Origin of the sequence: Streptomyces sp. NBC_00820 (assembly GCF_036347055.1) — a bacterium.
Taxonomy (GTDB): domain Bacteria; phylum Actinomycetota; class Actinomycetes; order Streptomycetales; family Streptomycetaceae; genus Streptomyces.
Genome location: NZ_CP108882.1, coordinates 3,990,086 through 4,047,756 on the forward strand (window position 1 = coordinate 3,990,086; position 57,671 = coordinate 4,047,756).

General features: G+C 71.1%; 43 protein-coding genes, 9 tRNA genes, 1 other RNA gene and 3 pseudogenes (2 of these 56 running past the window's edge). 25 read left to right on the forward strand and 31 right to left on the reverse strand.

Going from position 1 to position 57,671, the window contains the following annotated elements; all coding sequences use genetic code 11:
• A protein-coding gene (locus OIB37_RS18055) for an acyltransferase family protein (RefSeq protein ID WP_330458641.1) crosses the window boundary here: on the forward strand, nucleotides 1-443 show its 3' end. It extends 793 nt beyond the left edge of the window; only the last 443 of its 1,236 coding nucleotides appear in the window; its start codon lies off the left edge, out of view; the stop codon is at nucleotides 441-443.
• Nucleotides 444-557: 114 nt separating this feature from the next.
• On the opposite strand, the gene OIB37_RS18060 is transcribed toward OIB37_RS18055, so the two are convergent.
• From OIB37_RS18060 to OIB37_RS18090, 7 genes and pseudogenes are all read right to left on the reverse strand, one after another.
• Entirely contained in the window at nucleotides 558-1,043 is a 486-nt protein-coding gene (locus tag OIB37_RS18060) for a DUF5994 family protein (RefSeq protein WP_330458642.1), read from the reverse strand.
• Between the two features lie 103 nt (nucleotides 1,044-1,146).
• A complete protein-coding gene (locus OIB37_RS18065) occupies nucleotides 1,147-2,142 on the reverse strand; it encodes an STAS domain-containing protein (RefSeq protein ID WP_330458643.1) in 996 nt (331 codons plus the stop codon).
• Between the two features lie 386 nt (nucleotides 2,143-2,528).
• A pseudogene (locus OIB37_RS18070) lies at nucleotides 2,529-2,738 on the reverse strand (NUDIX domain-containing protein); the annotation flags it as partial.
• Between the two features lie 95 nt (nucleotides 2,739-2,833).
• Entirely contained in the window at nucleotides 2,834-3,226 is a 393-nt protein-coding gene (locus OIB37_RS18075) for an NUDIX domain-containing protein (protein WP_330461882.1), read from the reverse strand.
• A 107-nt stretch (nucleotides 3,227-3,333) separates the two neighbouring features.
• A complete protein-coding gene (locus OIB37_RS18080) occupies nucleotides 3,334-3,900 on the reverse strand; it encodes an NADPH-dependent FMN reductase (protein ID WP_330458644.1) in 567 nt (188 codons plus the stop codon).
• Nucleotides 3,901-3,988: 88 nt separating this feature from the next.
• A pseudogene (locus OIB37_RS18085) lies at nucleotides 3,989-4,440 on the reverse strand (NUDIX domain-containing protein); the annotation flags it as partial.
• A 4-nt stretch (nucleotides 4,441-4,444) separates the two neighbouring features.
• Nucleotides 4,445-4,772: pseudogene (locus tag OIB37_RS18090) on the reverse strand (XRE family transcriptional regulator); the annotation flags it as partial.
• 838 nt (nucleotides 4,773-5,610) lie between these two features.
• On the opposite strand from OIB37_RS18090, the gene OIB37_RS18095 reads away from it, so the two are divergent.
• Together OIB37_RS18095 and OIB37_RS18100 are read left to right on the forward strand one after the other, a co-directional pair.
• Nucleotides 5,611-6,396, forward strand: coding sequence for a helix-turn-helix transcriptional regulator (locus OIB37_RS18095; RefSeq protein WP_330458645.1), 786 nt, complete (start codon nucleotides 5,611-5,613; stop codon nucleotides 6,394-6,396).
• Nucleotides 6,397-6,912: 516 nt separating this feature from the next.
• Nucleotides 6,913-8,070: an MFS transporter gene (locus OIB37_RS18100; protein ID WP_330458646.1), complete on the forward strand. Its 1,158-nt coding sequence runs from the start codon at nucleotides 6,913-6,915 to the stop codon at nucleotides 8,068-8,070.
• Nucleotides 8,071-8,290: 220 nt separating this feature from the next.
• Here OIB37_RS18100 and OIB37_RS18105 read toward each other — a convergent pair.
• The 5 genes from OIB37_RS18105 to OIB37_RS18125 all read right to left on the reverse strand — a co-directional run bounded on the left by OIB37_RS18105 (nucleotide 8,291) and on the right by OIB37_RS18125 (nucleotide 13,555).
• Nucleotides 8,291-8,363: transfer RNA gene (locus tag OIB37_RS18105), tRNA-Lys, on the reverse strand.
• Nucleotides 8,364-8,461: 98 nt separating this feature from the next.
• Nucleotides 8,462-9,964 (reverse strand): amino acid permease, encoded by a 1,503-nt coding sequence (locus tag OIB37_RS18110; protein WP_330458647.1) that lies wholly within the window; start codon nucleotides 9,962-9,964, stop codon nucleotides 8,462-8,464.
• A gap of 122 nt (nucleotides 9,965-10,086) precedes the next feature.
• On the reverse strand, nucleotides 10,087-12,381 hold the full coding sequence (locus OIB37_RS18115) for a DEAD/DEAH box helicase (protein ID WP_330458648.1): 2,295 nt from the start codon (nucleotides 12,379-12,381) through the stop codon (nucleotides 10,087-10,089).
• Between the two features lie 227 nt (nucleotides 12,382-12,608).
• Nucleotides 12,609-13,118, reverse strand: coding sequence for a hypothetical protein (locus OIB37_RS18120; protein WP_330458649.1), 510 nt, complete (start codon nucleotides 13,116-13,118; stop codon nucleotides 12,609-12,611).
• An 86-nt stretch (nucleotides 13,119-13,204) separates the two neighbouring features.
• Nucleotides 13,205-13,555 carry a metallopeptidase family protein gene (locus tag OIB37_RS18125; RefSeq protein ID WP_330458650.1) on the reverse strand — a complete coding sequence of 117 codons (351 nt, stop codon included), beginning with the start codon at nucleotides 13,553-13,555 and terminating at the stop codon, nucleotides 13,205-13,207.
• A gap of 87 nt (nucleotides 13,556-13,642) precedes the next feature.
• Between OIB37_RS18125 and OIB37_RS18130 the strand changes: the two genes are divergently transcribed.
• A complete protein-coding gene (locus OIB37_RS18130; protein WP_330458651.1) occupies nucleotides 13,643-15,301 on the forward strand; it encodes a metallophosphoesterase in 1,659 nt (552 codons plus the stop codon).
• A gap of 80 nt (nucleotides 15,302-15,381) precedes the next feature.
• A tRNA-Glu gene (locus tag OIB37_RS18135) sits at nucleotides 15,382-15,457 on the forward strand.
• Between the two features lie 173 nt (nucleotides 15,458-15,630).
• Here OIB37_RS18135 and OIB37_RS18140 read toward each other — a convergent pair.
• On the reverse strand, nucleotides 15,631-17,151 hold the full coding sequence (locus OIB37_RS18140) for an MFS transporter (RefSeq protein ID WP_330458652.1): 1,521 nt from the start codon (nucleotides 17,149-17,151) through the stop codon (nucleotides 15,631-15,633).
• A 152-nt stretch (nucleotides 17,152-17,303) separates the two neighbouring features.
• Between OIB37_RS18140 and OIB37_RS18145 the strand changes: the two genes are divergently transcribed.
• From OIB37_RS18145 to OIB37_RS18175, 7 genes are all read left to right on the forward strand, one after another.
• Nucleotides 17,304-18,035 (forward strand): TetR/AcrR family transcriptional regulator, encoded by a 732-nt coding sequence (locus tag OIB37_RS18145; RefSeq protein WP_330458653.1) that lies wholly within the window; start codon nucleotides 17,304-17,306, stop codon nucleotides 18,033-18,035.
• A gap of 209 nt (nucleotides 18,036-18,244) precedes the next feature.
• Nucleotides 18,245-19,615, forward strand: coding sequence for a serine hydrolase domain-containing protein (locus tag OIB37_RS18150; RefSeq protein ID WP_330458654.1), 1,371 nt, complete (start codon nucleotides 18,245-18,247; stop codon nucleotides 19,613-19,615).
• 403 nt (nucleotides 19,616-20,018) lie between these two features.
• Nucleotides 20,019-20,093 (forward strand) — tRNA-Asp (locus OIB37_RS18155).
• 24 nt (nucleotides 20,094-20,117) lie between these two features.
• Nucleotides 20,118-20,191, forward strand: a tRNA-Phe gene (locus OIB37_RS18160).
• A 302-nt stretch (nucleotides 20,192-20,493) separates the two neighbouring features.
• Entirely contained in the window at nucleotides 20,494-24,438 is a 3,945-nt protein-coding gene (gene hrpA / locus OIB37_RS18165; protein WP_330458655.1) for an ATP-dependent RNA helicase HrpA, read from the forward strand.
• A gap of 96 nt (nucleotides 24,439-24,534) precedes the next feature.
• A tRNA-Asp gene (locus tag OIB37_RS18170) sits at nucleotides 24,535-24,609 on the forward strand.
• 296 nt (nucleotides 24,610-24,905) lie between these two features.
• On the forward strand, nucleotides 24,906-25,097 hold the full coding sequence (locus OIB37_RS18175; protein ID WP_330458656.1) for a DUF6274 family protein: 192 nt from the start codon (nucleotides 24,906-24,908) through the stop codon (nucleotides 25,095-25,097).
• Between the two features lie 461 nt (nucleotides 25,098-25,558).
• On the opposite strand, the gene bldC is transcribed toward OIB37_RS18175, so the two are convergent.
• A complete protein-coding gene (gene bldC / locus OIB37_RS18180) occupies nucleotides 25,559-25,765 on the reverse strand; it encodes a developmental transcriptional regulator BldC (protein ID WP_003949541.1) in 207 nt (68 codons plus the stop codon).
• A gap of 520 nt (nucleotides 25,766-26,285) precedes the next feature.
• Complete coding sequence (locus OIB37_RS18185; RefSeq protein WP_330458657.1) at nucleotides 26,286-27,128, reverse strand: hypothetical protein; 843 nt, start codon at nucleotides 27,126-27,128, stop codon at nucleotides 26,286-26,288.
• A gap of 199 nt (nucleotides 27,129-27,327) precedes the next feature.
• On the opposite strand from OIB37_RS18185, the gene OIB37_RS18190 reads away from it, so the two are divergent.
• Together OIB37_RS18190 and OIB37_RS18195 are read left to right on the forward strand one after the other, a co-directional pair.
• Nucleotides 27,328-28,425, forward strand: a complete 1,098-nt coding sequence (locus tag OIB37_RS18190) for a Leu/Phe/Val dehydrogenase (RefSeq protein WP_330458658.1) — start codon at nucleotides 27,328-27,330, stop codon at nucleotides 28,423-28,425.
• A gap of 412 nt (nucleotides 28,426-28,837) precedes the next feature.
• Nucleotides 28,838-29,095, forward strand: a complete 258-nt coding sequence (locus OIB37_RS18195) for a DUF3073 domain-containing protein (RefSeq protein WP_330458659.1) — start codon at nucleotides 28,838-28,840, stop codon at nucleotides 29,093-29,095.
• Nucleotides 29,096-29,218: 123 nt separating this feature from the next.
• Here the strand turns inward: OIB37_RS18195 and purM are convergent, their stop codons facing one another.
• The 5 genes from purM to OIB37_RS18220 all read right to left on the reverse strand — a co-directional run bounded on the left by purM (nucleotide 29,219) and on the right by OIB37_RS18220 (nucleotide 34,172).
• The gene (gene purM, locus OIB37_RS18200; RefSeq protein WP_330458660.1) at nucleotides 29,219-30,286 is read right to left on the reverse strand and encodes a phosphoribosylformylglycinamidine cyclo-ligase; all 1,068 of its coding nucleotides are present in this window, start codon (nucleotides 30,284-30,286) and stop codon (nucleotides 29,219-29,221) included.
• A gap of 45 nt (nucleotides 30,287-30,331) precedes the next feature.
• A complete protein-coding gene (purF, locus tag OIB37_RS18205) occupies nucleotides 30,332-31,861 on the reverse strand; it encodes an amidophosphoribosyltransferase (RefSeq protein WP_330458661.1) in 1,530 nt (509 codons plus the stop codon).
• 201 nt (nucleotides 31,862-32,062) lie between these two features.
• On the reverse strand, nucleotides 32,063-32,530 hold the full coding sequence (locus OIB37_RS18210) for an META domain-containing protein (RefSeq protein WP_330458662.1): 468 nt from the start codon (nucleotides 32,528-32,530) through the stop codon (nucleotides 32,063-32,065).
• A 189-nt stretch (nucleotides 32,531-32,719) separates the two neighbouring features.
• Nucleotides 32,720-33,517: a maleylpyruvate isomerase family mycothiol-dependent enzyme gene (locus tag OIB37_RS18215; RefSeq protein ID WP_330458663.1), complete on the reverse strand. Its 798-nt coding sequence runs from the start codon at nucleotides 33,515-33,517 to the stop codon at nucleotides 32,720-32,722.
• A gap of 10 nt (nucleotides 33,518-33,527) precedes the next feature.
• Nucleotides 33,528-34,172: a TetR/AcrR family transcriptional regulator gene (locus tag OIB37_RS18220; RefSeq protein ID WP_330458664.1), complete on the reverse strand. Its 645-nt coding sequence runs from the start codon at nucleotides 34,170-34,172 to the stop codon at nucleotides 33,528-33,530.
• A 95-nt stretch (nucleotides 34,173-34,267) separates the two neighbouring features.
• On the opposite strand from OIB37_RS18220, the gene OIB37_RS18225 reads away from it, so the two are divergent.
• Entirely contained in the window at nucleotides 34,268-35,740 is a 1,473-nt protein-coding gene (locus OIB37_RS18225) for an MFS transporter (RefSeq protein ID WP_330458665.1), read from the forward strand.
• Between the two features lie 285 nt (nucleotides 35,741-36,025).
• On the opposite strand, the gene purL is transcribed toward OIB37_RS18225, so the two are convergent.
• The 3 genes from purL to purS are packed head-to-tail and all read right to left on the reverse strand — an operon-like array spanning nucleotide 36,026 to nucleotide 39,221.
• A complete protein-coding gene (gene purL / locus OIB37_RS18230; RefSeq protein WP_330458666.1) occupies nucleotides 36,026-38,284 on the reverse strand; it encodes a phosphoribosylformylglycinamidine synthase subunit PurL in 2,259 nt (752 codons plus the stop codon).
• Nucleotides 38,281-38,961, reverse strand: a complete 681-nt coding sequence (purQ, locus tag OIB37_RS18235) for a phosphoribosylformylglycinamidine synthase subunit PurQ (RefSeq protein WP_330458667.1) — start codon at nucleotides 38,959-38,961, stop codon at nucleotides 38,281-38,283. The genes purL and purQ overlap by 4 nt, the downstream gene beginning before the upstream one ends.
• The gene (gene purS, locus OIB37_RS18240; RefSeq protein WP_015659417.1) at nucleotides 38,958-39,221 is read right to left on the reverse strand and encodes a phosphoribosylformylglycinamidine synthase subunit PurS; all 264 of its coding nucleotides are present in this window, start codon (nucleotides 39,219-39,221) and stop codon (nucleotides 38,958-38,960) included. The genes purQ and purS overlap by 4 nt, the downstream gene beginning before the upstream one ends.
• 314 nt (nucleotides 39,222-39,535) lie before the next feature.
• Between purS and OIB37_RS18245 the strand changes: the two genes are divergently transcribed.
• From OIB37_RS18245 to OIB37_RS18270, 6 genes are all read left to right on the forward strand, one after another.
• Nucleotides 39,536-39,853, forward strand: coding sequence for a histone-like nucleoid-structuring protein Lsr2 (locus OIB37_RS18245; protein WP_330458668.1), 318 nt, complete (start codon nucleotides 39,536-39,538; stop codon nucleotides 39,851-39,853).
• 168 nt (nucleotides 39,854-40,021) lie between these two features.
• Nucleotides 40,022-40,093: transfer RNA gene (locus tag OIB37_RS18250), tRNA-Gly, on the forward strand.
• 79 nt (nucleotides 40,094-40,172) lie between these two features.
• Nucleotides 40,173-40,248 (forward strand) — tRNA-Gly (locus OIB37_RS18255).
• Between the two features lie 154 nt (nucleotides 40,249-40,402).
• Nucleotides 40,403-41,404, forward strand: coding sequence for a histidine kinase (locus OIB37_RS18260; protein WP_330458669.1), 1,002 nt, complete (start codon nucleotides 40,403-40,405; stop codon nucleotides 41,402-41,404).
• Complete coding sequence (locus OIB37_RS18265; RefSeq protein WP_330458670.1) at nucleotides 41,401-42,015, forward strand: response regulator transcription factor; 615 nt, start codon at nucleotides 41,401-41,403, stop codon at nucleotides 42,013-42,015. The genes OIB37_RS18260 and OIB37_RS18265 overlap by 4 nt, the downstream gene beginning before the upstream one ends.
• 23 nt (nucleotides 42,016-42,038) lie before the next feature.
• Nucleotides 42,039-42,114, forward strand: a tRNA-Gly gene (locus OIB37_RS18270).
• Nucleotides 42,115-42,181: 67 nt separating this feature from the next.
• On the opposite strand, the gene OIB37_RS18275 is transcribed toward OIB37_RS18270, so the two are convergent.
• The 6 genes from OIB37_RS18275 to ffs all read right to left on the reverse strand — a co-directional run bounded on the left by OIB37_RS18275 (nucleotide 42,182) and on the right by ffs (nucleotide 51,421).
• Complete coding sequence (locus OIB37_RS18275) at nucleotides 42,182-43,081, reverse strand: phosphoribosylaminoimidazolesuccinocarboxamide synthase (RefSeq protein WP_330458671.1); 900 nt, start codon at nucleotides 43,079-43,081, stop codon at nucleotides 42,182-42,184.
• Between the two features lie 92 nt (nucleotides 43,082-43,173).
• The gene (locus tag OIB37_RS18280; protein WP_330458672.1) at nucleotides 43,174-44,667 is read right to left on the reverse strand and encodes a N,N-dimethylformamidase beta subunit family domain-containing protein; all 1,494 of its coding nucleotides are present in this window, start codon (nucleotides 44,665-44,667) and stop codon (nucleotides 43,174-43,176) included.
• 332 nt (nucleotides 44,668-44,999) lie between these two features.
• The gene (locus OIB37_RS18285) at nucleotides 45,000-46,865 is read right to left on the reverse strand and encodes a hypothetical protein (RefSeq protein WP_330458673.1); all 1,866 of its coding nucleotides are present in this window, start codon (nucleotides 46,863-46,865) and stop codon (nucleotides 45,000-45,002) included.
• Between the two features lie 441 nt (nucleotides 46,866-47,306).
• Nucleotides 47,307-48,557 carry a phosphoribosylamine--glycine ligase gene (purD, locus tag OIB37_RS18290; RefSeq protein ID WP_330458674.1) on the reverse strand — a complete coding sequence of 417 codons (1,251 nt, stop codon included), beginning with the start codon at nucleotides 48,555-48,557 and terminating at the stop codon, nucleotides 47,307-47,309.
• A gap of 395 nt (nucleotides 48,558-48,952) precedes the next feature.
• Nucleotides 48,953-51,265, reverse strand: coding sequence for a DNA polymerase III subunit gamma and tau (locus OIB37_RS18295; RefSeq protein WP_330458675.1), 2,313 nt, complete (start codon nucleotides 51,263-51,265; stop codon nucleotides 48,953-48,955).
• A gap of 57 nt (nucleotides 51,266-51,322) precedes the next feature.
• Nucleotides 51,323-51,421: signal recognition particle sRNA small type (ffs, locus tag OIB37_RS18300), an RNA gene on the reverse strand.
• Nucleotides 51,422-51,539: 118 nt separating this feature from the next.
• Between ffs and OIB37_RS18305 the strand changes: the two genes are divergently transcribed.
• A tRNA-Ser gene (locus OIB37_RS18305) sits at nucleotides 51,540-51,627 on the forward strand.
• A 729-nt stretch (nucleotides 51,628-52,356) separates the two neighbouring features.
• On the opposite strand, the gene OIB37_RS18310 is transcribed toward OIB37_RS18305, so the two are convergent.
• Together OIB37_RS18310 and OIB37_RS18315 are read right to left on the reverse strand one after the other, a co-directional pair.
• Entirely contained in the window at nucleotides 52,357-52,758 is a 402-nt protein-coding gene (locus tag OIB37_RS18310) for a DNA-binding protein (RefSeq protein WP_330458676.1), read from the reverse strand.
• Complete coding sequence (locus tag OIB37_RS18315) at nucleotides 52,755-53,003, reverse strand: hypothetical protein (RefSeq protein WP_330458677.1); 249 nt, start codon at nucleotides 53,001-53,003, stop codon at nucleotides 52,755-52,757. Before OIB37_RS18315 ends, OIB37_RS18310 begins: the two co-directional genes overlap by 4 nt.
• Nucleotides 53,004-53,441: 438 nt before the next feature.
• Between OIB37_RS18315 and OIB37_RS18320 the strand changes: the two genes are divergently transcribed.
• The 3 genes in view from OIB37_RS18320 to OIB37_RS18330 are tightly spaced (at most 40 nt apart) and all read left to right on the forward strand, a layout consistent with a single transcriptional unit that may run on beyond the window.
• A complete protein-coding gene (locus tag OIB37_RS18320) occupies nucleotides 53,442-56,234 on the forward strand; it encodes a DEAD/DEAH box helicase (protein WP_330458678.1) in 2,793 nt (930 codons plus the stop codon).
• On the forward strand, nucleotides 56,231-57,466 hold the full coding sequence (locus OIB37_RS18325; protein WP_330458679.1) for an SWIM zinc finger family protein: 1,236 nt from the start codon (nucleotides 56,231-56,233) through the stop codon (nucleotides 57,464-57,466). Before OIB37_RS18320 ends, OIB37_RS18325 begins: the two co-directional genes overlap by 4 nt.
• 40 nt (nucleotides 57,467-57,506) lie before the next feature.
• Nucleotides 57,507-57,671: the 5' portion of a hypothetical protein gene (locus OIB37_RS18330; protein ID WP_330458680.1), read on the forward strand. The gene runs 75 nt beyond the window's last position; 165 of the gene's 240 nt are visible here — the first part of the coding sequence; it begins with the start codon at nucleotides 57,507-57,509; its stop codon lies beyond the right edge, outside the window.

A 57,671-nucleotide genomic window follows, 5' to 3' on the forward strand; every position in this document is an offset into this window, starting at 1 on the left:
TGGTCGTCGAGGGACCGGTCCGGACGGTCGGCCACTACTTCTGGGTGGATCTCGCCGTCGCGCCCGCCATGACGATGTTCATCGCGGCGGTCGCCACGGGCAGGCCCGCCCTCCTCATGCGGTTCCTGGCCACCCGCCCCGTGCGCGCCCTCGGGAACTGTTCGTACAGCCTCTACCTCGTCCACCTGCCGATCGTCATGACCGTCGTACGGCGCATCGCCCCGCACTACGTCGAGCCCGGCCTCCCCGCGTTCTGCTTCACCCTGCTGCTCGCCCTGCCCGCGTCGCTCCTGGGAGCGTGGCTGTTCGCCTCGGTCTTCGAGATGCCCTTCAAGCGGAACCGCTCCTGGAAGTCCATGCTCGCGGCGGGGCGTTCACGCCTGCACGACCTGCTCGGGCGCGTCCCCCGGCCGCTTCCGGACGACCGGCCCGATCCGACATGACATTGGCATGGCAAGACAAGGGGAGGCCCCGGTGCACCCCGGCGGACACCGTGCCGGCCGCCGCCCGTCCCACCGGCCTCCGCCCGTCCCGTCAGTTCCTCAGGGGCCGTTCCGCTACCCGGCGCCCTCCTGGCCGAGACCGTCCTCGACGCGTGCCAGGATCCGCTGAGCGGACAGCGGGTTGCCGGGATCGGCGGCAGCGGTCAGCAGCCGGACGGCCGTTCCGGCCGGTTCGTCGGGCCGGATGACCAGCAGCTCCCAGCGCCCGACGGTCCCGCACTCCAGGGTGATGGCGTGTGCCTCGTCGGCGAGGTCGCTCAGGACCACCTCGATCTCGTGGCCGGGCGCCCACACCGTCCCCGGGGCGTCGGACCAGGCCGCGGCGCCCACGGTGACGTGGGTGACCGTTCCGCGGCCGGGATCCAACGCGCCCACGAGAGCGGGCAGCTCCAGCTCCAGGACGTCACAGCGCGGCCACCATGCTCCGTCGAGCGGGCCGTGACTGGACTCCGGCGTGAGACTCAGCCGCGACAGCGGCATGTCGTACGTGTGCGCGTCGTCCGAGGAGCTTCCTCCGGCCGGCGGTGTGAGGGAGGCCATCGTGCGATCCCGTCCTGGGCGGCCCGGGGCCGCTCGCGCTCGTCACTCGCCGGGAACGGCGCCGCCAGAAGGTACGCCCGACATGCTCTCGGTGTCTCCCAGGCTACGCCCGGCCCAGGGCGGCGGTCCGAGGCGCGGGTACCGGCCCGCCGCCTTCCCCGAACAGGACCAGCACGTAGGGGGCACCCCGGCCGGGCAGCCCCAGCATCGCCCCGCAGTTCCGCCAGCCCCAGGACTCGAAGGCGGCTTGCCCGGCCCGGTCGGCCGCGGGAAGCAGGGTGACCGCGAGCGCGGTGTGCCGGTCGGCCAGCAGACGCTGTTGCAGACGGCGGCCGATGTCGCGGTGCTGGGCGTGGTGACGCGCCACGACCTGGGTGAGGAGCAGGAACCTGGCACAGCCGGTCAGCCGTTGGACGCTCTCCTGCAGCCCTCGTTCGGAACGGCCGCGGGGACCTACCGGGAACCCGAAGACACACCCCACCAGCACGGTCGTCTCGGCGACCACCAGCGCGAAGCCCGGCCGCCGGGCGCTGAGGGCGAGCCACCGCAGGAAGTCGTCCCGCTTCCTGTCCGCCTCCGCCGAGAGGCCCGCGACGGACTCCACGGCGAGTTCGGCGAGGTCCTCGCTCAGCCCCTCCGCCTGCCGGCGGTTCAGACGGCGCAGGCGGATCGCGTCCTTGGCGACCGGCGCACCGGCGCGGTCGCCGCCTCCCTGCCACCCGCCGTACGGCCGGGACGTCCGCGACAGGCCGGTGAGCAGAACGGGCGGCACAGGACGCGCCGGGGCCGCGAGCAGCAGAGGGGCGTAGCCGGTGCCGTCGACGAGCCGGCTGATCTGCGCGCACGGATGGTGCAGCCGCAACGAGGAGTGCACGTGGTCGGCACACTGCGACACCGTCAGGAAGACGTCCATGCCCCTGGAGTCACAGGATCCGACGGTCGCGAGGTCGACGTCGATGGCGGTCATACCGTCGCGCAGGCACTGCTCCAGCGCGGCCCTCAGCAGGGGGACCGTGGCCGGACCGATCACCCCGGCGAGCGTGACGAGGGCCCGCTCCCCGCGGTCACGCCGGTGGATGTCCAGCCGCTGTACGACCATCACGGCGCCCCTCGGCGAGCAGGAACGATGCCTGGGGAGAGTCGAGGAGTTTCCGTGATCGCGGCGGACATGATGCCGGCCCGTCTCCGCACCGTCCGCTCGGGCGGCCCGGGATTCGTCTCTCGCCGAGGACGACCCGGCGGGACGGCCGGAGTGCGTGATGCCCTCGGTACCTTCACCGTACGTCACCGGCCACCGGAAACGTGGCCCCGGGACGGACTCGTCCGAGCCCGGCGCACCACCTGCCGAGCGGCTCATGACGGCGACCCCGGCCCGGGAGCGAGCCGACGTCCGAGCCGAGCGACGCCGGCCGACACCGCCCGAAGCCGACCCCGGCACCGCACAGCAGGTCAGAGGGGTCGCCCCCTCGGTGATCGGCCGGGTGGCTACCTCCAGCCGTCGAGGGAGACCCCGGAACCGCCCGCAAGGTACCGGCGGAGGGCGCTCGCCGTGGTGCCGACGAACGCCTCGGGGACGGCGTCGGCGTCGACCCAGCAGACCTGGTCGTGCTTGCCCGGCTCCCGGTTCTCGGGTTCGCCGGCCCATTCATGGGTGGCAAAAACGACGGTGAGGAAGCCGTTGGGAGCCTCCACGCCCTATGGCCTCTCTTCCGGATCTTGCCGGGGTCGCGGGGTCTGGCACGCACTCCCCCAAGCTCTGCGAGCAGGGGGTACCCCCAGCGGCGTTGTCGTCACTCTCCCCCAAGCTCTCGGCTTCGCTCGAGCAGGGAGGGACCCCCATCGCGCCGCGTCGACTCCCTCCTCCGCCTTGCAGCTGCACGCACCAGACCCCGCTCGGGTCGGCCAGAAGGCGCCGCAGACCGGAGCCGGCCTGATCCGGAAGAAAGACCCCAGGCGCCGTGGATGATGTGGACGACCTCCAGGGCCTCCGGCCGCACGGTCAGGCCCGTCTCCTCGTACAGCTCGCGCACCGCGGTCTCGGTGATGGGCTCGCCGGGTTCGTTCTTGCCGACGGGCAGGTCCCACATGCCCTGGGCGAACTTGGCGTTCCGGCCGCGCCGGAGGACGACGACGCGGTCGGCGGCCCTGTCGTGGACGATGACGGCGGCGACCAGCAGGGTCATGGATCCGAGGGCGGCCCCGAGGGCCCCGGGCCGTTCGCCGGTCGTCCGCCGGACCACGGCAGCTGTCCCTTCGTCGGCGGGGGTGGCGGGCAGCTCAGCCGGTGGACTCACGCCTGACCGGCGGCCGGGACGCGCTCGCCCGATGCCACCAACCGGCCCAGCACCTCGCCGAGTTGCCGACGGGTCCCCACGTCGTCGATGAGGCCGTCCTCGTCGACCGTCCCGCGGTCCACCGGGATCTTCACGCAGGCCGACTCCACGATGTCGGCGCCGGTGTAGCCCAGGACAGCCCGCAGCGTGGCCTCAGCGCCTTGGCCGCGGTGCGGTGCCGCCGCGTTGACCCAGGCCACCGGCTTGTCGCAGATCTCGGTGCCGCCGACCGTCCAGTCCAGCAGGTTCTTGAACGAACCCGGCAGGGTGCCCGCGTACTCCGGCGTGCAGATCAGGACGGCCGCCGCCCGGTCGATCGCCGCCCGCAGCCCCACCACGGGTGCCGGCAACGGGTCGGTGTCGTCGTCGGGGTTGAAGTGCGGAAGCTCCGCCAGACCGTCGTACATGACGGCACGTACCTTCGCGGAGGGCGCCACGGCCTGCGCGGTGCGCAGCAGGGCCTCATTGGTGGAACCGGCGCGCAGGCTCCCCGACAGCAACAGAATCACCGGTAAGGCGGGCATCCGCTCAACCTACTCCCCTGGCAGCGCCTGCGGTCAACAACATCCCCGTGTGTTCTCGACGGGAACCACGCGTGATCGCCTTCTCCGCCCGCTGCTGCATCGCGTGCTCCAGGCGCACCTGCTGCGTGTGGTGCATGGGCAGGTCGGCCACCTCCTCAGGCGCAACCCACTGCAGCTCGGTCGACTCGTCCGAGATCGCCAGTTCGCCACCGACCAAGCGGGCTCGGAAGCAGACGTTGAACTGCCGGCGGACCTCACCGTCGCTGTAGGCGATGACGTGCCGGGGATCGGTGTAGGTCCCGACGAGCCCAGTGATTTCGACATCCAGGCCGGTCTCCTCCTTCACCTCGCGTACCGCGGTCCCGGGCAGCGAGTCGGTCATCTCCATGCCGCCACCGGGGACGCCCAGAGGTCGTTGTCCCGGCGCCGCTGGAGGAGGATGCGCCCTTGGTCGTCGGTGACGAATGCGGAGGCCGCGACCACCATGCTGTTCGGCTGGGGGGCGGCGGGGTCGTCGTAGTACTCGGTGCGGCGAGACATCGCCCTATTCCTCCACTGGTTGGGCCGTGCTCCACACGGCGTCGAAGCTGGCCGCGTAGGTGTCGAACATGCCGTTTCCCTCGACGCGGCGCAGGTGCCAGACCGGCGCCCCGTACGCGTTCACGCCGAAGACGTGCCCGTTCACGAGCATCTGATCGTCTGCGCGGTAGATCGAGTTGTACAGCGTCGTTGTATGCGTGCGGATCTCGACGCCGGGCACCGGGAGCAAGGGCCGGTAGCGCCAGGCGGCACCGCGATTCGATGCCGTGCCCGAACTGTTCCTCGACGCCGCGCTGTTGGACGGCCGGGCTGTCGGCGTCCCCGGCTGCGATCCACCCGCGCGGAGGGCGGAGTGGGACGTGGCACCCGTCCACGCTCCCTGTGCAGTGATCGGTTGTGATTAGGGTGGACCCTAATTTTTGTGATCTTGATGCTTCAACAGACTGCCGATGCGCTGGGGCTAGGTCTCCGGAGAGGGCGCTGAGGTAGAGCCGGGCGGCACCCCACGGGTGGCCGCCCGGTCTCATGTCTGCCGTCCCCTCGGCTGAGCTACGACTGAGCTAGCGATCAAGGAGGCGGGACAAAACGGAAAGACCCCCAGTTCAATGACGAGTTGAACTGGGGGTCTTCCTGTAGGCCCTGTGGGACTCGAACCCACAACCAATGGATTAAAAAGTCCTGGTCAGATCATGCTGGATGGTTCCCGACGGTCCTTCGTCGTCCGGGACCACCCGGTCAAGGCGGGGGTCGAATGATGAGCGGTCTGCTTCATGACGTCTGGTGCCACAACGTCCGCTCACGCATCGCTCACGCACGGCAGGCCCGGCCATCCGGAGCCGTACCCGACCGCGCAGCGGACCATCTTGCGCCCAACAGCGCTCCCTCCGGCAGGCGTCCACCTGCCGAGTCGGCTGCGCTCCTGGTGGTTGCGGGGCTGCCCTGGGCAGTCTGCGGCGCGAACCCGGTACAAGCACGCGAGTTACCCTTGCACGGGGACCTGACCTTCGGTGATCATCTCGCGACAGTGCAGGCGCCGCCGTTACGCAGAACCCCACGCCGGCTGCTCCCGCCTGAGCTACGGCACAAGGAAGCGGCCAGAGTAGGGCTCCATTCATGCAGCGCGGCAACTCCACAGACCGGACAGGGCCCGGACGGCTGCCGGAAGAAGAGGTGGGGCTCGCAGTGCTCCTGCGGGCCTGGCGGGCGCGGGCGGGCCACAGGCTGGGCCTCGGCAAGCCGCTTCCGCAGGTGGAGGTCGCCGCCGAGGTCGGCATGAGCGAACGGTGGTACCGGGACCTCGAACGCGGTGCGACGCCCCGGCTGGACGCCCGGACCCTTACAGCGCTGGCAAACGCGCTGCGGCTGTGCGCGGACGAACGGGCGACCCTCTTCCTCTACGCTGCCGGTGGCGAGCCCTTCCCCGCCGTGTCGCCCCTCGACGGTGTCGACCTGACGCCGCTGCGGCGCCTTCTCGACCTGCAGCCCACGCAGCCCGCCTATCTCACCGACAACGCGTGGAACGTGCTCGGCCACAACGAGGCCATGGCCGAATGGTTCCCGTGGGTGCAGATCCCCGGCGCGAACCTGATCCGCTGGGCGCTGACCGCCCCCGAGGCCCGGGAGCAGCTGGCCGACTGGCCGCGGCACGGGCGGGCGTACCTTGCGATGCTGCGCTACGCCATGGCGCAGTACCCGGGAAATCCTCAACTCACCGAACTCCTGCGGACGGCACTGGCCGACCCCGCGTGCCGGCTGATCTGGGACAACGGCCCGGTCGTCATAGCCAACCGGGACGGGCACACGTTCCGTCTGCGCATCCCCCGCTTCGCTCCGCACTCCGTCGACGTCGTCGCCCAGGTACTGAATCCCCTCGGCTATCCCGGACTTCGGCTCACCTTCCTGAACCTGCTGGCGGGGCCCGATGCGTACACGAGCACCGACCGCCGGAACGGCTGAGCCCTCACACTTGCCGATGGCGGCAATGCTTTCAATAGCAGCCGACCGGCAAAGATTTTCCGGTCCGGCAACCGGCAAATTCCTGCCGGTCTGCTTTCTGCCGCTCGCAACGTAACCGGCAGAACATTGCCGGTCGAATCCGTTGACACTCGCTGCAGCGAGTTGCGAATCTCTGTGTCCACCGGGCTCACTCGTCCGCTCGCGGAGCCCACCTGGCGGTGGACCGCGGGGACGCCCGTCCGTCCCGACCTGGTTCGCTTCCAGATCCGGAACTCGGCTGACAAATACATTCGGGAGCGACCTTGCGTGTCTTCATCAACATCAAGAAGACGACAGGAATACGCAACGACTTGACGAAGGCTGACATCGAGTACGTCGGTCGTCTGATCAATGACCTGCGGAGCCAGAATGGCTGAGCAGAAGATTTCATCGGCCGATGGAAGACAGTCAACTTCTGGAATGCCCGCGAGCGACGGAAAGCAAACGGCCGAAAAGAAGCAGGCCGCGCCTCATCATGTGAACCGGCGCATCATGGCGCTCTCCTGTCTGCTGGTCTTCATGACCCAGATGGCGACCACCATCTACCTGCCCTCGCTGCCCATCGTGGCCCACGACTTCGGAATGTCCCGCAGTTGTGCGGCGCTGTCCATTTCGGCGTTCGTGATCGGCGCCGCGGCCCCGGTGGTCCTGTGGGGCGTGGCGGCGGACCGGTACGGCCGCCGGGGCCCGCTACTGATCTCCCTGGCGCTGTTCGTGCTCACCAGCGCCCTGATCGCACTGATCCAGTCCCCAGAGGGTCTGCTGGTGCTGCGTGCGCTCCAGGGCATCGGCGCCGGAGGCAGCGCGATCATCGCCCGCATCCTGGTGCGTGACCGCTGGAGCGGCGACGAACTGGCCCGACGCCTTTCGGTGCTGTCGATCGCGTTCATCACGGCGATGGGTGGCGGCCAGTTCCTCGGCGGCCTGATCGGCAGGTACTCCCACTGGGAGGCCGGCTTCGTCGTCCTCGCCACGGTCGGCACGGTCGCTGCGGCGCTGACTTTCACCGTGCCGTTCGAGTCGAGCCGTGTCGTGCAGCAGCCGTCGGAGGTGCTGCGGATCTGCCTCACCATCAGCAGGCAGCCCGGATTCTTGTTGCCGGCCCTGGCCGGCGGCGCGGGGTTCGCCACGATCGTGATGCTGCAGGAGGTCAGCCCGTTCGTGCTCCAGGAGCACTTCGGGCTCGCCACCGACCAGTACGGAAGCCTCGGGCTGCTGCTCGGCGCGGCCTACTTCGCCGGGGCGATGACCGTCAACCGCCTGGTGGCCAGGGCGGGTTCAGACCGACTGATGACCGCAGGGTCGATCTTGATGACTGCGGCCGGCGTCCTCATGACGGTGCTGTGGTCGGTGCCCGGTCTGCCGGCCGGCGGCGCCCTGGTGGTCTTCGTCGGGCTGTACTGCGTGACCACGTTCGGGCAGTCCGTGCTGTTCCCCAACAGCATGGCCACCGCCGTCAGCAGCCAGCACAGCCACGGCGCCTACGCAGTCTCCCTGTGCGGCTTCCTCCAGCAGTCGATGGCGGGCGTGGCCGCGGCCAGCGCCGCGCTGCTGCACGCCGACCTCGCCTGGGCCACGGTCGCTGCCGCTCTGGGGGCCGCTGCCTGGCTCATGACCCGGATCGCCGTCCCCTAGGGGACACCCACACGCGCCGACTCCCCGAACTGGACCGCGAGATCGCCGAGAAGGCGGCAGATCTCATCCTCCGGTCCCGTCGGGCACTGGCAGCCGCTCCGCAGGTCGGTGACACCCCCGCTCACGCACGGGCCCGGAGACTCCGCAGCGCCCGAGCCGGCTGATGCCGACCCGGGCGCTGCGTAGCAGGTCAGAGGGTGTTTCCCTCCCCCGCCACCGGTAGGCCCTGTGGGACTCGAACCCACAACCAATGGATTAAAAGTCCACTGCTCTGCCAATTGAGCTAAGGGCCCTGGCGATGTTGCCTGTCCGAGCATAGCCGGAGGTGGCCGTGTCTCCGATCGGGTATCGGGGACACGGCCGCGTCGAAGGGTGGAGACGGGGGGTCTGATCACGTTTCGGCGGGGGCGGGAGACCGCTTCAGGAACCAGTGGCGGGCCGAGACCAGCCACCAGGTCGCGGAGAAGCCGAGGACCGCCAGGACCGCGAACGGGGCGTAGTTGAAGGTCTTCCAGGTGACGGGGGAGACCTGGGGGAGCATGAACAGAACGGTGATCACGCCCACCCAGATCACCGAGACCACGCCGACCGGGGACGACCAGCGGCCCAGGTGCCAGGGGCCGCGTTCGAAGGCGGCGCCCTTGCGGAGGCGGAGGAAGGTCGGGATGACGTAGGCGATGTAGAGGCCGATCACCGCGATGGAGGTCACCGCCGCGTAGGCCGTGGAGTTGATGAGGTAGGGGAGGCCGAGGACGAGGGCGCCCAGGGCCGCCAGCCAGACCGCGGCCACGGGGGTGCGGGTGCGGGGGCTGACCGTGTGCCAGACGCGGGAGAAGGGCAGCGCGCCGTCCCGGGAAAAGGCGTAGATCATGCGGCTGTTGGCGGTGACGGAGGCCATCCCGCAGAAGAGCTGGGCGCCGATCACCACCAGGAGCAGGAGCTTGCCGGTCGTCGCGCCCAGGGCGTCCAGGAGGATCTGGGCGGGGGGCGCGCCGGTGGGGGACGCCAGCTCCTTGTCGTAGGACTGGATGGCGAAGGTGAAGCCGAGCAGGAGGACGAAGCCCGCGATCCAGGAGGTCCAGATGGAGCGGACGATGCCCTTCGGGCCCGCCGTGGAGGCGTCGTGCGTCTCCTCGGTCATGTGGGCCGAGGCGTCGTAGCCGGTGAAGGTGTACTGGGCCATCAGGAGGCCGAGCAGGACGACGTAGAAGCCGTTGTCCCAGCCCGTCTCGTTGACGAACTTCGTGAACACGAAGGACGTCGACTGGTGGTGGTCGGGGACGAAGGTGAGCGCGCCGACGATGACCGCCACGCCCAGCACGTGCCACCAGACGCTCACGCTGTTGAGGAGGGCGACGATGCGGACGCCGAAGGTGTTCAGCAGGCCGTGCAGGAGCAGGATCGCGGCGAAGAGCAGGATCGTGCGGCCCGGGGTCACCGTGAAGCCGAACTGGAGGTTCAGGTAGGCGCCGAGGAAGTAGGCCGCGCCGAAGTCGATGCCGGCGGTCACCGCCACCTGGCCCAGCACGTTGAACCAGCCTGTGAACCACGCCCACGCCGCCGCCGAGCGCTCGGGGGCGAGCCGGTGGGCCCAGAAGTACAGGCCCGCCGACGTGGGGTAGGCGGAGCAGATCTCGGCCATCGAGAGGCCCACGAACAGGGTCATCAGGCCGACCGCCACCCAGCCCCAGGTGATCACCGCCGGGCCGCCGGTCACCATGCCGAAGAGGTACAGGGTGAGGCATCCGGACAGGACCGAGATGATCGTGAAGGAGACGGCGTAGTTCGAGAACGCCGACATACGGCGGGCGAGGACCTGGGTGTAGCCGAGCTGGGCGAGCCGCTCCTCGTCCGACAGCCCGCTCTCCGTCGTGCCATGCGTGTCGCTTGTCATGCCCCCAGCGATTCCCGTACCGGGGGCGTGACATGCGTCACTCGATGGCCGAAAGGGGGCGAGGGAAACGCCAAGGGCCCGTACGAACGATGTCGTACGGGCCCTTGTCAGGTCATTCGGTGTCAGCCGTTGCGCTTCCAGCGCGGCTTCTCGTCACGGCGGAACGAACCGGTGCCGGTGCCGCGGTGGTCGTCACGACGGCCGGCCGGGCGCTCGTGGCCGCCGGAGCGGAAGCCGCCGGCGGGGCGGTCGCCCTGACGGTCGCGGTTGAAGGGACGGTCGCTGCCACGGTGGCCGCCACGGTCGTCACGGCGCTCGAAGGTACGGCCGCCACGGTCGCCACCGCGGTCGCCGCCGCGGTTGAAGCCGCCGCGGTCGTCACGGTTGAAGCCGCCACGGTCGCCACCGCGGTCGTCACGACGCTCGAAGGTACGGCCGCCACGGTCGCCGCCACGGTCGTCACGACGGTCGCGGTTGAAGCCGCCACGGTCGCCGCCGCGGTCGTCGCGGTTGAAGCCGCCACGGTCGTCACGACGCTCGAAGGTACGGCCGCCACGGTCGCCACCGCGGTCGCGGTTGAAGCCGCCACGGTCGTCACGGTTGAAGCCACCACGGTCGCCACCGCGGTCGTCACGACGCTCGAAGGAACGGCCGCCACGGTCACCGCCACGGTCGTCACGACGGTCGCGGTTGAAGCCGCCACGGTCGCCGCCACGGTCGTCACGACGCTCGAAGGAACGGCCGCCACGGTCGCCACCGCGGTCGCGGTTGAAGCCGCCACGGTCGTCACGACGCTCGAAGTTGCCCCGCTCGTCGCGGCGCTGACGCGACTCGTACGCCTGACGCTCGGCCTGCTCCGCGGCAGCGGCGGCCTGAGCCGCCGCCTCCGCCTCGGCGGCCTGCTCGGCGACGGCCTCGGCGGCAGCCGCCACGGCGGCCTCCGGGTCCTCGCCACGCTCGCGCGCCGCACGGGCCACCAGACGGTCGGCCTCCCCGCGCAGCTCGACGGCGCGACGCTGCGCGCGCTCCAGCTCCTTGGTGAGGCTCGAGACCTCACGCTCGGCCTGCTGCGCGGCGTTGCCCGCGGACTCGGCCTGGACCTCGGTCATCGACCGGGCGCCGGTGATGTCGGCGACCTCGGGCTCGAAGGCGTCACCCGAGTTGATGATGTGACGCGAGGCGTCGACGCCCGCGTCCTCCATCAGCCGGAAGATCTGGCGGCGCTGGTGCGGCAGCGACAGCGACACGACCGTGCCGGTGCGGCCGGCGCGGGCCGTACGGCCGGAGCGGTGCAGGTAGTCCTTGTGGTCGCCCGCCGGGTCGACGTTCAGGACCAGGTCGATGCCGTCGACGTGGATGCCGCGCGCGGCGACGTCGGTGGCGACGAGCGCGTTGACGTAGCCGTCCTTGAAGTCGGCCAGCGTCCGCGTACGCGCTCCCTGCGTCATGCCGCCGTGCAGCGCGTCGGCCTTCACACCGGACTCGCGCAGCTGCTCGGCGATGCGGTCGGCGCCCAGCTGGGTGCGGACGAAGATGATCGTGCGGCCCTTGCGGGAGGCGATCGCGGCGGTGACCGGCGCCTTGTCCTTGGGCTTCACGATGAGGATGTGGTGCGACATGGTCGTCACGGCGCCCTGGGCGGCGTCGACCTCGTGCGAGACCGGGTCGACCAGGTAGCGCTTGACCAGCGTGGAGATCTCGTTCTCCATGGTGGCCGAGAAGAGCATGCGCTGGCCGCCGGCCGGGACCTGGTCGAGCAGCTCGGTGACCTCGGGCAGGAAGCCCAGGTCGGACATCTGGTCGGCCTCGTCGAGGACCGCGACCTGCACGTCCTCGAGGGAGCAGGCGCCGCGGTTGATGAGGTCGCGCAGACGGCCCGGGGTGGCGACGAGGGCGTCGACGCCGCGCTCGAGGGCGTAGATCTGGTTCCCCATCGAGGTACCGCCGCAGACGACCTTCATCTTCAGGCCGAGGACGTCACCGTACGGCTGGAGAGCGTCGGCGACCTGCATGGCCAGCTCGCGGGTCGGGGTCAGGATGATCGCGCGGGGGCGCTTCTTCTCGGTGCGCCCGCCGGCCAGCCTGGCCAGGGTGGGCAGACCGAAGGAGAGGGTCTTGCCGGAGCCGGTACGGCCACGGCCGAGGATGTCCTTGCCGGTCAGGGCGTCCGGGATGGTCGCGGCCTGGATCGGGAAGGGGGTGGTGACACCGTTCTGCGCCAGCTTGCGCACGATGCCCTCGGGAAGCCCGAGGTCGGCGAAGGTGATCTGCGGGGTGGTGTCGGAAGCGTCGTTGGTTTCGGTGCTGTCAGTGGTCTCGAGGACCTCGGTCGCGTCGGGCGCCTCGGTCACGAGGGTGTCCTCGTGCTCGGCGTCGTTCTCGGACACGACGAACTGATCAGTGCTGGAAACGGACATGCGAATGCGAATACCTTCCGGAGTCTCTTCGGCACGCGCCCGTCAACTCCGTGATTCGCACACGACCGCCTCAATGCGGTCCGCCACGGCAAGGGAGAGTACGCGCCACACGGCGCGCTCTACGATGGCGCCGGGCAAATGGGATCAAACGATCTACCACCATACGCACCCACCACCCCTCAAGGCAAACCGAGCCGCATCGCCTCAGGTCAGCGGGGATCCGCCCCTCACGCGGGCACTCCCGCCGCGGGCGCCGGCTCCCGCTGGACCAGCTGCGGGCCCGGCTCCTCGTGCGCCGAGGAGGACGGCTCGGCGGACGGCGGCTCCGAGGCCGGCGGGGGCGGGGTGGACGCCGGGGGCTCGGGTGGCGCGGAGGTCTCCGGAGCCGTCGGCGGGGCAACGGTCGGTGCAGGGTCGCCCGGTCCCGTGCTCCGGCCCGGCTTCGACGGTGTCGCCGGCTCGCCGTGCGGCCCGGACGGGCTCGCGGAGTCCGGGTCCGGCTTCCCCGGCCCGGCCTTGCCGCCGTGCCCGCGCTTGCCGTCACCGGCCGCGCCACCGGACCCGCGCCCGTCGCCGCCGCCCACCGGGCCGCCGCCGGACGCGCCGTCGCCGCGCTGTCCCGCCGAGTGCGCGGGCCTGGCCGGTCCGGCGTCGTCACCCACGCTCACACAACCTGCGGCCGCCGTGACGGCCAGCACCGTGACGGCCAGTCGGACGGGTACGTACAAGGGGCGCACGGCGGCCACCTCCGGAGGCGAGGGAAGGACTCAACCTCCCCAACTCCCGCCGCCCGCAAGAGGACACGCCCGCTGTTCGAGCCTTCTCACCCGTAGCCGAGGGCGTGCAGCCGGGCTTCGCCGATGCCGAAGTGGTGGGCGATCTCGTGCACCACGGTCACCTCCGTCTCCGCGACGACCTCCTCGCGGGTCTCGCACATCCGCAGTGTCGGCCCCCGGTAGATGGTGATCCGGTCGGGCAGGACGCCCGCGTACCACTCGCCCCGGTCGGTCAGCGGGGTGCCCTCGTACAGGCCGAGCAGCTCGGGATCGTCGGCGGACGGCTCGTCCTCGACGAACACCGCGACGTTGTCCATCAGCCTCGTCAGCTCCGGCGGAATCCGGTCGAGCGACTCGGCGACCAGTTCCTCGAACTCCTCGCGCGTCATCTCCAGCACACGGCCATTGTCCGGTACGTACGGCACCCGCGTACGGCCGTGGCATACCGCCGCATATCCGCGCCGGACCCTGGGCATACGGCACCAATGGCCCGCGCCCCCCTCGCAGCCCTGGACCGCCTGCTGAACCGGACCGCCCCGCGGGTCCGGCGCACCCGCCGTCCGCTTCCCGCCCTCGAACTCGCCGCCCGGCCCAGCCTCTGGCCGCGGGCGCTGGGTCTCACCGCGGTCGTGCTCGCCGGGGCCTGGCTGGGCCTGCTGGTGGTGGGCAGCGTCCGGGTGCCGGTCGGGCCGATGGACACCACGATGGCGCTGCGGCCCTCCCTCAGCGGGGGCACGAAGATCAACGTGGCGCCGCTGGGCGCCCTGGCCCTGGACAGCCACGTCGCGCCCGTCCGCCTGGACGTCGACGTCGACCGGCTCGACCCGGCGCGCTCGCGGGCCCTCGTCGACCACCCGGAGCGGCTGTCCGGGCTCCAGGACGAGGTCGCCCAGGACATCGAGCACGGCACGCTCGACCTGGCGGTCCGCTCGGGCGTGGCCGTGGTGGCCGGAGCGACGGCCCTCGGCCTGGCCGTCTACCGCCGCGCGCGCCCCGCCCTGGCGGCCGGCGGACTGGCCCTCACCCTGCTCGCGGCCTCGGGGGCGTCGGCGTACGCCACCTGGAACCCGGACTCGGTGCTGGAGCCGAGGTTCTCCGGGCTGCTGTCCTCGGCGCCTTCCCTGGTGGGCAACGCGCGCAGCATCGTCACCGAGTTCGACGTGTACCAGCAGGAACTGGCCCGTCTGGTGACGAACGTGACGAAGCTGTACGACACCGCCTCCACGCTCCCGGCCTACCAGCCGGACCCCTCCACCATCCGGGTCCTGCACGTGTCGGACATCCACCTCAACCCGGCGAGCTGGAAGATCATCGGCTCGCTGGTGGAGCAGTACAAGGTGAACGTGATCGTCGACTCCGGCGACACGATGGACCACGGCACGGCGGCGGAGAACGGCTTCCTGGACCCGGTCGGGGACCTGGGCGTGCCCTATGTGTGGGTCAGGGGCAACCACGACTCGCGCACCACCCAGCGGTACCTGGACCGGTTCAGGAACGTGCACGTCCTGGACGACGGGCGGGCCGAGACGGTGGCGGGACTGCGGTTCGCGGGCACCGGCGATCCGCAGTTCACCCCGGACCGCGCCGCCGTACCGGGCGGTGACGCGGCGGAGCGGCTGGCGGGCGCCCGGCTGGCGACGGCACTGCGGGACCAGCGGGCCGCGGGCACCCCGGTCGACATCGCCGTCGCCCACGAGCCGGCGGCGGCCCGCGAGACGGACGGCACGGTGCCGCTCGCCCTGTGCGGGCACCTGCACCACGAGGGGACGGAGATCCTGCCCTACGGCACCCGGCTGCGCATGGAGGGCTCGACCGGCGGCAGCGGTCTGCGCGCGGTGGAGCACCAGTACCCGGCCCCGGTCGAGGCGTCGATCCTCTACCTCGACCGGGACAGCCACCGGCTGCAGGCGTGGGACGAGATCAGGCTCGGGGGGCTCGGACAGACGACGGCCGAGGTCAGCCGGCACCTGCCCAGGGAGAACCAGCCGGGCGCGACCCCGGCCCCCTCCCCCGGCCAGGGGTCCGGCTCGCCGTCAGGCTCCGTGTCCGACTCCGGATCCCGTACGGCGTCCGGCTCGGTGTCAGGCCCCGGATCCCGTACGGCGTCCGGCTCTCCGGGCGTCCCGTCACCCACCTCGCCGTAAACCGTTTTGGCGATCCCCGCCGCCATCACCTATGCTTCTCACGTCCCCGACGCGCTGCAAAGCGCCCAGGCGGGCCGATAGCCCTCATCGTCTAGCGGCCTAGGACGCCGCCCTTTCAAGGCGGTAGCACGGGTTCGAATCCCGTTGGGGGCACCACAACCAGCTTTTCACGCTTCAGCCCGCCCGCCCAGGGCGGGTTTTTGCGTTTCCGCCCCGCTCCGGTGCTGCCGGTACGTCTCGGCCGGCAGCAGGGGGCCGTAGGGGCAAGAGCCGTAGGAGCAGCGGCCGTGAGGGGTGCGGTGCGGCCGGCCGGTCCCGTGGTGTGCGGCTCAGGCCGCCACCGGGGTGTCCTGCTCGGCCGGCTTCTGCTCGGCCGGCTTCTCCGCGGAGGTGCGCAGCAGCCACGCGGCGACGAAGCCGCCGAGCAGGACCGCGACCGCGCCGATCAGCTGGGCGGTGGTCAGGCTGTCGCGGAAGGCCTCGTGGACCTGGTGCGCGGCGCCCTGTCCGCCGGCCGCGAGCGCCTCGGGCAGGGAGCGGGCCGCCGCGTGCGGGATTCCGGCGGGCAGGCCGCCGGCGAAGCCGACGGTGAGCACGGCACCCAGGATGGCGACGCCGAGGGAGTTGCCGAGTTCGCTGATGGTGCCCATCAGACCGGATCCGACGCCTGCCTTCTCCGGCGGGATGGAGGTCATCACCGCGCCTGCCATGGCCGGCTTGGCGCAGGCGACGCCGCCGCCCATCAGCACCAGGCCGAGCATGATGCCCAGGTAGGAGCCGTTGTGGCCGAGCACCGCGATGGAGGCGAGACCGGCCGACATCAGGCTCAGGCCGAGGGCGGTCGCGGCGGGCGCCGAGAGCTTGGTGGTCAGGCGCATGCCGACGCCGGTGAGGTTGAGCAGGACCAGGGTCACGGCCATCGGAGCCAGCCGCAGACCGGCCTCCAGCGGGCCGTAGCCGAGCACGAACTGCAGGTGCTGGGTCAGCAGGAACAGCGAGCCGGCCAGGCCGAAGGCGACCAGGACACCGCCGGAGACGGCGCCGCGGAAGCGGGGGTCGGAGAAGAAGGACAGGTCGAGCAGCGGGTGCGGGGTGTGGCGCTCCCACAGCAGGAACGCGGTCATGAACACCAGGGCGATGGCGCCGGGGAGCAGGGTGCGGCCGGAGGTCCAGCCGTGCCCGGGGCCCTGGATGATCGCGTAGACGAAGGCCGTCATGCCGACCGTGGAGAGCACCGCGCCGAGCAGGTCGGGGCGGTCTCCGTGCGGGTCCTTGGACTCCGGGACCATCTTGACCACGGCGACCAGGCCGATCAGGCAGACCGGGACGTTGACCAGGAAGACCGAGCCCCACCAGAAGTGGGCGAGCAGGACACCGCCGACGACGGGGCCGAGCGCGAGGCCGAGCGAGGCCACACCGGTGATCACGGACAGCGCCTGGGGCAGGAAGTCCTGGTCGAAGGTGCGGACGATGATCGCCATGTTGGTGGCCAGCAGGAAGCTGCCGCCGACGCCCATGCCGGCCCGGGCCGCGATCAGCTGACCGGGGTCGGTGGCGAAGGTGGCGGCGAGGGAGCCGAGCCCGAAGAAGACGAGGCCGAGCATCTGCACGAGCCGGCGTCCGTAGCGGTCGGCGAAGCCGCCCGCCGCGATCAGCAGACCCGCCTGGGCCAGCGAGTAGGCGCCGATGACCCACTGCGTCTGCGCGGTGGTCGCGCCCAGCTCCTTGGTCAGGGACGGGACGGCGACGTTGAGGATGGTGTTGTCGAGGATGACGACGAGCTGCACCAGGCAGACGACGGCGAGGATCAGCCATCGGTCCGCGCGGCGCTGCGCCTGCGGCTGGGACACGGCCCACTCCATTCGGTTGCTGCGACGGGGGCAATTGCTGCGGCGAGGGAGTCTTGCACTGTGTTCAAGTACGACGTTAGGGCCGACTTACACGTTGTGCAAGTGACATCTTGAACTTTGTGCAACCCGAAGTCCTGATCTAGCCTGACCCCATGCCGCGTGACACGTTGACCAGGGAACAGATCGTCCGGGCCGCGATCGGGCTGCTGGACGCCGAAGGCCTCGAAGGCCTGAACATGCGCAGCCTGGGCAAGCGGCTGAACTCCGCCGCCACCGCGGTCTACTGGCACGTCAAGAACAAGGACAACCTCGTCGTCCTGGCCTGCAACGAGGTGTGGAACGAGGTCGGACTGCCCGACCTCGCCGCCGTCGGCTGGCGCGCGGCCGCCGAGCGGATGGCCACGGACCTGTACGCGATGCTGACCAGGCATCCGTGGCTGGTCCAGGCCTTCGCGTCCCAGCCCCTCTACGGCGAGAACAAGGCCCGGCACGACGACCACAGCCTCGCGGTCTACGAGCTGGCCGGCTTCCAGGGGGCCGAGGCCGACCAGGCGGCCGGCGCGGTCTTCACGTACGTGCTCGGCCACGCCCTGAGCCTGTCCGCCACCGTCTCCGTGGAGCGTCGGCTGACCCACGGCGGCGAGAACGCCCAGGCCCTCATGCGGGAGTCGCTGACCAAGATGACCGAGATCGCCCAGCAGTTCCCGCGACTGCGGGAGAGGCTGGACGCCTACGCCGACAAGGACTACGGCGCCGCCCCGAGCCAGAGCTTCGAGGTCGGCCTCCAAGCCCTCCTGGACGGCCTGGAGATCCGGCTCGGCGACCGCCGGCTCCCCCAGCCGGCGGCGGCCGGCGGAGAAACCCTGGACAGCCCGCATCGATGACTCCCGTCGACGGGGGACCGCACGGTGCGGCCCCTCGGCCTCTTCGGCACGGCCACGACGTCAGGAGCCGGCACTATCGCCCGGTTATCGGCGGCTTATCGCCCGCCGACCTGCGGAGCGGGATGCCGGTGGCACGTACTTGCACATCGTTCAAGTGAAGCCCCGCAGTCGACTTGCACTTAGTTCAATCCCTAGGTGAGGAGATCGTCGTGTCCCAGCAGCATCTTTCGTACGCCGTCGAGGCGGCCGCGAGCGAGTTCGGTGTCCCGGGTGCCGCGGTGGGCATCCTGACCGACGGCCGGGAGATCCACGCGTCCCACGGCGTCACGAGCGTCGGCAACCCGCTGCCGGTGGACGGGCGGACGCTGTTCCACCTGGCGTCGGTGACCAAGACCTACACGGCGACCGCACTCCTGCGCCTGGTCACCGAGGGGAAGGTCGACCTCGACGCCCCCGTACGCCGGTACGTCCCCGAACTGGTCCTCGCCGACGAGGAGTCGGCGGCCGAGATCACCGTGCTCAACCTGCTCAACCACACCTCGGGCCTGGGCTGGAACCTGATCGGCGCCCATGGCAACGGCTCCCTCGCCGGGTTCGTGGCGGCGATGTCCGAGCTGGAGATCATCGCGCCGCCCGGCGCCCGGGCCTCCTACAGCCAGGCCGGCTACAACCTCGCCGGGCGGATCATCGAGAAGGTGACCGGACTGCCGTACGAGAAGGCGGTGGCCGCCCTCGTCCTGGACCCGCTGGGGCTGGACCACACGTTCTTCGACCTGGACGACGTGATGATCCGGCGGTTCGCCGTCGGCCACAACCGTGACGAGGACGGCGAGTTGCGGGCCGCGCGACCGTGGAAGGCGCACCCGGCCGGGGCCCGCGGCGACAACCCGGGCGGCGGCATCGTCTCCTGCGTGGACGACCTGCTGCGCTGGGCCCGCTTCCACCTGGAGGGCGGCGACGGCGTACTGCCCGCCAAGGCGCTGCACGGCATGCGGGAGCAGACCGTCGCGCTGCGCGGCAGCACGCTCGGCGACGGCTTCGGCATCTGCTGGTTCCTGCGCGAGGTGGACGGCGTCCGCACGATCGGGCACGGCGGCTCGGGCAACGGGCAGTTCGCCGAGCTGCTGATCGTCCCCGAACGGAACTTCGCGGTCGTGTCCCTGGCCAACGAGGGCCCCGGCGGCCACCCCTTCAACCAGGCCGTCCTGCGCTGGGCGCTGGAGCACTACCTCGGCCTCACCGAGCACGACCCCGAGCCGGTCCCGTTCGACGCGGAACGCGCGCGGGAGGTCGCCGGACGGTACGAGATCGACGCCATGAACCTCGACATCGCCACCGACGGCGCGGCCCTCACACTCGGCGTCGGCATCAAGCCGGAGATCCGCGCGGCCTCCGACGCCGACATGCCGCCGGACTACGAGCCCGCCGCCATGGGCTTCCTGCCCGGCGACGGCGACGAGTACATCATCACCGAGGGCGGCCTGAAGGGGCAGCGCGGCTACTTCACCCGCGACGACAAGGGCGAGGTCACGGGCGTCGACCTGGCGGGCCGGCTCTTCGGCCGGGCGACGGAGCGGTAGGCGGGCGCACGCGGAGGTGGAGGTGGAGCGGCCGCCCCTGGCGAAGGCGTATCTGAAACAGGAGATCGACGAGGCCCAGCTCTGCTCCGCCCGGAGTGCTTCTACGAACGCCACGCCATCGAGCGGATCAACGGCACCGCAGTCACCCCGGACCGCCACTCCCTCCGCCCGACGGACCCGGCCCCGACCGGACCGGCCCGTACGGCTCGCGGACGCGCAGGGGAGCCCGACCGGCCCCCACGCGTCCGCGCGGAACCCCCCGGTCAGCTCGTTTTCAGAGCACCGCCCCTCCTCTGATACGCTGCTCCAGCAACGTCACCCCAGCGGATGACCACCTCACCACCGGTGAAAATCACGTTGGGTAAGCGTTCGATCGTGTGCGACACTGTCGTACACAGCGCCTGGTCCTGTGGAGCAGTTTGGAGTGCTCGCCACCCTGTCAAGGTGGAGGCCGCGGGTTCAAATCCCGTCAGGACCGCTGAGGTTTCACGTGAAACCTCGTGGCTGGGTAGCTCAGTTGGTACGAGCGATCGCCTGAAAAGCGATAGGTCGCCGGTTCGACCCCGGCCCCAGCCACAGCTAAGGCCCCGATCTTCGGATCGGGGCCTTGTTGTATGTCGCGGGTCGTACGTCGCGTCGGCGGGGACCTGCGACTCGGTCCCGCAGACCCAGCCCCGCGGACCCAGCCCCGCGGACCCACACCCACCAGCCACGTCGGCCGATGACCGATCACGGTACGGGCTGCTCGCGGTGGCCGCCGGCAGTCCGGCGATCGCCGGGTCCGCCCCCTCCGCGCCGCCCGCTCCGGGCACCTCCTGAGGGTCCGGGGCAATTTTCGTTCGCCAGGAATTTCCCCGAGGTGAGATCCTGGATCTCGTATGTCTACGCACCCTGCCCCCGCCCTCGGCGCCCTCGCCCCCCGTCTGACCGAGCTGTCGCTGCGTGATGCGCACCGGCTCGGGCGGCGGCTCGAAGGCGCACGCAAGATCCGCAAGCCGGAGGCCCGTGCCACCGTCCTCGCCGAGATCGAGGCCGAGGTCGGCAAGGCCGAGATCCGCATGGACGAGCGGCGCTCCCGTGTGCCCGCCGTCAGCTATCCCGAGCAGCTGCCCGTCAGCCAGAAGAAGGACGTGATCGCGGCCGCCATCCGCGATCACCAGGTCGTCATCGTCGCCGGTGAGACCGGGTCCGGAAAGACCACCCAGATCCCGAAGATCTGCGTGGAGCTGGGCCGCGGAGTGCGCGGCATGATCGGGCACACGCAGCCCCGTCGTATCGCCGCCCGCACCGTCGCCGAGCGCGTGGCGGACGAGCTGAAGACGCCGCTGGGCGAGGCCGTCGGCTGGAAGGTCCGCTTCACCGACCAGGTGAACCCGGACGCCACCTTCATCAAGCTGATGACGGACGGCATCCTGCTCGCCGAGATCCAGACCGACCGCGAGCTGCGCGCCTACGACACGATCATCATCGACGAGGCCCACGAGCGGTCCCTCAACATCGACTTCCTGCTCGGCTACCTCGCCCAGCTGCTGCCGAAGCGCCCGGACCTCAAGGTCGTCATCACCTCGGCGACCATCGACCCCGAGCGCTTCTCCCGGCACTTCGGCGACGCCCCGATCATCGAGGTCAGCGGGCGGACCTACCCGGTCGAGGTGCGCTACCGGCCCCTCCTGGAGGAGGACGCCGAGGACGCCGACCGCGACCAGATCACCGCGATCACCGACGCCGTCGAGGAGCTGATGGCGGAGGGGAAGGGGGACATCCTCGTCTTCCTCTCCGGCGAGCGGGAGATCCGGGACACGGCCGACGCGCTGGAGAAGAAGAAGTACAGATTCACCGAGGTGCTGCCGCTGTACGCGCGGCTCTCGCACGCCGAGCAGCACCGCGTCTTCCAGCCGCACACCGGACGCCGGATCGTGCTCGCGACCAACGTCGCCGAGACCTCCCTGACCGTCCCCGGCATCAAGTACGTCATCGACCCCGGCTTCGCCCGGATCAGCCGCTACAGCCACCGCACCAAGGTCCAGCGGCTGCCCATCGAGCCGGTCTCCCAGGCCAGCGCCAACCAGCGCAAGGGCCGCTGCGGCCGTACCTCCGACGGCATCTGCATCCGGCTGTACGCCGAGGACGACTTCCTCGCCCGGCCGGAGTTCACCGACGCGGAGATCCTGCGCACCAACCTGGCTTCCGTCATCCTGCAGATGACCGCGGCCGGCCTCGGCGAGATCGAGAAGTTCCCCTTCATCGACCCGCCGGACCACCGCAACATCCGCGACGGCGTCCAGCTGCTCCAGGAACTGCACGCCCTCGACCCGGACCAGAAGGACCCGCGCAAGCGGCTCACGGACACCGGCCGCAAGCTGGCCCAGCTGCCCGTCGACCCGCGCCTGGCCCGGATGGTCCTGGAGGCCGACAAGAACGGCTGTGTGCGCGAGGTCATGGTGATCGCGGCCGCCCTGTCGATCCAGGACCCCCGCGAGCGCCCGGCCGAGAAGCAGGCCCAGGCCGACCAGCAGCACGCCCGCTTCAAGGACGAGACCAGCGACTTCCTCGCCTACCTGAACCTGTGGCGGTACGTCCGCGAGCAGCAGAAGGAGCGCGGCTCGTCCTCCTTCCGCCGGATGTGCAAGCAGGAGTATCTGAACTTCCTGCGCATCCGCGAGTGGCAGGACATCTACGTCCAGCTGCGCACGGTCGCCAAGCAGATGGGCATCCACCTGAGCGAGGAGGACGCCCCCGCCGACCGCGTCCATGTCTCCCTGCTCGCCGGCCTCCTCTCCCACATCGGGATGAAGGACGTGAAGGACGGCAACAAGAACGAGTACCTGGGCGCCCGCAACGCCAAGTTCGCGGTCTTCCCCGGCTCGTCGCTGTTCAAGAAGCAGCCGAAGTTCGTCATGTCCGCCGAGCTGGTGGAGACCAGCCGCCTCTGGGCGCGGGTCAACGCCAAGATCGAGCCGGAGTGGGTCGAGCCGCTCGCCGGACACCTGCTGAAGCGGACGTACAGCGAACCGCACTGGGAGAAGGACCAGGCGGCGGTGATGGCGTACGAGAAGGTGACGCTGTACGGCGTCCCGATCGTCGCCCAGCGCAAGGTGAACTACGGCCGGATCGACCCCGAGGTCAGCCGCGAGCTGTTCATCCGCAACGCGCTCGTCGAGGGCGACTGGCGCACGCACCACAAGTTCTTCGCCGACAACCGCAGGCTGCTGAGCGAGGTCGAGGAGCTGGAGCACCGGGCGCGGCGCCGGGACATCGTCGTGGACGACGAGACGCTGTTCGACTTCTACGACCAGCGGGTGCCCGAACACGTCGTCTCCGGCGCCCACTTCGACTCGTGGTGGAAGCACAAGCGGCACGAGGAGCCGGAGTTCCTGGACTTCGAGCGGGAGATGCTCATCCGGGAGTCGGCGGAGGCGGTCACCAAGGCCGACTATCCGGACTCCTGGCACCAGGGCGCGCTCAAGTTCCGGGTGACGTACCAGTTCGAGCCGGGCGCGGACGCGGACGGCGTGACCGTGCACATCCCGCTCCAGGTGCTCAACCAGGTCACGGACGAGGGCTTCGACTGGCAGATCCCGGGCCTGCGCGAGGAGGTGGTGACGGAGCTGATCCGTACGCTGCCCAAGCCGGTCCGCCGCAACTACGTGCCGGCGCCGAACTACGCGAAGAAGTTCCTGGAGCGCGCGGTGCCCCTCCAGGAGCCGCTCACGGCCACGATGGCCCGGGAGCTGAAGCGGATGGTCGGTGTCCCCTTCGACGCGGACGACTTCGACTGGGACAAGGTCCCGGACCATCTGAAGGTCACCTTCCGCATCGTCGACGAGCGGCGTCGCAAGCTGGCCGAGGACAAGGACCTGGAGGCGCTGAAGCTCCGGCTGAAGCCGAAGGCCCGCCAGGCCCTCTCCCAGGCCGCGGCGGCGACCGCCTCCCGGCAGGGCGGGGAGTCCCTGGAGCGCGGCGGCCTGACCGACTGGACGATCGGCACGCTCACCCGCGTCTTCGAGACGCGCCGGGCCGGGCAGCCGGTGAAGGCGTATCCGGCGCTGGTGGACGACGGCGACACGGTCTCGGTCCGCCTCTTCGACACGGAGGAGGAGCAGGCCGAGGCGATGTGGCGGGGCACCCGGCGGCTCATCCTGCGCAACATCCCGGTGAACCCGGCCAAGTTCGCGTCGGACAAGCTGACGAACGCGCAGAAGCTCGCGCTCTCCGCCAATCCGCACGGCTCGGTCCAGGCCCTGTTCGACGACTGCGCGATGGCGGCCGCGGACAAGCTGATCGCGGACTTCGGCGGCCCGGCGTGGGACGAGGAGTCGTTCCGGCGGCTGTACGACAAGGTGCGCGCGGAGATCGTCGACACGACGGTCCGCACGGTCGGCCAGGTGCAGCAGGTCCTCGCGGCCTGGCAGGCCTGTGAGCGGCGCCTGAAGGGCGTACGCAGCCCCGTGCTGCTGGCGAACCTGACGGATGTGCGGGGGCAACTGGACGCCCTGGTGAAGCCCGGGTTCGTGACCTGGGCGGGGATACGCCGGCTGCCCGATCTCATGCGCTACCTGGTGGCCGCGGACCGGCGCCTGCAGCAGATGCCGACCGGCGTGCAGCGGGACACCACCCGCATGGAGAAGATCCACGAGATGCAGGACGAGTACGCCTGGCTGCTGGAGCAGCTCCCGAAGGGCCGGCCGGTGCCCCAGGGGGTCCTGGACATCCGCTGGATGATCGAGGAGCTCCGGGTCAGCTATTTCGCCCACGCGCTGGGCACGGCGTATCCCGTCTCCGACAAGCGGATCGTGAAGGCGATCGACGCGGCGGTTCCGTGACCGACGAGGTACGGAGGGTGAGTTCGACCTCGGCCCTCACCCTCCTGTACAGTCTGTCTCGCAGCGCAACGCAGGAGAAAAAGCGCCGCGAAACCTGGTCCTGTGGAGCAGTTTGGAGTGCTCGCCACCCTGTCAAGGTGGAGGCCGCGGGTTCAAATCCCGTCAGGACCGCAGAACAGAAGGCCCTCATCCCGCTGGGATGGGGGCCTTCTGCCGTACCCGGCCCGCCCCAGGGCGCGTTCGCACCCCGCGACCACACTCCCGGCCCGCCCCCGACGTGCCCGGCCGCCTTCCCAGCCGTCCCCTCGGCCGCCGAGGACGGCCGGCGACGGTCCGTGAAGGTCCGTGAAGGTACGGGGTCGGCCGAAGACGGCCCGGCGAGGCCACAGGCGCCCTTGACGGCGCCACACTCGACCGGTACCCAGAAACCAGGGCCCGTCCCCCCGTGCGGCCCCTGGAGGTGGCATATGGCGGCGTCGGTCAGGCATGAGACGCGGGCGCTCCTGAGGGCGCACCTGTCGGCCGCCTCGTCCTACCGGCACGCGACCCGCCACTGCCGTGTCTGCCATCAGCTGCTGCGGCTGGCCATGGACGCCGGACCGTACGTCCAGGACGCGGGCGAGGAGGTCGCCGAGGACGAGGGCTCCCGTGGCGCGTGACTGTCGACAGCCCCAACAGCCGCACGGGCGTGGGGTGGTGGAACGTCCAACTCCACTAGCGCACACATGCCGACGGCAACAAGCGGACCGGCGTGTGACGGGTGTCACCACATGAGTTTTTGAAACGGCGTCGCTTACCACCCTCATACAACTGGTCAATTTAATATGTGCAATTGCACTCATCCCGAGAGCCTCGCACAGCCGTTCCGACACCCCTCCCCAGACTCCGACAAGGCCGCTCACCAAGGCCTCACGACACCCCCGACCAGCGCACAAAAAAGATCGCGCTGGACTCGGCGGAGTCCAGCGCGATCTACGACGCACCCTGTGCTGCTTGCCTTGAACGTTCCGTTCGGCGTGGGCGTGAGGCCTGTTGGGGCAGGCCCCTCGTCGCTTGGAGCTGTGGTTCAGGCGCCTCGACCGGTTGGGGGAACGGCCGGATTGCCCGGTTATGCGGCTGTTCAGGCCTCGCTGCGCTGCTGCGGGATGCCCGCGAGCAGTGCGCGGACCTCGGCCTCGCGGTAGCGGCGGTGCCCGCCGAGCGTACGAATCGACGTCAGCTTGCCGGCCTTCGCCCACCGCGTGACCGTCTTCGGGTCAACACGGAACATCGTGGCGACCTCAGCCGGGGTCAGCAGCGGCTCGGCATCAGGGGTGCGAGCGGTCATGAGCGGCCTCCTCGGGAGAACCGAACCTTCTCGGTTCTTTCCTCTAAATTCTGCACCTTGACCCGCGTTGCCCGAAATGGCGGACGCGAGTCGAGTCGGTTATAGGACGAACGGCTTGTCCTCGGCACTACAACTACACCATCTGTCCAGCCGCGTCGGCCAAACCGATGGAATTGCCCTCCCAGGTGTTCATCAGCGACGGAAGCCGATGGACCATGCCATAGCGGACAGTCACGCCACTGTGACGATCAGTCACAGGGCGATCAGGAGTCACCAGACCCCCCAAAGGGTGCAATGCGAAGATTCCGCCCATAGGGGAGCATAGATGGGCGTGCGGAACCCTCCCCGGGCTCCTTGTCCTATTTTGGCATGAGGGGCGGCAAGAGACGCAAGCGCCGTGTAAGTGCCGTCCGTCACCCTTGAGGCAAAAAGCCCGGATCAGGGACGACACTCCGTCAGCTGGTCCAAGTGCGGTAGACCGTACGCTGTTCGATGCCTTTTCGACCGTGATGCACGTCACTCAGTTCGCGGAACGCAGGTCCCGCACCGCCCGCCACCGCTCCACCAGCCTGCCGTACGCCTCGCCCGCGGCCATGCCGTCGCCCTGGCTCAACGCCTCGACGCCTGCCGCCACATCGGCCGCGGAGTGGTCGTCCTCCAGCTCGCCGGCCGGCACCAGATGCACCAGGCCGCCGTAGTCCAGCTCCACCAGCGAGCGCGGATGGAATTCCTCCAGCCACCGCCCCACGTTCACCAGGCCGTCGATCAACGGCCCCTCGTCGAGCGTCTCCCTGAGCGTGCGCAGCGCCCTCGCCAGCCGTCGCCTGGCCTGCACCATGGGCGTGCGGTAGCGCAGCATCGGGGGCACCTCGCCGGTCCCCTTCTCGAACCGTCGCTCCTCGTCGGCGACCAGGACGAACCAGTTGAGCGGGATCTGCCAGGTCGCGGTGCGGATCCAGGGACGGGCGTCCGGGTTGCGGGCCAGCCAGCGCTCGTAGTCCTGGGCCGCCTGGTGGCGCACCAGCGGCGGCAGTACGGCGTCCAGCACCGGCGCGGGCAGTTCCTCGGCCAGGTCGCCCAGGGCCTGCCAGCCGCGCAGCCGGGTCCGCCAGGGGCAGACGCAGACGACGCCGTCGGCCTCCAGCACGAAGGCGTCGGCGCTCTCGTGCACCGGCACCACCACGGGCGGGGTGGGCAGCAGGTCGGCCAGCGAGCGGCGCAGCTCGTCCTGGTACGAGGGCCGGTCCGGGCGGCGGGCGTACCGGGCCCAGTGGGCGCGCTCCGGCTCCGGGAAGGCGGCCAGCGGCTCGTACACACGCAGGTACGCGGCATAGGGGACGACGACGGAGGACACCTTGGGCACGCCTGCTCCCTCCCCATCGGGTCCGGCTCGAAACCCCTGCAAATCGTCCCACGGCGATGCGTGCGCGCGCGGCACGGCAGAGTGATCCTGGACACTGCGCGGATGGTGACGGGGCCGAGGCTCTACGCTCATGCCACGGCCCCCGCCACCCGCACGGGAGCTGTCTTCACTCGCCGCTCTTTACACAGGAGTCACCACCGTGACCGACGTAACCGGCGCACCTGTCGATGTCCTGCACACCCTGTTCCACTCCGCCCAGGGCGGCCACGAACAGGTCGTGCTCTGCCAGGACCGCGCCACCGGCCTCAAGGCCGTGATCGCCATCCACTCCACCGCCCTGGGCCCGGCCCTCGGCGGCACGCGCTTCTACCCCTACGCGAACGAGGCCGAGGCCGTCGCCGACGCGCTCAACCTCGCGCGCGGGATGTCGTACAAGAACGCCATGGCCGGCCTGGACCACGGCGGCGGCAAGGCCGTGATCATCGGCGACCCGGAGCGCGACAAGACCGAGGAGCTGCTGCTCGCCTACGGTCGCGTGGTCGCCTCCCTCGGCGGCCGGTACGTCACCGCCTGCGACGTCGGCACGTACGTCTCCGACATGGACGTCGTGGCCCGCGAGTGCCGCTGGACCACCGGCCGCTCCCCCGAGAACGGCGGCGCCGGCGACTCCTCCGTGCTCACCGCCTTCGGCGTCTACCAGGGCATGCGGGCCTCCGCCCAGCACCTGTGGGGCGACCCCTCGCTGCGCGACCGCACGGTCGGCGTGGCCGGTGTCGGCAAGGTCGGCCACCACCTGGTGCGGCACCTGCTCGACGAGGGCGCCGAGGTCGTGATCACCGACGTTCGCGCGGACGCCGTCCAGCGGATGCTCGACCAGTACCCCGGGCGGGTGACGGCCGTGGCCGACACCGATTCACTCATCCGCCTGGAGGGGCTCGACGTCTACGCGCCCTGCGCCCTCGGCGGCGCCCTGAACGACGACACCGTGCCGGTGCTCACCGCCCGGGTGGTGTGCGGCGCCGCCAACAACCAGCTCGCCCACCCGGGCGTGGAGAAGGACCTCGCCGACCGCGGGATCCTCTACGCGCCGGACTACGTGGTGAACGCCGGCGGGGTCATCCAGGTCGCCGACGAGCTGCACGGGTTCGACTTCGACCGGTGCAGGGCGAAGGCGTCGAAGATCTTCGACACCACGCTGGCCATATTCGCTCGCGCGAAGGAAGACGGGATTCCCCCGGCCGCCGCGGCCGACCGGATCGCCGAGCAGCGCATGGCGGAGGCCCGCACGGCACTCTGAGGACTCGCCCGGCGCGCAGCCGCCGGCGAACCGACGGGGAGCCGCCCGGGGGCCCGGTCGAGGAGGCGCCCGAGGAGGCGCCCGAGGGGCGTGAGGAGGCGCGGACAAGGCGTGATCGGGTGTCCGGTCGCGCGCGTGAGCGGTACCCGCCGGTGGGAACTTCGAGAGAACTCTCACTTCCTCCGGCGGGTCGTACCCCGATAAGTGGTTAAAATCGCCACTGACCAGCGAGGACAGGGCACCTCGATGGTCCTGTGCACACGCGCGTGCTGCGGGCGACGTACCGTATAGGCGCGGGCTCAGGTACCGTGGAAGCCCTACGGACCGGCCTCTCCGAGGAGAGTCCGTTCCTGATTATGAACGCGTGTCAGACTCTGGGGCCGTCGAGCCCCGTCACCGAGGGGGTCGAGCCATGGGGCGCGGCCGGGCCAAGGCCAAGCAGACGAAGGTCGCCCGCCAGCTGAAGTACAACAGCGGTGGGACTGATCTGTCGCGTCTGGCCAGTGAACTGGGCGCATCTACTTCGAACCAGCCGCCTAACGGCGAGCCGTTCGAGGATGATGAGGACGACGACGACCCGTACGCACAGTACGCGGATCTGTACAACGATGACGAGGACGACGAGGACGACCAGTCCGGTCCCGCGTCACAACAGCGTCGCGGCGCATAACGCTCACAGCGCGGTCAGCCGCATCAGCAGTGCACTTACCCGGTCCGGGGCCTCAACGCCGGACCGGGTTTTGTGCTGCCCTGCGGGCGGTCCGCCGTCCCGGACCGCCCACGTGCCGTCCGGTCAGGCCGCGTAGTCCCCGACCAGCTCGGCGCCCGTCCCGTGGTCGCCCCGGTCGGTGATCTCGCCGGCCACCCATGCCTCGACCCCGCGGTCGGCCAGCGTCGCCAGCGCCACCTCGGCGGACTCCTGCGGCACGATCGCCATCATGCCGACGCCCATGTTGAGGGTCTTCTCCAGCTCCAGCCGCTCGACGTCGCCGCTCCGGCCGACCAGGTCGAAGATCGCGCCCGGGGTCCAGGTGGCGCGGTCCACGGTGGCGTGCAGCCCGTCCGGGATGACCCGGGCCAGGTTGGCCGCGAGTCCGCCGCCGGTGATGTGGCTGAACGCGTGCACATCGGTGGTGCGGGTCAGCGCCAGGCAGTCCAGCGAGTAGATCTTCGTGGGCTCCAGCAGCTCCTCGCCGAGGGTGCGGCCCAGCTCCGCGATCTCCGCCTCCAGGGCCAGGCCCGCACGGTCCAGCAGGACATGCCGGACCAGGGAGTACCCGTTGGAGTGAAGACCGGAGGACGCCATGGCGATCACCGCGTCACCCGTACGGATACGATCCGGACCCAGCAGCCGGTCGGCCTCCACGACGCCCGTACCGGCGCCGGCGACGTCGAAGTCGTCCGCGCCGAGCAGCCCCGGGTGCTCGGCCGTCTCGCCGCCCACCAGAGCGCAGCCGGCCAGCACACAGCCCTCCGCGATGCCCTTGACGATCGCGGCGACCCGCTCGGGATGGACCTTGCCGACGCAGATGTAGTCGGTCATGAACAGCGGCTCGGCACCGCACACGACGATGTCGTCCATGACCATGGCGACCAGGTCGTGGCCGATGGTGTCGTACACGCCCAGCCGGCGCGCGATGTCGACCTTCGTGCCGACGCCGTCGGTGGCGGAGGCGAGAAGGGGACGCTCGTAGCGCTTGAGGGCGGAGGCGTCGAAGAGCCCGGCGAAGCCGCCGAGGCCGCCGAGGACCTCGGGACGCCGGGTCTTCTTCACCCACTCCTTCATCAGCTCGACCGCGCGGTCGCCCGCCTCGATGTCGACGCCCGCGCTCGCGTAGCTGGCACCGGTGGTCTCAGTCATGACTTTGAGAACTTTCGTGTCGTACAGCTGAAGTGCTGCGGGGAATTACGGGCGACGGATCGCGTCGGAGGCGGCCGTGGCGGCGGGCCCCGAGGCGATCTCGGTCTCCAGGAGCTGCTTGCCGAGCAGTTCGGGATCCGGCAGCTCCATCGGGTACTCGCCGTCGAAGCAGGCACGGCACAGGTCCGGCTTGGCGATCGTGGTCGCCTCGATCATGCCGTCGAGGGAGATGTAGGCCAGGGAGTCGGCACCGAGGGAGTCGGTGATCTCGTCGATCGTCATGCCGTTGGCGATGAGCTCCGCGCGCGTGGCGAAGTCGATGCCGAAGAAGCAGGGCCACTTCACCGGCGGGGAGGAGATCCGGATGTGGACCTCGGCCGCGCCCGCCTCGCGGAGCATGCGGACCAGGGCGCGCTGGGTGTTGCCGCGCACGATCGAGTCGTCGACGACGACCAGACGCTTGCCCTTGATGACTTCCTTCAGCGGGTTCAGCTTCAGCCGGATGCCCAGCTGGCGGATGGTCTGCGAGGGCTGGATGAAGGTCCGGCCGACGTAGGCGTTCTTCACCAGACCGGTGCCGAACGGGATGCCCGAGGCCTCCGCGTAGCCGACCGCGGCCGGGGTTCCGGACTCCGGGGTCGGTATCACCAGGTCGGCGTCGACCGGGGCCTCCTTGGCGAGACGGCGGCCCATCTCGACGCGGGAGAGGTAGACGTTCCGGCCGGCGATGTCGGTGTCCGGGCGGGCCAGGTACACGTACTCGAAGACGCAGCCCTTGGGCTTCGCTTCCGCGAATCGTGAGGTGCGCAGGCCGTTCTCGTCCACGGCGATGAACTCGCCCGGCTCGATCTCGCGCACGAACGTGGCGCCCACGATGTCGAGCGCCGCGGTCTCGGAGGCGACCACCCAGCCGCGCTCCAGGCGGCCGAGGACCAGCGGGCGGATGCCCTGCGGGTCACGGGCCGCGTAGAGCGTGTGCTCGTCCATGAAGGCGAGGCTGAAGGCACCCCTGACCTGCGGGAGGATCCGCTGGGCGGCCTCCTCGACGGTCAGCGGCTTGCCGTCGTCGTCGACCTGGCCGGCGAGCAGCGCGGTGATCAGGTCGGTGTCGTTGGTGGCCGCTACCCGGGTCGAACGGCCATTGGTGTCCTTGGGCAGAGCGGCGACCATCTCGGCGAGCTGCGCCGTGTTGACCAGGTTGCCGTTGTGCGCGAGGGCGATGGAGCCGTGCGCGGTGGCACGGAACGTCGGCTGCGCGTTCTCCCACACCGAGGCACCGGTGGTGGAGTAGCGGGCGTGACCGATCGCGATGTGGCCCTGGAGTGATCCGAGGGCTGTTTCGTCGAAGACCTGGGAGACCAGGCCCATGTCCTTGAAGACGAGGATCTGGGAGCCGTTACTGACCGCGATTCCCGCGGATTCCTGGCCCCGGTGCTGGAGGGCGTAGAGCCCGAAGTACGTGAGCTTTGCGACCTCTTCACCCGGCGCCCAGACACCGAAGACGCCGCAAGCGTCCTGGGGGCCCTTTTCGCCGGGAAGCAGATCGTGATTGAGTCGACCGTCACCACGTGGCACGCCATCGAGTGTAGGCGAGGTGGACCGCTGGTCCGAACTGGGGATACGTACCGCCATCCGATGCGGCGATGCCGATCACCTTGGGTGTTTTCGCGTTCTTGCTGGTCAGAGCGGTGCGGGTGAGAACGGGCCTGCGCACGTGCGGCCCCACAGGGCGCTTGTGGGCCCGATCTGCGCGCGCCACGAGTGAGGTGTCGCACATCAGCCGAGTGTGTTGTGGCTGAGGTTCACGCGCTCACCGTGACCGGTGGTGAGTGTGAGTTCTCCGTCGCCGGCCCGGCTCTCGAGGGTGTTCCGTTCGAGCACCCGGGCGAGGGCCCGCTCGAAGGTCATCCGGGTGCGGTCGCACGCCATCCGGGTCGTCCGCAGGCCGCCGAAGGCGATCCGGTCGCCGTGCACGGTGACCGGCGCGCTGAAGAGGTTGCAGCCGAGGCTGCCCCCCGCCCTGCCGTCCCCGTCGCCCTTTCCGTCCTTCGCGGGCACGTCGATGCGGAGTCGGGCGGCGGCGGGAGCGCGCAGGGTCGTGCCGTGGGCGGTGACGCTGTCGACCCGCCAGTCGACACCCACCACCGGATCCCGCGGCCCGACCGAGCCGCTGCCGGGCGGGCCGCCGCTGCCCGCCGCTTCGCCGCCGCAGGCCACCGCGAGCGGAAGCAGTACGGCGGCCATGGTCACAAACCCGTGCCTCTTGTGCCGGTACATACCGATTCGACGTGCCCCGGCAAAATCCGGTTCCGCTTCCCGTCACCACTTCTCAAGAGCCGCCGCTCCCCAGGAACCGCCACCCCTCTCAGGGGCCGCCGCTCCTCAGGAGCTGCTGCTCCTCAGAGGCCGCCGCTCCTCAGGGGCCGCCGCCGCTCACGACATGAGCGGCAGCAGCGCGGAGAGGTCCGCGCGCTCCCCGCTCGCGCTGACGTCGGCCCGCGCGACGGCGTCCCGCCAGTCCGTCCGGCCGGTGGCCAGCCGGACCCAGGTCAGCGGGTCGGTCTCCACGACGTTGGGCGGCGTGCCGCGGGTGTGCCGGGTCCCCTCGACGCACTGCACGACGGCAAAGGGCGGCACACGGACCTCGGTGGAGCCGCCGGGCGCCTTCACGGCGAGGGCGTCGGCAAGCAGCCGGGTGGCGGCGGCGAGGGCCTGGCGGTCGTACGGCACGTCGAGGCCGGGGAGGGCCGCGTTCAGGTCGTCGGTGTGGACGACGAGTTCGACGAGGCGGGTGACGAGGTAGTCGTCCAGCGGGAGAACGCCGGCGCCGGAGTCCAGGAGCCGGGTGCCGGGGTGCTCGGCGAGGAGCTCGCGCAGGCCGCGCTCGACGTCGGCGAGGTAGCCGTCCAGGTCAGGGTGTTCGGCGGCCGGGCCCGTGGCGACGCCGGCGATGCCGGCCGAGCGGGCCGCGGCGGAGAAGGGCCACTCGACGACGGTCACGGTCCGCTTCGCCGGGGCCGGCACGGCGAGCGCCCGGTGGACGGCCGTGACGGCCGTCCCGATGTGCGTGACCAGCTCGCGTACGGTCCGGTCGCCGAGCCGGGTGGGCAGGGCGAGCTGCTCGGGAGTCAGGCCGCGCACGGCCTCCCGTACGGCGGCGAGCTGGGCGAGGACAGCGGCACGGGTCCTGGCGGAGTCGTAACTGCGGGCGCGCTTCTTGGCCGGGGGCATGGCGGTGAGCCTATGCCTGCCTCACCGCGAAGTTCTTGAGGCCGTTCTCCACCAACCCGAAGGCGATCCCGGCGCGTTCGGGGGCGTCGGCGGCGATGCGGTCGGCACTCTCACCCTCGGCGAGCCTGCGGTGGTGCTCCTCGATGAGGGCGTTGCGGGCCGCGCTGAGGGTGGCGGCGGCGACCGTGCCCTGCATGAGATCGCCGGTCTCGGCCGCCAGCAGCGCGGCCAGTTCCCGGGTGCCCTTCTGTGCGGCGAGGAAGGCGCGTTCCATCAGGCCCGGTGTGCTCAGGACGAGTTGGCGCACCTGGCGGGCGAACGAATCGGGGTTCAGCCCGACCGAGGGGTCGCGGCTCTCCACCAGCTCCAGGAACTGCCGGCGCACGGCGTCCACGGCGGACTCGCCCGGCTGCCGTTCGCGCACCGCGCGGGCCGCGTCGGCGAAGTGCTCCTCCATCGGCCGGAAGACCAGGTCCTCCTTGGTGCCGAAGTAGTTGAAGACGGTCATCTTGGAGACCTCGGCGGCGTCGGCGATCTCCTGCACGGAGACGTCGTCGAAGCCCCGTTCGACGAACAGCTCGATCGCGACCCGGTAGATCCGATGTGCCGTCTGCAGCTTCTTGCGCTCGCGCAGCCCCATCGCCTCATCAGCCATGTCAGCACCTTACCGCGATGAAATTTAAGCCAGGATGAATATTAATCCAGGCCGAAAGATTGACTCGGTACATGAACGCCGGGCATGGTGATGCCATGACCCTGATCCAGCGCCGGCTCGGCTTCCTCGTCTGTCTCGTCACGATCGTCCTGGCCGTACTCGACACGCAGATCGTGTCCGCGGCGACCGTCCCGATCGTCCGGGACCTGGACCCCGCCCACGGCATCGCCCGCATTCCCTGGCTGGTCAGCGCCTACGCACTGGCCTCCGCCGCGGTGCTGCCCCTGTACGGCAGACTCTGCGACACGGTCGGCGCCAAGCCCGTCTTCCTCGGCGCCCTCGGCGCCTTCCTGACCGGCTCGGCGCTGTGCGGCGCGGCCCCCTCGCTCGGTTGGCTGATCGCCTCCCGGGCGGTGCAGGGCATCGGCGCGGGCGGCCTGATGAGCGTCACGATGGTGGTGATCGTGCACCTCAGAGGCCCCGAGCAGAAAAAGAGCGGAGGCGCGGCGGCGGGCGGGTTCGTCGCGGGCGGCGCCATGGCCGTCGGCCCGTGGCTCGGCGGCTTCCTCTCCGACCACGCCGACTGGCGCTGGGCCTTCTTCATCAACCTGCCGCTCGGCATCGCCGCGCTCGCCACCGGCGCCGTCGTCCTCAGGCTCCCCCGCGTCACCCGCGGCCGCGCGATCGACTTCCCCGGCGCCGCGCTCGCCGCCGCCTTCGCCACCGCGCTGCTGCTGGTCACCGAATGGGGGGGCAAGCAGTACGCCTGGACCTCCCCGCAGGTGCTCGGCCTGGCCCTGGCCTGCGCCGCCGCACTCGCCCTGCTGCTGCGCCGCCAGGCCACCGCGCCCGAGCCGATCCTGCCGCCCGCCCTGTTCCGCGTCCCCGAACTGCGCCTCGGTTTCGCCCTCCAGGGGCTGATCGGCCTCGCCCTGACCGGCGCGATCTACTACCTCATGGTCTATCTCCAGGTGGCCCGCGCCGTCCCCAGCTCCTCCGCCGGACTGTTCCTCATCCCCATGGCGGCGGGCATCGTGACCTCGGGCGTCCTCACCAGCCGGCTCGGCGCGCGCGGCTGGTCCGAGCGGACCTTCGTGATCAGCGGCTCGGTCGTCACCCTGGCCGCGTTCCTGCTGCTGGCCACGACCGGGACCGGGACATCGCTCTGGCAGGTACGCGGCGCGCTGCTGCTCCTCGGCGCCGGCTTCGGCCAGCTCCTCGGCCAGCTGATCCAACTGGTGCAGGGGGCGGCGCCCGCACACCGTCTCGGCGTGGCGACGACCGCCGCCCGCTTCTTCCAGACCCTGGGCACGGCCCTCGGCGCGTCCCTCTTCGGCACCCTGCTGAGCCGCCTCTACGACGGCCCCGGCGGCATCGGCTCCCTCGCCGCGCTGCGCGGCGCCGAACGGGTCCGGGGCGTGGCCGCCTACGTCTCGGCGATGGACACGGTCTTCCTGTGCGCGGCCGGAATCATGTCGCTGTGCCTGGCACTGGCCCTGCGCCTGCCGAAGAGCCGGCCGGCACCGCAGGAGCCGGGTGAGCCGGTACGGGAGACGGTCCCGGCGTAGGGCGCCCGCGGACACGAGAAGGTCCCGCCCGGTCAGCCGGGCGGGACCTTCTCACAGCCGCTGTAGCGGACCAGGGCCTTTCTTCCGGATCAGGCCGGCTCCGGTCTGCGGTGCCTTCTGGCCGACCCGAGCGGGGTCTGGTGCGTGCAGCTGCAAGGCGGAGGAGGGAGTCGACGCGGCGCGTCGGCAACAGACGACAACGCCGCTGGGGGTACCCCCTGCTCGCAGAGCTTGGGGGAGTGCGTGCCAGACTCCGCGACCCCGGCAAGATCCGGAAGAGAGGCCCTACGCCAGCAGCGCCGGGATCGTGCCTTCGTGCGCCTCGCGCAGCTCGGCGAGGGGAAGGGCGAACTCGCCCTGGATCTCCACGGAGTCGCCGTCCACGACACCGATGCGGGTGGCCGGCAGGCCCCGCGCACCGCACATGTCGGTGAAGCGCAGCTCCTCCGAGCGCGGCACCGCGACGACCGCGCGGCCGGCCGACTCGGAGAGGAGGAAGGTGAAGGCGTCCAGACCGTCCGGGACGATCAGACGGGCGCCCTTCTCCCCAAGCAGCGCGGACTCGACCACGGCCTGGATCAGACCGCCGTCGGACAGGTCGTGCGCGGAGTCGACCATGCCGTCGCGGGAGGCGGAGATCAGGATCTCGGCCAGCAGCCGCTCACGCTCCAGGTCGACCTGCGGGGGCAGGCCGCCGAGGTGGTCGTGGACGACCTGCGACCAGGCCGAGCCGCCGAACTCCTCACGCGTGTCGCCGAGGAGGTAGAGCAGCTGGCCCTCCTCCTGGAAGGCGACCGGCGTGCGGCGGGCGACGTCGTCGATGACACCGAGGACGGCGACCACCGGGGTCGGGTGGATGGCCGCGTCGCCCGTCTGGTTGTAGAGCGAGACGTTGCCGCCGGTCACCGGGGTGCCGAGCTGCAGGCACCCGTCGGCCAGACCGCGCACGGCCTCCGCGAACTGCCACATCACCGCGGGGTCCTCGGGGGAGCCGAAGTTCAGGCAGTCGGAGACGGCGAGCGGCTTGGCACCGGTGGTCGCCACGTTCCGGTAGGCCTCGGCGAGGGCCAGCTGGGCGCCGGTGTAAGGGTCCAGCTTGGCGTAGCGGCCGTTGCCGTCCGTGGCGATGGCGACGCCGAGGCCGGTCTCCTCGTCGATGCGGATCATGCCGGAGTCCTCGGGCTGGGCGAGGACCGTGTTGCCCTGCACGAAGTGGTCGTACTGCGAGGTGATCCACTTCTTGGAGGCCTGGTTGGGCGACGCCACCAGCTTCAGGACCTGCTCGCGCAGCTCCTCGGAGGTCGCCGGACGCGGCAGCTTGTTCGCGTCGTCGGCCTGGAGGGCGTCCTGCCAGGACGGACGGGCGTACGGGCGCTCGTAGACCGGGCCCTCGTGCGCGACCGTGCGCGGGTCGACGTCGACGATCTTCCCGCCGTGCCAGAAGATCTCCAGCCGGTCGCCGTCGGTCACCTCACCGATGACGGTGGCGATGACGTCCCACTTCTCGCAGATCTCCAGGAAGCGGTCGACCTTCGCCGGCTCGACCACCGCGCACATGCGCTCCTGCGACTCGCTCATGAGGATCTCCTCGGGCGAGAGCGTGGAGTCGCGCAGCGGTACGTCGTCCAGGGTCACGCGCATGCCGCCGGAGCCGTTGGAGGCCAGCTCGGAGGTGGCGCAGGACAACCCGGCCGCGCCGAGGTCCTGGATGCCGACGACCAGCTTCTCCTTGAAGGCCTCCAGGGTGCACTCGATGAGGAGCTTCTCCTGGAAGGGGTCGCCGACCTGGACCGCGGGACGCTTCGACGGCTTGGCGTCGTCGAAGGTCTCACTCGCCAGGATCGACGCGCCGCCGATGCCGTCGCCGCCGGTCCGGGCGCCGTACAGGACGACCTTGTTGCCGGTGCCGGAGGCCTTGGCGAGGTGGATGTCCTCGTGCCGCATGACGCCGATGGCACCGGCGTTGACCAGCGGGTTTCCCTGGTAGCAGGAGTCGAAGACGACCTCGCCGCCGATGTTGGGCAGGCCCAGGCAGTTGCCGTAGCCGCCGATGCCGGCGACCACGCCGGGCAGCACGCGCTTGGTGTCGGGGTGGTCGGCCGCGCCGAAGCGCAGCGGGTCGACCACGGCCACCGGCCGCGCGCCCATCGCGATGATGTCGCGGACGATGCCGCCGACGCCCGTGGCCGCGCCCTGGTAGGGCTCGACGTACGAGGGGTGGTTGTGCGACTCGACCTTGAAGGTGACCGCGTAGCCCTGGCCGACGTCCACGACACCGGCGTTCTCGCCGATGCCGACGAGCAGCGCGTCGGACTGCGGGGCCTTCTCGCCGAACTGGCGCAGGTGGACCTTCGAGGACTTGTACGAGCAGTGCTCGGACCACATGACCGAGTACATGGCGAGCTCGGCGCCGGTCGGGCGGCGGCCGAGGATCTCCACCACCCGCTCGTACTCGTCCCTCTTCAGACCGAGTTCGGCCCAGGGCAGCTCGACGTCGGGGGTCGCGGCCGCGTGCTCGACCGTGTCCAGAGGCGTCCGGCTCATGCGTTGACCAGCTTCTTGAGGATCGAGGTGAAGAAGGGAAGGCCGTCGGTACGGCCCGTGCCGATCAGCGGCTCGACGGCGTGCTCGGGGTGCGGCATGAGACCGACGACGTTCCCGGCCGCGTTGGTGATGCCGGCGATGTCGCGCAGCGAGCCGTTGGGGTTCATGCCCAGGTAGCGGAAGACGACCCGGCCCTCCGCCTCCAGCTCGTCGAGCGTGTACTCGTCGGCGACGTAGCGGCCGTCCATGTTCTTCAGCGGGATGTGGATCTCCTGGCCCTGGCGGTAGTCGCCGGTCCAGGCCGTCTCCGCGTTCTCCACCCGCAGCTTCTGGTCGCGGCAGATGAAGTGCAGGTGGTCGTTGCCCAGCATCGCGCCCGGGAGCAGGTGGGCCTCGGTGAGGACCTGGAAGCCGTTGCAGATGCCGAGGACCGGAAGGCCGGCCTTCGCCTGCGCGATGACGGACTCCATCACCGGCGAGAAGCGGGAGATGGCACCGGCGCGCAGATAGTCGCCGTAGGAGAAACCGCCGGGCAGCACCACGGCGTCGACCTGCTTGAGGTCCTTGTCCTTGTGCCAGAGGGCGACCGGTTCGGCGCCCGCGAGACGGATCGCGCGCCGGGTGTCGCGGTCGTCGAGACTCCCTGGGAAAGTGACGACGCCAATACGAGCGGTCACTTGGCCGCCTCCGCGACTTCTTCCACCTTGACGGTGAAGTCCTCGATCACCGTGTTGGCGAGGAAGGATTCCGCGAGATCGTGGATGCGCGCGAGCGCGGCCTCGTCGACCGGCCCGTCAACTTCCAGTTCGAATCGCTTTCCCTGACGGACGTCCGAGATCCCTTCGAAACCCAGACGTGGCAGCGCACGCTGGACCGCCTGGCCCTGGGGGTCGAGGATCTCCGGCTTGAGCATGACGTCGACTACGACGCGTGCCACTGGCACTCCCGGTGTGTGGTGCTGAGCAGGTTCCTTCAGACTACCCGTACAAAATTTCTACGCGAGTAGAGTTGGAGGAAACTACGTGACCCGCATCACGATCGAGTGTCGAACACCAGCCTCCGCCAAAAATTCTGGGAAAGTTCTACGGTCCACCCACGGCACCTATTGCACCCGGACACGCGGACGGATTTAGTCGGGCTTCACATTGGATTGCCGGGCACTGTACAAATGAATTGGCAATAGCCGATACTCGGCACGTCATCGCTGGTGAGCTGTATCGACGTGCGTGCCGCACGAAGGGACCGATATTCGTGGCGCAAAAGGTCGTGGTCACTCTCTTTGACGACATCGACGGTTCGGAAGCGGCGGAAACGATCGCATTCGGGCTCGACGGCAAGTCGTACGAGATCGACCTGAACGAAACCAACGCCAAGAAACTGCGCAAGGTGCTCGCGCCCTACGTGGACGCCGGCCGCAAGCGTGCGCGGTCCGGCAAGGCGTTCAAGCAGACGGAGGTCGCCCCCGACCCGGCAGCCGTCCGTGCCTGGGCCCAGGCGAACAAGATGGACGTCCCCGCGCGCGGACGGATCCCCAAGAAGGTCTACGAGGCGTTCAGCGCCGCCCAGTGAGCCCGCGAAGGGGCAGCTCCCCAGGGTCCGTCAGCGGGCCCTGGGAGCCGTTCACTTGGCCGGCGGGGAGGTTGTGAGGGGAGCCGACTTGCGCAACCCCCCTGCTGATCAGCTAATGTCTGGAACACGCCGAGGGGCGAGGCCGCAAGGCCGGATCCCGAGGACCGTGCGGGTGTAGTTCAGTAGTAGAACATCCTCCTTCCAGGGGGAAGGCGCAGTGTGCGATTCCTGTCACCCGCTCTGGCACCGGTCAGAACCACTCTTGTGGATCAGGTAGGCTGGTGCTCGCACCGATCGGTGGGAGCCGGTCGGGAGCAGTGCGGACGTAGCTCAGTTGGTAGAGCGCAACCTTGCCAAGGTTGAGGTCGCGAGTTCGAGCCTCGTCGTCCGCTCCACAGAAAAGACCCCGGTCCACTGGACCGGGGTCTTTTCCTTGTCCCCATGACCGCCGCGATCCCGCTGACCCGCCGCGGCCTCTCTGACATTTGTCATGCCGGGTGATGACACCGCGCACTGCTGATCCGGTCCGCCCGCCGGAACGCTGAAGCCATGGACAACGACGAACACGAGCACGTGATCGAGGTCAGCGACCTCAGACGTGTCTACGGGGACGGGTTCGAGGCCGTACGCGGGATCACCTTCCACGTGGCCCGCGCGGAGATCTTCGCGCTGCTGGGCACCAACGGGGCGGGCAAGACATCGACCGTCGAACTGCTGGAAGGGCTCGCGGCACCGGCCGGCGGCCGGGTCCGGGTCCTCGGCGCGCTCGGTCTCGTCCATCCGGACGGCACCGCGATCCTCATGACCGGCGTGGTGACGGCCTTCGGCGCGGGTTTCTCCCTGATCGGCTGCCGCTGCGGCGCCTGGACCCTGTCCGTGCTCTGGGAGGCGGAACGGGCCCGCGAGGTCGAGGCCCGGCTCGCCATCGCCGAGGAGCGGCTGCGGTTCGGGCGGGACCTGCACGACGTGCTGGGGCGCAACCTCTCCGTCATCTCCCTGAAGGCCGAGCTGGCCGTCCAACTGGCCCGGCGCGGACGGCCCGAGGCCGTGGAGCAGATGATCGAGGTGCAGCGCATCGCCCAGGAGTCCCAGCGGGAGGTGCGGGACGTCGTACGCGGCTACCGCGAGGCCGACCTCGGGGTGGAACTCGCGGGTGCGCGGGGTGTGCTGACGGCCGCCGGGATCGACTGCGAGGTCGGGGCCGAGACCGAAGGACTGTCCGGCGAAGGACTGTCCGGCGAAGGGCTGCCCGCCGAGGTGCGGTCGGCGCTGGGCTGGGTGGTGCGCGAGGCGACCACCAATGTGCTGCGGCACGGGGACGCGAGACGGTGTGCCGTGGGGCTGCTGGTGCGGGAGGGGCGTGTGGTGCTGACGGTGGAGAACGACGGGGCCGGCGCCCCGGGCGACAGCGGCGGTGGTTCGGGGCTCGCCGGGCTGCGGGAGCGGCTCGCGGCCGTGGACGGGACGCTGCGGGCGGGACGCGCCGGGGAGGACGGATTCCGTCTGGTGGCCGAGGTGCCCCTGACGGCTGGGGAAGGAGTCACCTCATGAGCGGCCCGGTACGGCTGTTGCTCGCCGACGACGAGCATCTGATCCGGGGCGCGCTGGCCGCCCTGCTCGGCCTGGAGGACGACCTGCTCGTCGTCGCGGAGGCGGCGAGCGGCCCCGAGGCGCTGGCGATGGCACGGGCGCACGAACCCGACGTGGCCGTGCTGGATCTGCAGATGCCCGGCGCCGACGGCGTGACGGTGGCCACATCCCTGCGTGCCGAACTGCCCGGCTGCCGGGTGCTGATCGTCACCGGGCACGGGCGGCCGGGACACCTGAAGCGGGCGCTCGCGGCCGGGGTGCGCGGGTTCGTCCCGAAGACGGTCAGCGCCCAACGGCTCGCCGAGATCATCCGCACCGTGCACGCCGGAAACCGTTACGTCGACCCGGAGTTGGCCGCCGACGCGATCTCCGCGGGCGACTCCCCGCTGACCGCCCGGGAGGCCGAGGTGCTGGAACTGGCGGCCGACGGAGCGCCGGTCGCGGAGATCGCCGAGCGGGCCGCGCTGTCGCCCGGAACCGTGCGGAACTACCTCTCCTCGGCCGTCACCAAACTCGGCGCCGGGAACCGTCATACGGCAGTGCGTCTCGCACGCGCCCGAGGTTGGGTATAGTTAGGGCCGCGCCAAGGCGCAGTGCGGACGTAGCTCAGTTGGTAGAGCGCAACCTTGCCAAGGTTGAGGTCGCGAGTTCGAGCCTCGTCGTCCGCTCCATCGAGAAGGCCCCCGGTTTCCACCGGGGGCCTTTCGCGTTGCCCCCCGCGGGAGCGGGGGCAACGGACTACGACCAGCTCATACCCGTCAGCCGCTCGTACGCCTCCACGTACTTCGCCCGCGTCGCCTCGACGACCTCGTCCGGCAGCGGCGGCGGGGGCTGCTCGCTCGCGCGGTCCCAGCCGGACGCCGGGGAGGTCAGCCAGTCGCGGACGAACTGCTTGTCGTACGACGGCTGCGCGCGGCCCGGCTGCCACTGGTCGGCCGGCCAGAAGCGGGAGGAGTCCGGGGTGAGGACCTCGTCGGCGAGGACGAGGGTGTCCCCGTCGAAGCCGAACTCGAACTTGGTGTCGGCCAGGATGATCCCCCGGTCGCGGGCGATGTCCCGGGCACGGGAGTACACGGCGAGGGTGGCCTGGCGCAGCTGGGCCGCGGTCTCCGCGCCGGCCTGGCGGGCGACCTCCTCGTAGGAGACGTTCTCGTCGTGCTCGCCGACCTCGGCCTTGGTGGCCGGGGTGAAGATCGGGCCGGGCAGCTCGGAGCCGTCCACCAGGCCTTCGGGGAGGGCGAGGCCGCAGACGGTGCGGGACTCCTGGTACTCGGCGAGGCCCGAGCCGGTGAGGTAGCCGCGGGCCACGCACTCGACCGGGACCATCCGCAGGGACTTGCACACCAGCGTGCGGCCCGCCCAGTCGGCGGGGGCGTTCTCGGGCAGCTCGGTGCTGATCACATGGTTCGGGGCCAGGTCGCGCAGCCGGTCGAACCACCACAGGGAGAGCTGGGTGAGCACGCGCCCCTTGTCGGGGATCTCGGTGGGCAGCACCCAGTCATAGGCGGACATGCGGTCGCTGGCGACCATCACGAGGTCGCCCGCCTCGTTCCGGTACAGCTCGCGCACCTTGCCGGTGTGCAGGTGCACCAGGCCCGGAACCTGGATCGGCTCGGGCTTTTCTACGAATCCGGACACGGTTCCTCCCCGTGGTTCTGTCCAAGTGCCTCGATTCTCCCGTATGCGGGTGATCGGTTGCGACCAGGGGTGTCGGTGCCGGTCCGGCGTCTTCAGTCCCGCTTGCAGATGCGGTCCAGCAGGTTCGCCGTGGCCCGCTGGACGCGGGCGTCCACATGGCCGGGGCGGTCCAGGGCCGGGGACCAGGCGAAGGTGCCGGAGGCGAACACCCAGGCGCCGGAGGGTGCGCGGTAGAGGGAGGTCTCCTGGTGGCGGACGGCGCCTTCGCCGTCGGTGTAGGGCGAGTGCGCGAGGAGGATGCGTTCCTCGTGCTCGGGGAGCGCGGTGCGCGGGAAGTAGCGGTCGGCCTCACCGGCGACCAGGCCCGCTATCTCGTCGCCCTCGTGCGCGCCGGTCGCGTCCCACAGCCAGTGGCCGGCGTTGCGGACGATCAGCGGATGCGGTTCGGGCACCCGGCCCGCGTACTGGATGCCGACCAGTTGCTGTTCGGGCCGGTCGATGTCGCGCCACAGCACCGGCCTGCCCGGGCCCTTGCGTTTTCGGCAGGTCAGCAGCCGGTCCGGGACACCGGACGGGGAAGGCCCCAACTCCACCTGCCAGTACATGGTGTTGGCGGAGAGGAAGACCAGCGAAGTGCCGCGGTCACGGGCCTGCTCGACGGCCCGGCGCATCGGCACCGACCAGTACTCGTCGTGGCCGGGGAAGACCAGGCCGCGGTAGCGGGCGGGGTCGACGCGTCCGGCGTGCAGGTCGCGGGCGTCGGCGTAGGCGAGGTCGTAGCCGTAGCGCTCGGCCCAGCGGATGAAGTCGTAGGCGTGGCCGACGTGCAGGGGCAGGCCGGCACCCGCGTAGGGGCGGTCGAAGGAGACAGTGGTGGCCGCGTCGGCCTCGCCGAGCAGCCGGCCCTTCTCGTCCCAGGCGTGGTAGAGGCTGGCGCCGGTGCGGCCGTCCTCCGGGTAGAGGTTGTACGCCTGCCAGGTGATGTCGGGCAGCAGCAGGAGCAGGTCGGCGGGATGGTCGTCGCGGACCGTGAACGGCACGTGGGAGCGGTAGCCGTCGGCGGTGGTCAGGACGGCCACGTAGGCGCCGATCCGCCAGTGCGGGGGCACCTGGAGGCGCCAGGACAGCCACCAGTGGTGACAGGAGACCGTACGGTCGGCGGCCAGCGGCGCGGGCTGGACGATGCCGGAGAGCCGGGGACTGGTGGTGATCTTCGCGGCGCCGTCGCCGCTGTAGTGGCCGATCCGGTAGATGTCCACGCTGAACTGCTGGGGCGGATCGACCGTGATGTGGAAGTCGATCGCCTCGCCGGGCGTGACCGCCCCGGTGGAGGTGAAGCCCTTGATCTGACGGCGCACGTCGTCGGCCGAGCGGGGGCCGGGGTCGGCCGGGCGGGGGGCCGGGACGTGCGCGTTCGCGGTGGAGTGCGGCTGGGGCGGATCGACGTACCAGGGCACGACCTGCCCCGTGGCGTCGAAGTAGGTCTCGCTGCCGCGCAGCCAGGGGACCGGGCCCTGACCGAAAGGGTCGGTGACGGCGTGCGCGAGCGCTCCGGACTCCCAGCGGCGGATGTGGTCCGAGGCCATGGACGCTCCCCTCCCTCAGCCCCCGTCGTCTGTGTCGGTGGTGCTCGGCCGTGCTGTCGTATGTCGCACGCCTTTGCCATGTGCGTTGTCGGTCCCAGCACATCACATAACGCACGGGTTCGGTCACGGTTCGTTGTGAATTGGCCTGAAGTGGAAGAGGGTGCTCCGTTACGTCCTTCTGTTCGCCGGGAGGGCGGGTGCCGGGCGGGTGCCGGCATGGTCGGGGGCGGGGGCCGGGGGCGGGGGCCCAGGACCGCCCGAGCGAGGTGCCGGGGGTGCCTGGGTGCGCGGCGGGACGCCCGGAGGGGGTGCCGGACGGGTGCCGTGGCGGGTCAGACCAGCCGGACCGGCTTCTCCGGGCGTATCCCGGACGCGGCCAGCCACTCGCGCAGCGGGCCCGGGTCTCCCTCCTCGATCAGGCTCAGCACCTTCGGCCCGAGATCCGCGGCCCTCTCCCCGCCCAGCAGCAGCGACGGCCCGTCCAGCCAGTCGAGCGCGGGCGTCGCCCCGGCCGTGTCCACCGCGGCACAGCACACCATCGCCGTGACGTGCTCGGCGAGCAGCTCCCGCCCGGTGCGGGGCGGCTGCAGCGGGAAGAGCGGCAACGTCCCGTCGTCCCACAGCGCGCTGTCGTGTCCCTGCCCGGCCGCTGTCGCGCCCTTCGGTGCGCAGATCTCCTCCCGGGCCAGCTCGGCGCTGAGTCCGGCGGCGAGGGCGGAGCTGCGCTCGGTGGAGGGGTCGGCGTCGTCCTCGTCGTAGGGAACGGGGGTGGGGTCGGCTGCGGGGACCGGCACGGTGGGGTGAGACGTGGCGGGGTGCGGCGTTGCAAGGTGCGGCGTTGCGGAGGCGGGCCCGTCTTCGTGGCCGGGACCGGTCCGGGCGGTGGGCTCCTCGTCGTCCCGGTGCACGGGCTCGGTGAGGTGGTCCAGGACCCGGGCCAGCGTGGGGCCGCCGGGGTCGGGGGCGGAGGGGTCGGGAGCGCGGCGGACACCGAGGGTGTCGAGGACGCGGTGCAGACGGGCCGCGCCAGCACGCCAGGTGCGGTCGACGACCTCCTCCGGGTACGACTGCCAGTCCACCGGCGCCCACTCCGGGCCGGGCTCCGCGGGGCCGCCGTGGAAGAGGCGGGCGGCGAGCAGGGAGGCGGCCTCGTCCATCGTCCCGGGCTCCTCCAGGAGGTCACAGGCGGGGCGCTCGCCGAGGCGTGAGGCGAAGCCCTCGGCCAGCCGGTCGCGCCGGGACAGCTCGGTGAGCGCGGCCACGACGCCCGCGTCCAGCCGGGAGGGCCAGCGGCCCATGCGCCAGGCGGGCAGCGCCACCTTGGTCAGCAGCCGGTCCCAGCCCGCGTAGGCGAGGCCGACCTGCTCCTGGGCGACGATCCTGAGGCCGTAGTCCACCGCCTGTGCGCGCTCGGCGGCCGCCGCGGCGACCCCTCGCTCCATCAGCACGGCGTGCTCCCGGCAGCCGCGCAGCAGCAGCCGGGCCACCCAGCCGAGCACCGCGCACACGCCCCGGGTCAGCGGGCAGCGTCCGGGGGTGGCGGCGACGGCCACCGCCGCGTCGAGGCCGCGCACGAAGCGGCGGGCGGCGGCTATGTCCGGGTGCGCGGACGGTCCCGTGCCGGCGACGACCGGGGCGAGGACCGCGCGCAGCTCGCCGACACGCATCCACCACAGGAACGGTGAGCCGATGACGAGCACGGGGGCGGGCACGGCACGCTGCCGGGCGCTCCGGTCGGAGCCGGGGCCCGCTATCTCGTCGTGCGCCCGGGTCGGGGGCGGGCCGTGGGCCCGGTGGGTGCGGTCCTCCAGCCAGCTGTCGCAGTCCGGGGTGAGCGCTATGGCCGAGGGCGCGGGGACGTCGAGCCGGTCCGCGAGGTCACGCACCAGCCGGTACAGGTCGGGTGCGGAGCGCTCCGGGATCGTGACCGTCGGGGTCACGGCGGGGCGCGCCCGGGCCACGACCAGGGCGATGCCGGTCGTGACCAGCAGTACGAGCAGCGCGAACACGCCCACCACCCAGCGGGCCGTGTCCCAGCCCGGGCCGGTGAAGCGGCCGGTGGAACCGCCGGCCAGCAGGATCACCTCGGCGGCCGCGGGCAGCACGGCCACTCCCAGCGCCCGGCCCCGGACCCGCAGCACGGCCAGGGCACGGGACCGCGCGGCCCGCGCGCCCGCTTCCCCACCGATTCCGGTCATGAGTGGACCTCACCCCCTCCCTGCCGATGCCGAGCTGTCCTGGCGTTGCCCACTCCCCCACTGTGACATCCGCCACTGACATCGCAATGCCGGTGGGCCAAGTGCCGGAATGCTTGCGCCGCACCCTAGTTGGGGCCTCGGCCCCAGTCAGCCGGATGGACGATTGCTCACTCGATGGAATGGCTTTGGTCAGAGCTGAGTGACAGAAAGCAACGATCAGGCCGAGGATCGGAGTCCGGGGTCCGGATGCGCGTGAGGTGCCCTGGACCAGCGGTTCGGAGCGCGTACAGCTGCTCGCACCGCGACGCACCGGCGGCGTGCCCGGCAGCATGCCCGGCGGCGCGCAGAACGCCGGGTACGACAGCGGGTACGGCATCGGGTACGCCCGACGGGTACGGCAGCGGGCGCGACCGGTGTTCGCCGTGGTCGCACCCGCTTCCCTTACGCGCCCGCCGCCTTCGCCGCGATGTCCGTGCGGTGCTGCGAGCCGTCGAGGCCGATGCGGGTCACCGCGCGGTACGCCCGCTCGCGGGCGTTCGCCAGATCCTTGCCGATGGCCGTGACGGAGAGCACGCGACCGCCCGCGCTGACGACGGCGTCGCCGTCGCGCCGGGTCCCGGCGTGCAGGACGTACGCGTGCGGGGCGTCCTGCGCGGCCACCTCGTCGAGGCCGGTGATCGGGTCGCCGGTGCGCGGGTCGCCGGGGTAGTTGTGCGAGGCGACGACCACGGTGACGGCCGCGTCCTCGCTCCACCGCAGCGGCTCGAGGTCGCCGAGGGTGCCGTTCGCGGCGGCGAGCAGGACTCCGGCCAGCGGGGTCTTCAGGCGGGCCAGGACCACCTGGGTCTCGGGATCGCCGAAGCGGGCGTTGAACTCGATGACCCGCACACCGCGCGAGGTGATGGCGAGACCGGCGTACAGGAGCCCGGAGAAGGGGGTGCCGCGCCGGCGCATCTCGTCGACGGTCGGCTGCAGCACCGTCCGCAGCACCTCGTCGACCAGCTCCGGCTCGGCCCACGGCAGCGGCGAGTAGGCGCCCATGCCGCCCGTGTTCGGGCCCTCGTCGCCGTCCAGCGCGCGCTTGAAGTCCTGGGCGGGCTGGAGCGGTACGACGGTGTACCCGTCGGTGATGGCGAAGAGCGAGACCTCGGGGCCGTCGAGGAACTCCTCCACGACGACACGATCACACCCGGCCGCGTGCGCCTTGGCGGCTTCGGCGTCCTCGGTGACGACGACGCCCTTGCCGGCCGCCAGCCCGTCGTCCTTGACGACGTAGGGGGCGCCGAAGGCGTCCAGGGCCTCGGCGACCTCGTCGGGAGTCGTGCAGACGTACGAACGCGCGGTCGGCACCGCCGCCGACGCCATGACGTCCTTGGCGAAGGCCTTGGAGCCCTCCAGCCGCGCGGCCTCGCGGGAGGGACCGAACACCGGAATGCCCTCCTCGCGCACCGCGTCGGCCACACCGGCGACCAGCGGGGCCTCCGGGCCGACGACGACGAGGTCGGCTTCCAGTTCATGGGCGAGCGCGGCCACGGCCTTGCCGTCGAGCGCGTCGACCTGGTGCAGCTCGGCGACCTCGGCGATGCCGGCGTTGCCGGGAGCGCAGTGGACCGCGGAGACGTCGGAGTCGAGGGACAGGGAGCGGCACAGGGCGTGTTCGCGGGCGCCGCTGCCGATGACAAGGACCTTCACGGGGGTCAGCCTAATGGCAAGGTTGCCGAAGGTTCGGGGCCGGGGAACCTGTGCGATCCTCCAACTCGGCGCGCTACCGGTGTGAACCGGGGCCCCGGAGACCGGCCCCGCCACCGCGAAGCGACCGCAGGGCCACCGCAGAACGACCGCAGGGCCACCGAGTCGCCGTCGCGGCGCCGACGACGCCCGGAGGCACTCCACGCCCCTGGCCGCACACCCCATGGCCACGCGTCACACGTCACACTTCACACGCCGCACGCCGCACGCCGCACGCCGCACGCGCTGACGCCGGACGGCCCCGCCCCACGGGGAACTCCCCGTTCCGAGGCGCACGCGTCCGCCCCGAGGGCGCGCGCAGGCCGCTTGCCTACCGCACGCCGCCCCGGGGTGACGCCTCACTCGTTGGAGAACTCCTCCACCACCGTCGCGCCCAGCTCCCGCACGATCATCTCGTGGCCGGACAGGGCCGATTCGTCGAGATCGGGATCGTCGTCCTCCGCGATGTCGTCCTCGGGAGCGACGGGAACCTGCTCGGGCGCCGTGGCGGACTGCGGTCCGGGAGCGGTCGGGGCCTGGGCGGCCGGAGCTCCGCCCCGAGAGGCGGCGGGCGCGGGGGCGGACGGCTGGGCCGCGGCGGGGCGGGGAGCCGCGGGAGCGCCGTAGCCACCGGCGGACCCGGCCGTGCCGCCGTAGCCCGCGCCGCCACCTCCGCCGAAGCCCGGCGCACCGCCGGACGGCGGGGGCGCGGAGCCGCCCGAGGGGTCGATGATCGACTCGATCTTCCACTGCACGTTGAACTGCTCGGCCAGCGCCTGCCGCAGCACGTCCTCGCTGCCGCTGCTCGCGAAGTTGTCGCGGGCGCCGGAGTTCACGAAGCCGATCTGGAGGGTGGTGCCGTCGAAGCCGGTCACCTGGGCGTTCTGGCTGAGCAGGATCCAGGTGAAGCGGCGGCGGTTCTTGACGGACTCCAGGATGTTCGGCCACAGCATGCGGGGGTCGAGCCCGCCGGCGGCCGGGACCGGGGCCGGGGCCGCAGGCGCGGCCGGGGCGTGGCTCTGCGCCGGGGCGGGAGCCTGCGGCTGAGGCTGGGGCTGAGCGGGGGCCGGAGCCTGGGTCTGGGCCTCCTGCGGAGCGGCCGGACCCGCCGGACCGGCCGAACCCGTCTGGGCCGCCGTGGGCCAGCCGCCGGGGCGGCGTCCGCCGCCGGCCGGGGCCGCGGTGGGCCAGGCGCCGGGGGCGGCGGCCGCGGGCGCGGCGGCCGGGGCGGGAGCCGGAGGCTGAGCCACAGGAGCGGGAGCCACCGGGGCGGGAGCGGGAGCGGGCGCTGGAGCCGCCGGGGCGGGGGCGGGAGCCCCGACACCAGGACCGCCGGGCGCGACGGGCGCACCCGGACCCCGTACGGCCGCCCTGGCCGCGGCGGGGCCGCCACCGGGTGCCACGGGCGCCACGGGCGCCCCGGCGCCGGCTCCCAGTCCTGCGGGAGCCGGGGCATGGCTCTCGGGACCGGGGACGTACCCCATGGCCGGCGCGGCCGCCCCGCCGGAGAAGTTCACGCCGCGCTCGAGACGGTCGAGGCGGGCCATGACGGAGCGCTCGTCGCCGTACGCGGCGGGGAGCATCACGCGGGCGCAGATGAGTTCCAGCTGGAGACGGGGCGAGGTGGCGCCGCGCATCTCGGTGAGGCCGTCGTTGACGAGGTCGGCGGCGCGGCTCAGCTCGGCGGCGCCGAAGGTCTCCGCCTGGGCCTGCATGCGCTCAAGGACGTCGACGGGGGCGTCGATGAGCCCCTTCTCCACGGCGTCCGGCACGGCGGAGAGGATCACCAGGTCGCGGAGCCGCTCCAGCAGGTCGGTGACGAACCGCCGGGGGTCGTTGCCGCCCTCGATGACACGGTCGACGACCTCGAAGGCCGCCGCCCCGTCGCCGGTGGCGAATGCCTCGACGACGGAGTCGAGGAGGGAGCCGTCGGTGTAGCCGAGCAGGGAGGTGGCCATGGCATAGGTCACACCCTCCTCCCGGGCCCCGGAGAGCAGCTGGTCCATGACGGACATGGAGTCACGCACGGAGCCGGCGCCGGCGCGCACCACCAGCGGCAGGACACCGTCCTCGACGGGGATGTCCTCCTTCTGGCACACCTCGCCGAGGTAGTCCCGCAGGGTCCCCGGCGGGACGAGCCGGAAGGGGTAGTGATGGGTCCGCGACCGGATGGTCCCGATGACCTTCTCGGGCTCGGTGGTGGCGAAGATGAACTTGAGGTGCTCCGGGGGCTCCTCGACGACCTTCAGCAGGGCGTTGAAGCCGGCCGACGTGACCATGTGGGCCTCGTCGATGATGTAGATCTTGTACCGGCTGCCCGCGGGCCCGAAGAAGGCCTTCTCGCGCAGCTCACGGGCGTCGTCCACACCACCGTGCGAGGCGGCGTCGATCTCGATGACGTCGATGGACCCCGGGCCGTTGCGCGCGAGGTCCTGGCAGGACTGGCACTCGCCGCAGGGCGTGGGCGTGGGGCCCTGCTCACAGTTCAGACAGCGGGCCAGGATGCGCGCGCTGGTCGTCTTGCCGCATCCGCGGGGGCCGCTGAACAGGTACGCGTGATTGACCCGGTTGTTCCGCAGCGCCTGCTGCAGCGGGTCGGTGACATGCTCCTGCCCGATGACCTCGGCAAAGGTCTCCGGGCGATAGCGGCGGTAGAGCGCGAGAGACGACACGCATACGAGGTTATAGGCGCCCACCGACAACCGGCGCCGACCGCGGTTCCGCCCGGGAACGCAAACGCCCCCCACGCACCCGCCAGAGCCGACCTACCCTTGCTGCCTTCCGGCCCTGGGGGAGTTCAGTCAGATAGCGCCGCGTGAGGGGCTGCGCAAAGAGTACCCGATCCGAGCCCCCGGGGCGTAACCGGTCCCGCCCCGGGGAGGCACCCGTCCGGGTCAGCGGGAAGGGGTTCGTGAGCACCCCCTCCGGTCATGTAATGTTTGCCCCGGAGGATTCGCCTAGTGGCCTAGGGCGCACGCTTGGAAAGCGTGTTGGGGGCAACCCCTCACGAGTTCGAATCTCGTATCCTCCGCCAGTGCCTCACCGGGCACTAACGTCGAAGGGCCCGCTGCTTGCAGCGGGCCCTTCGACGTTAGTGGTCTCAGTTCTGGTCTCAGTTTCCCTCCGGCGTGGCGTCGGGCTGCGCCGGCTTCCAGGGGAGGGAGAAGCTGCCGGTCGGCTGATGAGATCGCGGATGTACCGGGCGTCGCTGACAAGCCAACCCTCCTCACCGACCCTGCAGGTCCGGTCCACCCCCTCCCGGCAAGCCGATCTCGTCCTCCCCCTCCTGCGCGGAGGCGTTGCGTAGAGGCGCCTTGTCACCGATCAGCTACCGCCACCGCTTGCAATCAGCCGCCAGCACCTACCGCGAGCTGGTCCCGGCGATCGGCTCCTTCGCGGCTCTGCTCGGTATCGCCAAACGTCGATCACCGGCGCGACTGTCAGACCGAGTGGCAACAGTCCTGAACCGGAGACGAGGGAGGGCAGCGCGCCTGTCGACGGAAGTGATCATTTCGCGCGCATCATGACGCAACTCGCAGAGGAGTTGCCGGATCTCGCAGAGGACGTTTCCTCAAGCAGGCAAGGCGCACGCCCACGTCCTACCGGGCGACCGGGCGACCGGGCGAAGACCCTGAGGGGCTTTGACACCGAACGCGGCCGCATCCGTCGATGCCTTGTTCACCCATCGCGGACTGACCTGCGGCGACTCTGGCTCTCGGCAGATCCACGCGGATCTGTCCATGGTCCCGGGACGATGTCGCGGTCATAGCCCGATCATCCGGACCTTGCTGCCGCACAGCCGGGTCATGTCATCGACATCCGACGTGAGGATGGCGACCGGGCCAGGTTGGCGCAAGGCCGCTTCCGCGACGGTGGCGTCGATCGCGTACTTGTGTCCGTGCAGACCGGCACCCTTGAGCAGTTGTGCCGCCGCCTTCGCCGCTGCCTCCGTGATCGGCTCCACCTTGACCCGGGAGAGCGACCAATGCAGTCGGGGCAGGTTCACCCTGGCGTGGCTCACCTCCACGATGGTGTTGGCGCTGACGACAAGGTCCGCTCCCATGTCGTGGAACACCTGGAACATCGCCAGAACCTTCCGGTCCTGCGCCACCCAGGCCGACAGCCCCTCACCGTCCAGGACGACGGTCTCGATGTGCTCGCTCACGCGGCGCTCGCGCCGCCGGCGGCCGGCGCCGTACCGAAGATCCGCGCCCGAGCCTCGGCCAGCTCTTCCTCGCTGAAGGCCCCGTGCTCGTCTGTGTGGCTGCGCAGGTCGGCCCCCAGGAGCTGGTGCCGGATCTGCCTGGCGACCGCTTCGGCCACGTAGCCGGAGATGTTGTCCGTGATCTTCTTCAGCTCCGCCACCTGCTCGGTGGGGAGTGTCACCGTGATGCGTGTGGTGTCTGCCATAACCGCAAGCATACTGCGGTATGCGCGCTACGTGCTGCCTGTTCCCGCCCTCGGGGGCGGGTTCCGGCAGCGGCAGGTCCGGAAGCCGGTGAGCTGGGCTCATCCTCGCCGTAGGCGTCGACGGTGGCCTCTTCGATCAACGCCTCTCAGCGCGGCTGGGTCCCAGCTGCTCATGGCCTCACCGTAGCGCTGCACCGTACGGTTGAGGACCGGTGTGCTCAGCAGCGGCGTATCCGTCGTGGCGCCGTCGCCGGCAGTCAGGCCAAGGCCCGTGATTGCCAGCGTGTGACATCGCCTGGTGGGGTTCGGTAGTGAGCGGACCTGGGGAGGGTCCGGCAAGCGACAGGGCGGAAGAGAGTGGCACGGGTCGTCGTACGAGAGCCGAGTACGGGCGCGCGGAGCGCACCGCCGCTGGCCCGGCAGGAAACATCCGCCTTCGTGAGGGAACTGCTCGGCGCCGGCTGGGCGGCGGTGTTCCTGCCCGGTGAGCCCGCCCGCCTCGGGCGGCTGCTGCTGTGGAAACCAACCGGGGCGGCAGCCGGAGACAATATGGCGCCCACCGGCCTTGAGACCGAGGCGGTGGAGCTGGTCCTGCCGCACGGCCGCTCGGTCAGGCGGCGCAGGGTCGAGGGTTACGCGCTGCCTGTCGCCGTCGCTGTCTCCGCCCTGGCCGATGCGGAGCCGACGCATCCCTCCGGCGCCGCCTGGCAGGCCGCCACTCGCTTCGCGCTGCGGCTGCTCGCCGACGGCCGCCTCCACCCGGCGCTCACCCCCGCCGGTTACGACACCTGGCAGGTGGGTCCTTGCACCGCCGCCCAGCGCCAGACGCTGGACGCCCTGGCCGCCGCCTTCCCGCCACACGCCCACTGCCTGCCCGAGCCTGGCCCTGCTCCGGTACGGATCGCCGAACCGGCTGCGCTGATACGCCAGTTCTGCGACGCGGTCGTCGATGATCTGGTCCGTACGCCGGCCGCGCCGCTCGCCATGGGGGTGCTGCCGTACGCCTGGCGCGAGACCCGCGCCGTGCCCACCTTGCGTGAATGGGCCGAGGAAACCCAGGCGGCGCTCACCGCCGAGGTCGGTGTCTCCCTGCGCGTCGACGTACCCGAAGGACGCCGACGGCAGTTCCGTGCCGTCCTGCAACTGCACACCGCGGCGGACCCGGCGCTCGTCATCGAGGCCGCACGACTGTGGAGCGAGCCGGCCGAAGTTGAGCGGCTGCTCGGCCCACGCGCCGAGACCGAGACCCTTCTCGCCCTGCGCCGCGGCGCCCGCGCCTGGCCCCCGCTACGGAGGCTGCTCAACCATGCCGCTCCCGATGAGCTCCGGTTGACCGACGACGAAGCCTTCGATCTCCTTGGGGACGCCACGAACGCGCTGCGCGCGGCCGGTGTCGCCGTGCACTGGCCGCGCGACCTGGTCAAGGCGCTCACCGCGACCGCGGAGATCGGGCAGCGCACCGCCCCCGGTTCCACCGCGGGCGGCCTGCTGGACACCGAGGCCCTCCTCGACTTCCGCTGGCAGATCTCCCTTGGCGGCGAACCGCTCACCGAGTCCGAGATGGATGCTCTCGCAGAGTCACGCCGTCCCCTCGTCCGGCTTCGCGACCAGTGGGTGGTCGCCGACCCGAAGCTGGTGGCCCGCGCCAAGCGCCGCCGGATGGAACCGCTCACCCCCATGGAGGCGTTGAGCGCCGCGCTGACCGGCGAGGCCGAGCGGGACGGTGACCGGGTCCCCTGTGCGGCGGTCGGTGCGCTCGGCGACTTGGTCGCTCGTATCCGCGATCCCGCGTCCCGCACCCCCGTGCCCCAGCCCGCCGCCCTCAAGGCCACGCTGCGCGGGTACCAGAAGCGTGGCCTGGCCTGGCTGGCCGAGATGTGCGCACTCGGCCTCGGCGGCTGCCTCGCCGACGACATGGGCCTGGGCAAGACCATCACCCTGCTCGCTCTGCACCTGCACCGCCAGACCGACCCCGCCACCGCCGGCCCCACGCTCGTCGTCTGCCCCACCTCTCTGCTCGGCAACTGGCAGCGCGAGGCCGCCAGGTTCGCGCCTTCCATCCCCGTGCGCCGCTACCACGGCGGCGACCGCCACCTGAAGGACCTCGCCGATGACGAGATCGTCCTGGTCACCTACGGCGTCCTGCGCCGCGACCGGGAGACCCTCACCGAGCACGCATGGTCGCTGATCGCCGCCGACGAGGCACAGCACGTCAAGAACCCCTACGCCGTCACCGCCCGTGAGCTGCGCGCCCTGCCCGCCCGCGCCCGCGTCGCCCTCACCGGCACCCCCGTGGAGAACAACCTCTCCGAACTGTGGGCGCTCCTCGACTGGACCACCCCCGGACTCCTCGGCCCGCTCACAGCCTTCCGCGACCGGCACGCCCGAGCGATCGAGTCGGGCGAGGACCCACAGGCTGCCGACCGACTGTCCCGTCTTGTCCGCCCGTTCCTGCTGCGCCGCAGGAAGTCCGACCCGGGCATCGCACCCGAACTGCCGGCCAAGACCGAAACCGACCGCGTCGTACCTCTGACCGCCGAGCAGGCCAGCCTGTACGAGGCAGTGGTCCGCGAATCCATGACGAAGATCGCCGAAGCCGAGGGCATCGCCCGCCGCGGTCTGGTTCTGAAGCTCCTCACCGCGCTGAAGCAGATCTGCAACCACCCCGCCCAGTACCTGCGCCAGTCGACCCCGCTGCGCGGCCGGTCCGGCAAGCTCGACCTGCTCGACGAACTGATCGACACCATCACCGCCGAGGGCGAGTCGGTGCTGGTCTTCACCCAGTACAAGCAGATGGCGACCCTGCTGGAGAAGCACCTCGCAGAGCGAGGAGTCCCCACCCTCTTCCTGCACGGCGGTACCCCCGTCACCGCGCGCGAGGAGATGGTGGACCGCTTCCAGCGCGGCGAGGTGCCGGTGTTCCTGCTCTCCCTCAAGGCCGCGGGCACCGGCCTCAACCTCACCCGCGCCACCCACGTCGTGCACTACGACCGCTGGTGGAACCCGGCCGTCGAGGACCAGGCCACCGACCGCGCCTACCGCATCGGGCAGGACAAGCCCGTACAGGTCCACAAACTCCTCGCGGAGGGCACCGTGGAGGACAAGGTGGCGAAGCTTCTCGAAGCCAAGCGCGCCCTCGCCGATGCCGTCGTCGGATCCGGCGAGGCAGCCCTGACCGAGCTGTCCGACGCCGACCTTGCCGAACTCGTCGCTCTGGGAAGGCAGTCATGAGCCCCGCTGTCCCCGGCCCGCGCCGTGCGCCCGCCCGCGGCAAGCACGCCTTCGCCGCGACCTGGTGGGGCCAGGCATGGGTGACGGCCCTGGAGGACTCCACCCTGGACTCGGGGCGCCTGTCCCGCGGACGCACCTACGCCCGCCAGGGCATGGTCGGCGCCGTCACCATCGCCCCCGGCCAGGTCAAAGCCGCCGTCCAGGGCAGCAGGCCCCGCCCCTACCGCTCCGCCGTCCACCTGCCCGTCCTCACCGACCCTCAGTGGGACACCCTGCTCGACACGATCGCGGCCCGCGCCGGACATCTCGCGGCACTTCTCGACGACGAGATGCCCGCCGGACTCGTAGACGACGCCCGGCACGCAGGCGTCCCACTGCTCCCACTGCCCACCGAGCTCGATCCGGAGTGCTCCTGCCCCGACTGGGGATACCCCTGCAAGCACGCCGCCGCGCTCTGCTACGCCATCGCCGCCACCATCGACACCGACCCATTCGTGCTCTTCACGCTGCGCGGCCGCGGTCGCGAGGAGGTCTTCGCCCAGCTACGCGCACGCCGTACGGCAGCACAGGAGACCGCTGCCCGACCGGCACCTGCCGGCACCCCGGCCGCCGCCGCGTACGCCCACTGGGCCGAAGAGCCCCCCGCACTGCCCGAACTCCCGGAACCCGCTGCCTACACCACAGCATTGCCCGTCGCCCCGCCACCCGGCACCGGCCTGGCCGCCGCGGACCTGGAACGCCTCATGGCCGATGCCACCGCGCGCGCCGCCCGGCTCCTCGCGGGCGACACCGCCGACCTGCACCTGACCCAGCACCAGGACGCCGTCCGCATCGCCGCAAGCAACCCCGGACCTGAGTGGTTCCACCACCTGATCCAGAACACCGGCGCCAAACCCACTGCCTTCGCACGTCTCACCCGCGCCTGGCGCCACGGCGGTCCCGCGGGCATCACCGTCGCCGAACAGCCCTACGCCCCCGATCCGACGGTGATGAAGACCGCCCGCACCGCCGTGGACGCGGCCCTCGCCGAGATGACCGACTCCCCCACACACCTCAGAACCTGGCGCAACCGCCTCACCCTCACCCACCACGGCATCCAGCTGCGTCTGGGTCCTGACGCCCGCTGGTACCCCTATCTCCGGGACGACGACGGCGACTGGTGGCCCGCGGCACCAGCCGACAGTGACCCGGTCACCGCGCTCACCGCGGCCTGGTCGCAGAACGGGGGGTAAGGAAGCGATTCCCCCGCTGACCAGGTGGCGGGTGGGGGTCATGGTCTTTCTCGCCGAGGCGACCGGGGTGCAGATCCTGGCTAGGGCCGTCGGAGTCGGTATGTCGGCCGTGGGTGCACTTTGCCTGTTCTTGGCCCTCCTCCTGCCCAAAGCGATAGACGAGGAGCGGAGCGAGGGAAACCTTGAGGCGGCCTCCAGGATCAAG

Excerpts from the sequence above, each read along its gene's own strand:
- OIB37_RS18075 (WP_330461882.1), bottom strand. The coding sequence starts at position 3,226 with ATGACCCTGCTGGTCGCCGCCGTCATCGTCCACGACAGGGCCGCCGAC.
- bldC (WP_003949541.1), bottom strand. The coding sequence starts at position 25,765 with ATGACCGCTCGCACCCCTGATGCCGAGCCGCTGCTGACCCCGGCTGAG.
- OIB37_RS18315 (WP_330458677.1), bottom strand. The coding sequence starts at position 53,003 with ATGGCAGACACCACACGCATCACGGTGACACTCCCCACCGAGCAGGTG.
- hrpA (WP_330458655.1), top strand. The coding sequence starts at position 20,494 with ATGTCTACGCACCCTGCCCCCGCCCTCGGCGCCCTCGCCCCCCGTCTG.
- OIB37_RS18080 (WP_330458644.1), bottom strand. The coding sequence starts at position 3,900 with ATGCCCGCCTTACCGGTGATTCTGTTGCTGTCGGGGAGCCTGCGCGCC.
- OIB37_RS18220 (WP_330458664.1), bottom strand. The coding sequence starts at position 34,172 with ATGGCTGATGAGGCGATGGGGCTGCGCGAGCGCAAGAAGCTGCAGACG.
- OIB37_RS18195 (WP_330458659.1), top strand. The coding sequence starts at position 28,838 with ATGGGGCGCGGCCGGGCCAAGGCCAAGCAGACGAAGGTCGCCCGCCAG.
- OIB37_RS18260 (WP_330458669.1), top strand. The coding sequence starts at position 40,403 with ATGGACAACGACGAACACGAGCACGTGATCGAGGTCAGCGACCTCAGA.
- OIB37_RS18285 (WP_330458673.1), bottom strand. The coding sequence starts at position 46,865 with ATGACCGGAATCGGTGGGGAAGCGGGCGCGCGGGCCGCGCGGTCCCGT.
- OIB37_RS18065 (WP_330458643.1), bottom strand. The coding sequence starts at position 2,142 with ATGGTCGTACAGCGGCTGGACATCCACCGGCGTGACCGCGGGGAGCGG.
- OIB37_RS18215 (WP_330458663.1), bottom strand. The coding sequence starts at position 33,517 with ATGCCCCCGGCCAAGAAGCGCGCCCGCAGTTACGACTCCGCCAGGACC.
- OIB37_RS18325 (WP_330458679.1), top strand. The coding sequence starts at position 56,231 with ATGAGCCCCGCTGTCCCCGGCCCGCGCCGTGCGCCCGCCCGCGGCAAG.
- OIB37_RS18060 (WP_330458642.1), bottom strand. The coding sequence starts at position 1,043 with ATGGCCTCCCTCACACCGCCGGCCGGAGGAAGCTCCTCGGACGACGCG.
- OIB37_RS18280 (WP_330458672.1), bottom strand. The coding sequence starts at position 44,667 with ATGGCCTCGGACCACATCCGCCGCTGGGAGTCCGGAGCGCTCGCGCAC.
- OIB37_RS18175 (WP_330458656.1), top strand. The coding sequence starts at position 24,906 with ATGGCGGCGTCGGTCAGGCATGAGACGCGGGCGCTCCTGAGGGCGCAC.
- purL (WP_330458666.1), bottom strand. The coding sequence starts at position 38,284 with ATGAGCCGGACGCCTCTGGACACGGTCGAGCACGCGGCCGCGACCCCC.
- OIB37_RS18115 (WP_330458648.1), bottom strand. The coding sequence starts at position 12,381 with ATGTCCGTTTCCAGCACTGATCAGTTCGTCGTGTCCGAGAACGACGCC.
- OIB37_RS18265 (WP_330458670.1), top strand. The coding sequence starts at position 41,401 with ATGAGCGGCCCGGTACGGCTGTTGCTCGCCGACGACGAGCATCTGATC.
- OIB37_RS18210 (WP_330458662.1), bottom strand. The coding sequence starts at position 32,530 with ATGGCCGCCGTACTGCTTCCGCTCGCGGTGGCCTGCGGCGGCGAAGCG.
- purM (WP_330458660.1), bottom strand. The coding sequence starts at position 30,286 with ATGACTGAGACCACCGGTGCCAGCTACGCGAGCGCGGGCGTCGACATC.
- OIB37_RS18145 (WP_330458653.1), top strand. The coding sequence starts at position 17,304 with ATGCCGCGTGACACGTTGACCAGGGAACAGATCGTCCGGGCCGCGATC.
- OIB37_RS18110 (WP_330458647.1), bottom strand. The coding sequence starts at position 9,964 with ATGACAAGCGACACGCATGGCACGACGGAGAGCGGGCTGTCGGACGAG.
- OIB37_RS18225 (WP_330458665.1), top strand. The coding sequence starts at position 34,268 with ATGACCCTGATCCAGCGCCGGCTCGGCTTCCTCGTCTGTCTCGTCACG.
- OIB37_RS18130 (WP_330458651.1), top strand. The coding sequence starts at position 13,643 with ATGGCCCGCGCCCCCCTCGCAGCCCTGGACCGCCTGCTGAACCGGACC.